The 46,859-nt window shown below is 72.3% G+C and carries 42 protein-coding genes, 2 pseudogenes and 1 riboswitch; of the genes and pseudogenes, 26 read left to right on the top strand and 18 right to left on the bottom strand.

Features of this window, described 5'->3' with window-relative positions; translation table 11 throughout:
* The 3 genes from HYE82_RS06100 to HYE82_RS06110 all read left to right on the top strand — a co-directional run.
* Nucleotides 1–1,517 (top strand): hypothetical protein (locus tag HYE82_RS06100; protein WP_179172892.1); only part of this gene is annotated, 1,517 nt, incomplete at its 5' end.
* A gap of 137 nt (nt 1,518–1,654) precedes the next feature.
* Nucleotides 1,655–2,302, top strand: coding sequence for a spherulation-specific family 4 protein (locus HYE82_RS06105; protein WP_179172893.1), 648 nt, complete (start codon nt 1,655–1,657; stop codon nt 2,300–2,302).
* Complete coding sequence (locus HYE82_RS06110; RefSeq protein ID WP_179172894.1) at nt 2,299–3,135, top strand: endo alpha-1,4 polygalactosaminidase; 837 nt, start codon at nt 2,299–2,301, stop codon at nt 3,133–3,135. The genes HYE82_RS06105 and HYE82_RS06110 overlap by 4 nt, the downstream gene beginning before the upstream one ends.
* A 24-nt stretch (nt 3,136–3,159) precedes the next feature.
* On the opposite strand, the gene HYE82_RS06115 is transcribed toward HYE82_RS06110, so the two are convergent.
* The 5 genes from HYE82_RS06115 to HYE82_RS06135 all read right to left on the bottom strand — a co-directional run bounded on the left by HYE82_RS06115 (nt 3,160) and on the right by HYE82_RS06135 (nt 9,962).
* Nucleotides 3,160–4,413, bottom strand: a complete 1,254-nt coding sequence (locus HYE82_RS06115; RefSeq protein ID WP_179172895.1) for a histidine kinase — start codon at nt 4,411–4,413, stop codon at nt 3,160–3,162.
* 55 nt (nt 4,414–4,468) lie between these two features.
* Nucleotides 4,469–5,209, bottom strand: coding sequence for a hypothetical protein (locus HYE82_RS06120; RefSeq protein WP_256986957.1), 741 nt, complete (start codon nt 5,207–5,209; stop codon nt 4,469–4,471).
* Entirely contained in the window at nt 5,206–7,134 is a 1,929-nt protein-coding gene (locus HYE82_RS06125; protein ID WP_179172896.1) for a phosphatidylglycerol lysyltransferase domain-containing protein, read from the bottom strand. Before HYE82_RS06125 ends, HYE82_RS06120 begins: the two co-directional genes overlap by 4 nt.
* 269 nt (nt 7,135–7,403) lie before the next feature.
* A complete protein-coding gene (gene cobT, locus HYE82_RS06130) occupies nt 7,404–8,474 on the bottom strand; it encodes a nicotinate-nucleotide--dimethylbenzimidazole phosphoribosyltransferase (RefSeq protein ID WP_179172897.1) in 1,071 nt (356 codons plus the stop codon).
* Between the two features lie 273 nt (nt 8,475–8,747).
* Entirely contained in the window at nt 8,748–9,962 is a 1,215-nt protein-coding gene (locus HYE82_RS06135) for a bifunctional adenosylcobinamide kinase/adenosylcobinamide-phosphate guanylyltransferase (RefSeq protein ID WP_179172898.1), read from the bottom strand.
* 93 nt (nt 9,963–10,055) lie between these two features.
* On the opposite strand from HYE82_RS06135, the gene HYE82_RS06140 reads away from it, so the two are divergent.
* Nucleotides 10,056–10,268 (top strand): hypothetical protein, encoded by a 213-nt coding sequence (locus tag HYE82_RS06140; RefSeq protein WP_179172899.1) that lies wholly within the window; start codon nt 10,056–10,058, stop codon nt 10,266–10,268.
* Nucleotides 10,269–10,405: 137 nt separating this feature from the next.
* Here the strand turns inward: HYE82_RS06140 and HYE82_RS06145 are convergent, their stop codons facing one another.
* The gene (locus tag HYE82_RS06145) at nt 10,406–11,113 is read right to left on the bottom strand and encodes a methyltransferase domain-containing protein (RefSeq protein ID WP_309144217.1); all 708 of its coding nucleotides are present in this window, start codon (nt 11,111–11,113) and stop codon (nt 10,406–10,408) included.
* 101 nt (nt 11,114–11,214) lie between these two features.
* Entirely contained in the window at nt 11,215–11,814 is a 600-nt protein-coding gene (locus tag HYE82_RS06150; RefSeq protein WP_179172900.1) for a DUF3043 domain-containing protein, read from the bottom strand.
* 311 nt (nt 11,815–12,125) lie between these two features.
* On the opposite strand from HYE82_RS06150, the gene HYE82_RS06155 reads away from it, so the two are divergent.
* Together HYE82_RS06155 and HYE82_RS06160 are read left to right on the top strand one after the other, a co-directional pair.
* Nucleotides 12,126–12,920 carry a PspA/IM30 family protein gene (locus HYE82_RS06155; protein ID WP_179172901.1) on the top strand — a complete coding sequence of 265 codons (795 nt, stop codon included), beginning with the start codon at nt 12,126–12,128 and terminating at the stop codon, nt 12,918–12,920.
* Nucleotides 12,921–12,933: 13 nt separating this feature from the next.
* A complete protein-coding gene (locus HYE82_RS06160) occupies nt 12,934–13,212 on the top strand; it encodes a hypothetical protein (RefSeq protein WP_179172902.1) in 279 nt (92 codons plus the stop codon).
* Nucleotides 13,213–13,257: 45 nt separating this feature from the next.
* Here the strand turns inward: HYE82_RS06160 and HYE82_RS06165 are convergent, their stop codons facing one another.
* On the bottom strand, nt 13,258–14,031 hold the full coding sequence (locus HYE82_RS06165; protein ID WP_179172903.1) for a hypothetical protein: 774 nt from the start codon (nt 14,029–14,031) through the stop codon (nt 13,258–13,260).
* 127 nt (nt 14,032–14,158) lie between these two features.
* Here HYE82_RS06165 and HYE82_RS06170 point away from each other — a divergent pair, with 127 nt between their 5' ends.
* The 3 genes from HYE82_RS06170 (at nt 14,159) to HYE82_RS06180 (ending at nt 19,084) form a co-directional block, all read left to right on the top strand.
* The gene (locus HYE82_RS06170) at nt 14,159–14,992 is read left to right on the top strand and encodes an adenosylcobinamide-GDP ribazoletransferase (protein ID WP_179172904.1); all 834 of its coding nucleotides are present in this window, start codon (nt 14,159–14,161) and stop codon (nt 14,990–14,992) included.
* Between the two features lie 48 nt (nt 14,993–15,040).
* Nucleotides 15,041–15,745, top strand: coding sequence for a response regulator transcription factor (locus HYE82_RS06175; protein WP_179172905.1), 705 nt, complete (start codon nt 15,041–15,043; stop codon nt 15,743–15,745).
* Nucleotides 15,746–15,949: 204 nt separating this feature from the next.
* The gene (locus HYE82_RS06180; RefSeq protein WP_179172906.1) at nt 15,950–19,084 is read left to right on the top strand and encodes an efflux RND transporter permease subunit; all 3,135 of its coding nucleotides are present in this window, start codon (nt 15,950–15,952) and stop codon (nt 19,082–19,084) included.
* A gap of 96 nt (nt 19,085–19,180) precedes the next feature.
* On the opposite strand, the gene HYE82_RS06185 is transcribed toward HYE82_RS06180, so the two are convergent.
* Both HYE82_RS06185 and nadA read right to left on the bottom strand, forming a co-directional pair.
* Complete coding sequence (locus HYE82_RS06185; protein WP_179172907.1) at nt 19,181–19,891, bottom strand: hypothetical protein; 711 nt, start codon at nt 19,889–19,891, stop codon at nt 19,181–19,183.
* Between the two features lie 113 nt (nt 19,892–20,004).
* The gene (gene nadA, locus HYE82_RS06190; protein ID WP_179172908.1) at nt 20,005–21,192 is read right to left on the bottom strand and encodes a quinolinate synthase NadA; all 1,188 of its coding nucleotides are present in this window, start codon (nt 21,190–21,192) and stop codon (nt 20,005–20,007) included.
* A gap of 312 nt (nt 21,193–21,504) precedes the next feature.
* Between nadA and HYE82_RS06195 the strand changes: the two genes are divergently transcribed.
* The gene (locus HYE82_RS06195) at nt 21,505–21,861 is read left to right on the top strand and encodes an iron-sulfur cluster assembly accessory protein (protein WP_114058871.1); all 357 of its coding nucleotides are present in this window, start codon (nt 21,505–21,507) and stop codon (nt 21,859–21,861) included.
* Between the two features lie 302 nt (nt 21,862–22,163).
* Here HYE82_RS06195 and HYE82_RS06200 read toward each other — a convergent pair.
* A pseudogene (locus tag HYE82_RS06200) lies at nt 22,164–22,918 on the bottom strand (helix-turn-helix domain-containing protein).
* A gap of 144 nt (nt 22,919–23,062) precedes the next feature.
* Between HYE82_RS06200 and HYE82_RS06205 the strand changes: the two are divergent.
* Entirely contained in the window at nt 23,063–23,641 is a 579-nt protein-coding gene (locus HYE82_RS06205) for an HD domain-containing protein (protein WP_179172909.1), read from the top strand.
* A gap of 80 nt (nt 23,642–23,721) precedes the next feature.
* Here HYE82_RS06205 and HYE82_RS06210 read toward each other — a convergent pair whose 3' ends face one another.
* Nucleotides 23,722–25,197, bottom strand: a complete 1,476-nt coding sequence (locus HYE82_RS06210; protein WP_179172910.1) for a hypothetical protein — start codon at nt 25,195–25,197, stop codon at nt 23,722–23,724.
* 80 nt (nt 25,198–25,277) lie between these two features.
* A complete protein-coding gene (locus tag HYE82_RS06215) occupies nt 25,278–25,493 on the bottom strand; it encodes a hypothetical protein (RefSeq protein ID WP_179172911.1) in 216 nt (71 codons plus the stop codon).
* 132 nt (nt 25,494–25,625) lie between these two features.
* Here HYE82_RS06215 and HYE82_RS06220 point away from each other — a divergent pair, with 132 nt between their 5' ends.
* Nucleotides 25,626–26,603, top strand: coding sequence for a carbohydrate kinase family protein (locus tag HYE82_RS06220; RefSeq protein ID WP_179172912.1), 978 nt, complete (start codon nt 25,626–25,628; stop codon nt 26,601–26,603).
* Nucleotides 26,604–26,646: 43 nt separating this feature from the next.
* On the opposite strand, the gene HYE82_RS06225 is transcribed toward HYE82_RS06220, so the two are convergent.
* A complete protein-coding gene (locus HYE82_RS06225; protein WP_179172913.1) occupies nt 26,647–28,041 on the bottom strand; it encodes a cysteine desulfurase/sulfurtransferase TusA family protein in 1,395 nt (464 codons plus the stop codon).
* 282 nt (nt 28,042–28,323) lie between these two features.
* On the opposite strand from HYE82_RS06225, the gene coxB reads away from it, so the two are divergent.
* From coxB to HYE82_RS06245, 4 genes are all read left to right on the top strand, one after another.
* A complete protein-coding gene (coxB, locus tag HYE82_RS06230; protein WP_179172914.1) occupies nt 28,324–29,295 on the top strand; it encodes a cytochrome c oxidase subunit II in 972 nt (323 codons plus the stop codon).
* Nucleotides 29,292–31,016 (top strand): cytochrome c oxidase subunit I, encoded by a 1,725-nt coding sequence (gene ctaD / locus HYE82_RS06235; RefSeq protein WP_179172915.1) that lies wholly within the window; start codon nt 29,292–29,294, stop codon nt 31,014–31,016. Before coxB ends, ctaD begins: the two co-directional genes overlap by 4 nt.
* The gene (locus HYE82_RS06240) at nt 31,013–31,411 is read left to right on the top strand and encodes a cytochrome c oxidase subunit 4 (RefSeq protein WP_179172916.1); all 399 of its coding nucleotides are present in this window, start codon (nt 31,013–31,015) and stop codon (nt 31,409–31,411) included. Before ctaD ends, HYE82_RS06240 begins: the two co-directional genes overlap by 4 nt.
* A gap of 129 nt (nt 31,412–31,540) precedes the next feature.
* Nucleotides 31,541–32,788 (top strand): Ig-like domain-containing protein, encoded by a 1,248-nt coding sequence (locus HYE82_RS06245; protein WP_179172917.1) that lies wholly within the window; start codon nt 31,541–31,543, stop codon nt 32,786–32,788.
* Nucleotides 32,789–32,907: 119 nt separating this feature from the next.
* Here the strand turns inward: HYE82_RS06245 and HYE82_RS06250 are convergent, their stop codons facing one another.
* A complete protein-coding gene (locus HYE82_RS06250; RefSeq protein WP_179172918.1) occupies nt 32,908–33,309 on the bottom strand; it encodes a hypothetical protein in 402 nt (133 codons plus the stop codon).
* Nucleotides 33,310–33,496: 187 nt separating this feature from the next.
* Between HYE82_RS06250 and HYE82_RS06255 the strand changes: the two genes are divergently transcribed.
* The 6 genes from HYE82_RS06255 (at nt 33,497) to HYE82_RS06280 (ending at nt 40,776) form a co-directional block, all read left to right on the top strand.
* Nucleotides 33,497–34,117: a heme-copper oxidase subunit III gene (locus HYE82_RS06255; RefSeq protein WP_179172919.1), complete on the top strand. Its 621-nt coding sequence runs from the start codon at nt 33,497–33,499 to the stop codon at nt 34,115–34,117.
* A 77-nt stretch (nt 34,118–34,194) separates the two neighbouring features.
* Nucleotides 34,195–35,004, top strand: a complete 810-nt coding sequence (locus HYE82_RS06260; protein WP_179172920.1) for a c-type cytochrome — start codon at nt 34,195–34,197, stop codon at nt 35,002–35,004.
* The gene (locus HYE82_RS06265) at nt 35,001–36,059 is read left to right on the top strand and encodes a ubiquinol-cytochrome c reductase iron-sulfur subunit (protein WP_179172921.1); all 1,059 of its coding nucleotides are present in this window, start codon (nt 35,001–35,003) and stop codon (nt 36,057–36,059) included. The genes HYE82_RS06260 and HYE82_RS06265 overlap by 4 nt, the downstream gene beginning before the upstream one ends.
* Nucleotides 36,056–37,693, top strand: coding sequence for a cytochrome bc complex cytochrome b subunit (locus tag HYE82_RS06270; RefSeq protein WP_179172922.1), 1,638 nt, complete (start codon nt 36,056–36,058; stop codon nt 37,691–37,693). The genes HYE82_RS06265 and HYE82_RS06270 overlap by 4 nt, the downstream gene beginning before the upstream one ends.
* A gap of 147 nt (nt 37,694–37,840) precedes the next feature.
* On the top strand, nt 37,841–38,914 hold the full coding sequence (gene trpD, locus HYE82_RS06275; protein WP_179172923.1) for an anthranilate phosphoribosyltransferase: 1,074 nt from the start codon (nt 37,841–37,843) through the stop codon (nt 38,912–38,914).
* 80 nt (nt 38,915–38,994) lie between these two features.
* Nucleotides 38,995–39,111, top strand: a riboswitch (SAM riboswitch).
* A gap of 243 nt (nt 39,112–39,354) precedes the next feature.
* Nucleotides 39,355–40,776 carry an aminotransferase class V-fold PLP-dependent enzyme gene (locus HYE82_RS06280; RefSeq protein WP_179172924.1) on the top strand — a complete coding sequence of 474 codons (1,422 nt, stop codon included), beginning with the start codon at nt 39,355–39,357 and terminating at the stop codon, nt 40,774–40,776.
* A 334-nt stretch (nt 40,777–41,110) separates the two neighbouring features.
* Here the strand turns inward: HYE82_RS06280 and HYE82_RS06285 are convergent, their stop codons facing one another.
* Nucleotides 41,111–41,392: an Lrp/AsnC family transcriptional regulator gene (locus tag HYE82_RS06285; protein WP_179172925.1), complete on the bottom strand. Its 282-nt coding sequence runs from the start codon at nt 41,390–41,392 to the stop codon at nt 41,111–41,113.
* Nucleotides 41,389–42,111: a rhomboid family intramembrane serine protease gene (locus HYE82_RS06290; protein ID WP_256986958.1), complete on the bottom strand. Its 723-nt coding sequence runs from the start codon at nt 42,109–42,111 to the stop codon at nt 41,389–41,391. The genes HYE82_RS06285 and HYE82_RS06290 overlap by 4 nt, the downstream gene beginning before the upstream one ends.
* Before the next feature lie 127 nt (nt 42,112–42,238).
* Between HYE82_RS06290 and HYE82_RS06295 the strand changes: the two genes are divergently transcribed.
* The 4 genes from HYE82_RS06295 (at nt 42,239) to HYE82_RS06310 (ending at nt 46,478) form a co-directional block, all read left to right on the top strand.
* On the top strand, nt 42,239–42,478 hold the full coding sequence (locus HYE82_RS06295; RefSeq protein ID WP_179172927.1) for a hypothetical protein: 240 nt from the start codon (nt 42,239–42,241) through the stop codon (nt 42,476–42,478).
* A 52-nt stretch (nt 42,479–42,530) separates the two neighbouring features.
* The gene (locus tag HYE82_RS06300; protein WP_179172932.1) at nt 42,531–43,895 is read left to right on the top strand and encodes an NYN domain-containing protein; all 1,365 of its coding nucleotides are present in this window, start codon (nt 42,531–42,533) and stop codon (nt 43,893–43,895) included.
* Between the two features lie 269 nt (nt 43,896–44,164).
* Nucleotides 44,165–45,190 (top strand): C40 family peptidase, encoded by a 1,026-nt coding sequence (locus HYE82_RS06305; RefSeq protein WP_179172928.1) that lies wholly within the window; start codon nt 44,165–44,167, stop codon nt 45,188–45,190.
* Nucleotides 45,191–45,422: 232 nt separating this feature from the next.
* Complete coding sequence (locus HYE82_RS06310) at nt 45,423–46,478, top strand: NlpC/P60 family protein (RefSeq protein WP_179172929.1); 1,056 nt, start codon at nt 45,423–45,425, stop codon at nt 46,476–46,478.
* 202 nt (nt 46,479–46,680) lie between these two features.
* Here HYE82_RS06310 and HYE82_RS06315 read toward each other — a convergent pair.
* A pseudogene (locus tag HYE82_RS06315) lies at nt 46,681–46,859 on the bottom strand (transposase); the annotation flags it as partial.

Genomic DNA, 46,859 nt, shown 5'->3' on the forward strand with positions numbered 1-46,859 from the left:
CCCTCCCGCGCCCCCGCCGCAGCGCGGCGGGCGCGGAGGCCGGGACGCCCTCGGCCGACCCCCTGGACGAACTCGCCGAGCGCCTGGGCGGGTTCATCGCGGCCGCCGTCCACCCCGACGAGATCGCCGCCGTCCTGGAGTCCGACGGGATGACCGACGAGCACATCCGGCTCACCTACGGCCGCCGGGACTCCTTCGACCTCGCCGAGCAGCTGTACGCGCGGGTGCCGCGCGCCTTCCCCGAGCCGCAGGACCACACCGACCCCTGGAAGGTGTCCCTCGCCGCCTGCCTGCTCCGCGGAGTGGTCTTCGCCCTGCCCGGCCTCGCCTACGTCCTGGCCGCACCGCTGCTGGAGGGGCCCCCGGACCGGCTCGGCCTGCCCGCCGGGACGCTCACCCTGCTCGCCGGGGCCCTCATCGGCTGGGTGTGGGACCAGGCCCTGTCCCACCGCGCCTACTCCTGGCTCGGCATGGGCGACCGGGCCGCCGCCGGGCGGACCCTGCTCGTCGGCGCCCCCGCCGGGGCCCTGCTCGGCATCGCCGCCGCGCTCACCGTCCCCGGCGGGCCGCCGTTCAGCCACGCCTTCGCCGCCGGGCAGGCCGTGTACGTCGGGGCCGCCACCGTGCTGCTGGTGCTCGGCCGGGAGCGGCTGCTCGTCGCCGCGCTCGCGCCGATGGCCGCGGGGGCCGTCCTCGCGCTCTTCACCGACCCGCCCGTGCCCCTGCGGGTCGCCCTGCTCACCGGGTCCTTGCTCGCCGCCTGCGCGCTCGCGCTCCGCGAGCTGCCGTCGGCCTCCGGCGTACGGGCCGCCCTACGCAGGATCCGCGGTCGACCGGGGCACCGCCCGGGCAGGTTCCGCGGCCGGGTGGCGGGCGGGCCGGTGCGCTGGCGGGTGCTGCGCGGCGACGGGGAGGAGCACGGGCCGCGCGGGCCGCGGCTCGGCGACTCCGTGCCGTACGGCGTCTTCGGCCTCGGCACCGGCCTGCTGGTGCTGTACGCCGCCCTCGGCGAGGTGCTCGCCGGAGGCCCGGCCGAGGCGGTCGCCGCGCCCTCCGCGGTGGCGCTGACGCTCAGCATGGGTCCCGCCCAATGGCTGCTCCACCGGTTCCGCAGCGGAAGCCTCGCCGGGCTGCGGGCCGCCCGCTCGCCCCGGCAGTTCCGGCTGCGGATGCTCGGCACACTGGCCCGCTGCATGGCCGCGTACCTGACGGTGCTGCTCGTCCTCGGCGTGCTGGGAACCCTGTTCTGGCCGGGTGCGCCGGGCATGACCGGGCTCCGGGTCGCGACGCTGCTGCTGCTCGGCGGCGTGATGTGGACCGGGCTGCTGCTGCAGTCCTTCGGGGCGGTCCGGGCCGCCGCCGTGGTCTGCGCGTCGGCGGCCGTCGCACAGAGCCTGGCCCTGCCGCTCGGGGTGGGACATCCGCGGCTGGTACAGCTGGTCGTGGCAGGCACGGCCGCGGCCGCCCTCGCCGCGCTGGTCTGCCTGTTCCTCGGGCGGGCGACGGCCCACCGCTGACCGCGACCCCGCACGCCCCGCCGCGACCCGTACGACCCGTACGACCCGTACGACCCGCACGACCCGTACAACCCGTACGGACCCGACCGAGAACCGACCGAAAACCATCCGAGAACCCGTTCGAGAAGAAGGACCCCATGCTGCTGGTGCCGCTCTACGAGCACCCCGACGACCGGCCCGACGACTGGGAGCTGCTGATCCGCTCCGCGGGCCGGCTGCACTCGGTGGTCCTCAACCCGGCCAGCGGGCCGGGCGAGGCCCGCGACGCGCGGTTCGCCGTCGTCGCCGAGCGGCTGCGCGACGCAGGCGTGCCCGTCCTCGGCTACACCGACACCGACTACGGGCGCCGCCCCCACGCCGACGTGGTGCGGGACCTGCTGCGCCACCGCGACTGGTACGGCGCCGACGGGGCCTTCCTCGACCAGGCCGCCCCCGACCCGGCGCTGCTCGGCCACTACGGCCGGCTCGCCGTCGCCGCCCGGGCCGCGGGCGCCCGCACCCTCGTCCTCAACCACGGCATCCACCCGGACCCCGGCTACGCCGACCTCGCCGACCTGCTCGTCACCTTCGAAGGGCCCTGGGACGCCTACCGGGACGCGGCCGTGCCCTCCTGGACCGCCGACCACCCGGCCGACCGGTTCTGCCACCTCGTGTACGCCGTCCCGCCGGGCGCGCCCGCCGCCGCGCTCGCCCGGCAGCGCCGGGCCGCCGTGCACTGCGCGGTCCCCGGGACCGGCGCGCACCCCTGGGGCACCCTCCCGCTCGCGCTCCGGGACGCCCGGTGAGGGCCCCGGCGCGGCGGCGGCCGGCGCGGCGGCGCGGGGCGGCGCTGCTGCTCGTACCGCTGCTGCTCCTGGCGGCCTGCAGCGCCGAGCCGGACGGCGGCGAACCGGACCCGGGCCTCGCCCCCGCGCCGGAGGGGCGCTGGCAGCCGCGGCCCGGCACCGACTGGCAGTGGCAGCTCACCGGGAAGCTCGACACCACGGTGAAGGCGCCGGTGTACGACGTCGACGGCTTCACCACGACCGCGGAGCAGGTCGAGACGCTGAAGAAGGCCGGGCGCCGGACCATCTGCTACGTGTCCACCGGCGCCTGGGAGGACTTCCGGCCCGACGCGGCGGCCTTCCCCCGGGAACTCCTCGGCAAGGGCAACGGCTGGGAGGGCGAGCGCTGGCTGGACGTCCGGCGCCGCGCCGAGCTGGAGCCGCTGATGGGCGAGCGGTTCGACATGTGCCGCGACAAGGGCTTCGACGCGGTGGAGCCGGACAACATGGACGGCTACACCAACGACTCCGGTTTCCCGCTGACCGCCGAGGACCAGCTGCTGTACAACCGGCTGATCGCGCGGCTCGCCCACGACCGGGGGCTCGCGGTCGGCCTGAAGAACGACCTGGACCAGGTCCCGCAGCTGGTGGGGGACTTCGACTTCGCGGTCAACGAGCAGTGCGCCCAGTACGGGGAGTGCGAGCGGCTGACCCCGTTCGTCAAGGCGGGGAAGGCCGTCTTCCACGTCGAGTACGAGCTCCCGACGAGCCGGTTCTGCGGCCTCGCGCGCAAGCTGAAACTCAGCTCCATGCAGAAGGAGTACGAGCTGGGGGCCTGGCGGAAGCCCTGCTGAGCCCGGCGGCCGTCCCGCCCCGCCTCACTTCACGGGCAGGACGACGTGCACCCGGTAGCCGCCGCCGTAGCGGGGCCCGGCGAAGCAGGAGCCGCCCAGGGCGCCGGCCCGCTCCCGCATCCCGAGCAGCCCGTGGCCGCCGCCCTCCGCGGCGGCCGCCGCGGAGGGGTCGGCGGCGGCCGAAGAGAGGTCGGCGGCGGCACTGCCGGCGCCGCCGTCGTCGAGGACGGTGACCTCGGTGGAGGCGCCGACCCGGACCACGCTGACCTCGGCGCTGGCGCCCGGCGCCGCGTGCTTGCGCACGTTGGTCAGCGCCTCCTGGATGACCCGGTACGCCGCGAGGTCCACGGCGGCCGGCAGCGGCCCGCTGTCCCCGTCGAGCTCCACCATCACCTTCACCGGCAGCCCGGCATTGCGGAAGGTGTCCACCAGCTCGTCGAGCCGGGCCAGCCCCGGCGCCGGCTCGGTCGGCGCCTCCGGGTCCCCGGACTGGCGCAGCAGGCCGACCGTGGCCCGCAGCTCGTTCAGCGCCGAGCGGCTGGCGTCCCGTACGTGGGCCAGGGCCTCCTTGGCCTGGTCGGGACGCTTGTCCATGACGTGCGCGGCCACCCCGGCCTGCACGTTGACCAGGGCTATGTGGTGGGCGACGACGTCGTGCAGGTCGCGGGCGATCCGCAGCCGCTCCTCGGCGACCCGCCGCCGGGCCTCCTCCTCACGGGTCCGCTCGGCCCGCTCGGCGCGCTCCCGGATGGCGTCGACGAAGGCGCGCCGGCTGCGGACCGCGTCGCCGCCGGCCGCGGCCATCCCCGTCCAGGCGAAGATGCCGATGTTCTCCTGCGCGTACCAGGGCAGCGGCCCGGCGGCCAGCATGGCCACACCGGTCAGACCGGCCATGGTGAGCAGGCCGACCCGCCAGGTGGTGGGCCGGTCGGTGTGGGAGGCCAGCGTGTACAGGGCGATCACGGCGGACATGGCGACGGGCACCCGGGGCCCGCCCGAGGAGAGTTCCACCACGGACAGCCCGATGGTCGCGGCGAGCACGGCGGGGGTGTGCCGCCGCCGGAAGACGAGGGCCGCCGCGGCCAGCAGCATCAGCACGAGCGACAGCGGATCGGGGGCGCGGGTGCCGAAGGTCGGCCCGTGGGGGCCGCGCGGGTCGACGAAGGAGCCGAGGACCATCGCGACGAGCGCCCCGAGCGCGAGCACGGCGTCGGTGGCCAGCGGATGGGCCCGCAGCCACGTCCGGGTGGCGGGGAACGGCCCGAGGTCTGTCGTCACCCCGATACGGTACGGCCTGCTCCGGCCGGGGCCGCCCGGCGGCCGGGGTAACGCGTCAGCGGTGCGGTTGGCGCGGCCGCGGGGCCGCGGCCGCCGGCCGGGGAGGACGCTCCCGCAGCCGGGCGGCGGGGCGCCGCTCCTCCCGTGCGGCGACGGCGAGGCACAGTCCGAGGACGGCGGCGAGGGCCGCGAGGTGCTCCTTGCCGGCCAGGTTGTCCTTGACCAGCACCTCGACGATCATGGCGGCGATCAGCAGGGCGCCCGTCAGGTACGCACGGTGGTGCCAGCACAGGTGGAGGGCGAGGCCGACGACCGCCGCCGACGGGCCGGTGTCGCCCACGACCCGGTCGGACAGCGGCAGGCCGAGCGGATGGTCGGGCCCCAGCGCGAGCCCGAGCCGGGCGTACGTGGTCCCGGCGAGGGTGGCGACGTAGCCGATGGCCAGGGCGCGCCACCAGCCGATGCAGATCTCGGCGAGCCCGAAGACCAGCAGGATCTGGGCGAGGGCCCCCCACACGGGCAGGTCGAGAGCGGGGACGAACAGGGACAGCGGGGTCCGCAGCAGGGCCAGCCAGAAGGGGTCGGCGGCCTTCACCGACCCGAGGTTCTGGACGGGGCGGAACCCCCAGGACGTGTTCTGGACGATCTGGAACAGCGAGGTCAGGCAGACGGCCCCCAGGGTCATCGGGGCGGCCCGCAAACGGTCGCGGACGACTGCCTCCCGGACGGTCCCGGACAGGGGCCCCCACTCACGGCGGGCGAACCGCCGCAGTGGGGTCGTCGTCCACGCTGTCAACGATTGGTCTCCAGATGTCTGCGGTTGAGCCACTTCGGCAGCCCGGGAGCCTCCAGGAAGCCCTCGGCCCGGCCCGCGGCGATGCCGATCCGCAACAGGTCGGAGCTCTTCTCGAAGAGCATGAACCGCGGTTCCCAGATCGGCCGGTATTTGGCGTTGGCCCGGTAGAGGGACTCGATCTGCCACCAGCGGGAGAAGAAGCTCAGCATCGAGCGCCACATGCGCAGCACCGGACCCGCGCCCAGCTTGGACCCCCGTTCGAAGACCGAGCGGAACATCGCGAAGTTGAGCGAGACCTGTGTGACGCCGATCTCCTTCGAGCGCTCCAGGAGTTCGATGACCATGAACTCCATCAGACCGTTCTCGGAGTCGCGGTCACGGCGCATCAGGTCCAGCGACAGGCCCTTGGGGCCCCACGGCACGAAGGACAGCAGCGCCCGCAGGTCGCCGTCGCCGTCGGTGCACTCCAGCATCACGCACTGGCCGTCGGCCGGGTCGCCCAGCCGGCCCAGCGCCATGGAGAACCCGCGCTCGGTGGCGCCGTCCCGCCAGTCGTCGGCGCGGCGCACCAACTCGGCCATCTCCTCGGCGGGGATGTCGGCGTGCCGGCGGATGCGGACGCTGTAGCCGGCCCGCTTGACGCGGTTGAACGCCTGCCGGACGGTCCGCATGGCGCGGCCCTCCAGGGTGAACTCGGAGGTCTCGACGATCGCCTCGTCGCCCAGCTCCAGGGCGTCCAGGCCGTGGCGGGCGTAGATCTGCCCGGCCTCCTCGCTCGCGCCCATCACCGCGGGCACCCAGCCGTGCTCGCGGGCCTCGGCCAGCCACGGGTCGATGGCGCCGGGCCAGGCCTCGGGGTCGCCGATCGGGTCGCCGGAGGCCAGGGAGACGCCGCCGACGACGCGGTAGGTGACGGCCGCCTTGCCGGTGGGGGACCAGATGACGGACTTCTCGCGGCGCAGCGCGAAGTAGCCGAGGGAGTCGCGGTCGCCCTGCCTCGCCAGCAGTGCGCGCAGCTTCTCCTCGTCGTCCTCGGTGAGCGGGTCCACGGCCCGGCGGGAGCGGAACGCGGCGAGCAGCACGGCGAGCAGCAGCACCATCGACATGACGTTGATGGCGATGTCCACCCAGGCGGGGGTGGTGATGGCCGCGTAGTCGCGGGCGTCGGGGTCCAGGGTGATCAGCCGCATCGCGCCGTAGCGCCAGCGGGCGAGGAACGTGGCCTGCGAAGCGTCCGGGTCGGTGTTGGCGGCGCCGACGATCAGCGCGGCGAGCAGCGAGGTGACCAGCAGGCCGACGGCGGCGACGGCGGTGGCCAGCTTGGGGTTGGAGCGGTCGCCCTTGGCGTAGAACTCCGCGCGGCCGAGCAGCAGGGCGCCGACGAACGCCGCGGTCAGGACGAGCGAGACCCAGTTCTGGGTGTGGTCGCGGAACTCCGGGTAGCAGACGTCGAACTCACCGCCGGTGCACGGGGCGAAGGCGGCGACGGCGAAGGCCAGCAGGAGCAGCCCGGCCAGAACCAGGTTCAGGATCCACGCCGCCCGCTTGCGCCGGCCCATGGTGACGGCGAGCAGCAGCGAGAACAGGCCGGACGCGAAGCCGGCCGTGAGCAGGTACGGGGTGTAGAAGTCCTCGGTGTTGTGGCGGCGCAGGTCCTGGCCGAGGGAAACCCACACCGCGCTCAGGAAGTTCACGAAGGTGACGGCGCGCAGGTACCAGACCGCGAAGGCGGCACTGCGGCGCGATCGGACGGATCCGCGGCCGCCGCCCTCGCCCTTCGTACTGTCCTTGGCGGCCTCCCGGCCGGGCGGCTGGCCGGTCTTCGCGGTCTTCGCGGGCTGCGCGGGCTGTCGGGGCTGCGGGGCCTGCGCGGCCTTCGCTGCATTCGGGTCAATATCTGCGCTGGTCAAGCGGGTCTCTCCCATCAGACCCTCTTTCGAGGGGACCACCGGCTTCAGCCGGTGGGGGAAACGAATTCTCGGAGTCGAAGACGCGAAGCGCCGTACTACGGTTGGCTCCTGCCCACGGGCAGCGGTCAGGGCTCGGCCGTCATGAGGGTCCACGGGCCCAAGTGAGAAGCCCCCTCGTTCCCGAGGGGGAGGAGTCACGAAACGCGATCATATGGGGCGCGCTGCCGACCCCGGCCGGCCCGGCCGGGGAGCCGTGGCCGGATGTGGCCGCGCCCCCCGGCGGTTCAGTCCGCGGGCTTCGGCTCCGGCTCGGCCCGCTCCGGCAGCTCTGCCGCGAGTGCGGCGGCCGCCTGGACCAGGGGGAGCGCCAGCAACGCCCCGGTTCCCTCCCCCACGGTGACGCCGTGGGAGAGCACGGGGTTGAGTGCCATCCGGTCCAGGGCCTTGGCCTGGCCCGGCTCGCCGCTCGCCTGGCCGGCCAGCCACCAGTCCGGGGAGCGGAACGCGGCCCGCTGGGCCACCAGTCCGCAGGCCGCCGAGACGACCCCGTCGAGGATGACCGGCGTACGGCGCACCGCGCACTGCAGCAGGAAGCCGGTGATCGCGGCGACGTCCGCCCCGCCGACCGCCGCGAGCAGGGCCACCTGGTCGCCGAGGACCGGGCGGGCCCGGCGCAGCGCGTCCCGGATCGCCGCGCACTTGCGCATCCAGGTCAGGTCGTCGATGGGCTGCCCGCCGCGCCCGGTCACCACCGAGGCGTCGGTGCCGCACAGGGCGGCGACGAGCACGGCGGCGACGGTGGTGCCGCCGACGCTCAGGTCCCCGAGGACGACGAGGTCGGTGCCGGAGTCGGCCTCCTCGTCGGCGATCTGCATGCCGAGCCGGATCGCCTCCTCGGCCTCCTCGCGGGTGAGGGCGTCCTCGGTGTCGATCCGGCCGCTGCCGCGGCGCACGCGGTGCCGGACCACGTCCTCGGGCAGCAGGCCGGGATCGCAGTCCAGTGCGGCGTCCACGATCCGCACCGAGGCCCCGAACCGCCCGGCGAGGATCGAGACGGGGCCGGTCCCGTCCAGCACGGAGCGCACCAGCTCGTGGGCGCTGCCCGCGGCCCGCGCGGAGACCCCGGCGGTGGCGATCCCGTGGTCGGCGGCGAACAGCACGACCCGGGGCCGCTCGATCGGCCTGACCGGAACCCGCCCCTGCGCGGCGGCCAGCCACTCGGCGAGTTCGTCGAGCCGCCCCAGCGACCCGGCCGGCACGGCCAGTCGCGCACGGCGCTCCTCGGCATCGCGGCGGACACCGCCGTCGGGGCGCTCGATCAGATCGGAGAAGTCGTCGAGATTCAGGGTGGTCATCTGCCAGAGCGTACAGCCGGTAAGGCCCTGCCCAAGCCCCGTTCCGGGCCCCACGCGGCCCGTTCCCAGCCTGGTTCCCGGTCCCGTTTCCGGCCCGGTCGGGAGCCCGGTTCGCGGTACCGGCCCCTGCCCGGCCCAGGCCCCGTTCCCGGTGCCGCGCGGGCCGTTCCGGTGGCGCGCGGCCCGTTCCCGGCGCGGGGTGCGCGGCCCGTACCCGGCCCGGGTCCCGTTCCCGGCGCTGTTCCGGCTCGCCCGGCCGCCGCGGGACCGGAGTCAGTCCTTCAGGACCACCGCCTGACCGGCGACCACCAGCAGTACGTGCTCGCACTCCGCGGCCACCGCGCTGTTCAGCCGCCCGAGCTCGTCGCGGAAGCGGCGCCCCGAAGCCGTCGCGGGAACGATGCCCGAGCCCACCTCGTTGCTGACGGCCACCACCGTGCGGCGGGTCGCCCGCAGGGCCGCCACCAGCTCCGCCACCCGCTCCTGCAGCTGCTTGCGGCCCCGGCCCGCCCAGACGGCGTCGTCCCAGGCGCCCACCCGGTCCATGGCGTCCGTCAGCCACAGCGCCAGGCAGTCGATCAGCAGCGGCGGCCCGCCCTCCGCGAGCAGCGGCGCCAGCTCGCAGGTCTCCACCGTCCGCCAGCTCCCGGGCCGGCGCTCCCGGTGCAGCCCGACCCGCGCCGCCCACTCCGAGTCGCCCGCGCGCGTCCCCGAGGTGGCCACGTAGACCACCTCCGGGAAGCCCGCCAGACGCCGCTCCGCTTCCAGGGACTTCCCGGAGCGGGCGCCGCCCAGCACGAGCGTCCGGCGCGGCAGGTCCGGCACCGCGTGGTACTCGCCCACCGTCACCGTCGTCCCGTCCGGCACCGCGCGCGCCCCGGCCGCCGCGCACCGCCGCTCCAGCTCGCGCCCCGGCGGGGTGTCGTGGTCCAGGTGCACGGCGATGACGTCCGTGGTGGGCCCGGCCGCGCCGCCGGCCCGGAGCCGGGCCAGCGCCTCCGGCCGGCCCAGCACGTCCGCGAGGACCATGTCGTACGGGCGCTGCGGGAACCCGGGCCCACCCGCCTCCTGCCCGGCCGGCGCCGCGCCCGGCGGCAGGTACAGCAGTCGGCTGCCGTCCGGACCGGTCACCTCGTAGCCGGTGCCCGGCGCGTCCATCGGCACCGCCCGTACCCGGTGTCCGCTGATCACCGCGAGCTCCCGCCCGTCGGGGACCCGTACGGCCGCGGGCAGCCCGGGCGGCAGCTCCACCGAGGGACCGTCGTGCGGGTGGGTCAGCAGGACCTGCCGTACGCCGGCCAGCGAGTGCCCGGCGCGGGCCCCGGCCAGGACCGCCCCGGGAGTCAGGTCGAGCAGCAGGGCCTCGTCGACGAGCAGGGACGTCGCGGCGCGCGCCCGGGGGCCGACGGAGACCGCGCAGGCCGCGCAGGGACAGCCGGGGCGGGGCAGTCCTTCGGGTGTTCCGGTGCCGAGCAGAGTGAGTTCCACAAGAAGATCCTCCCGCGTCGCCGGGAGTGGTGCGCGCCCGGCTAATCTGCGGGCAGACTCAAGGCGAGCAGCGGACGAGCAACGGAGGCGGACATGGCGTGGACGTGGCGGTTCGAGACGGCCGACGGCAGCGAGACGACCCCTGCGGTCACCCCGGAGGAGTTCACCACGCAGGGCGACGCGGAGTCCTGGATCGGTGAGTACTGGAAGGAACTGCTGGAGGGCGGTACCGAGCGGGTGAAGCTGTCCGACGACAGCGGCACCGAGCTGTACGCGATGAGCCTGCGCGAGGCGCTGGACGCCTGACCCGGCCCGGCGCGGACGCTCCGCGCGAGCGGCGGGCGAGCCCCGGGCCCCGGCAGGGGCCCGGGGCCTCCTCGTGCGGGGGCCGTACGGGGTGGTGCAGCGGCGGTGCGAGCAGGGCGGTGCGGGGCCGGCGGGGGTCAGCCGCGGACGCCGCACAGGTGCAGCAGGGCCGCCACACTGCGGTAGGGGTCGGTCCGCCCGGCGCGGTCCTCGGCGGCCAGGAGCCGCTCCAGGTCCTCGTCCGGGGGGAGGGTCTCACCGGCCTCGGTGCCGTCGGTGAAGACGCGTACGCCGTACCAGGCGTGCAGCGGTGCACCGATCCCCGACAGCGTGGCCGTGAGGTCGCAGAGCCGGTCGGCCCGTACCTCCAGGCCCAGGCGGTTGGTGTAGTCGACGGATTCGAAGGCGGCCAGCGCGCCCTGCCAGTCGCCGTCCAGTCCGGGCCGCATCGCGAGCGCGTCGCCGTTGCGCACCAGCAGGGACAGCAGCCCGCCGGGGGCCAGCATCCGGGCCAGCCCGGCCAGCATCCCGTCCGGCTCGGGCACGTACATCAGCACGCCGTGGCAGAGCACGATGTCGAAGCTGCCCGGGGTGAAGTGGGCGCCGGTCTCGCGCCCGTCCCCCTCCAGCAGTTCGACCCGGTCCTGGATACCGGGAGGCTCGGCCTCCAGCGCCGCGCGGGCCACGGCCAGCATCCCGGGGTCCTGCTCCAGCCCGGTCACCCGGTGCCCGGCGCGGGCGAGCCGCAGCGCCTGGGTGCCCTGGCCCATGCCCACGTCGAGGACGCGCAGCCGCTGCCCTACCGGGAAGCGCTGCGCGATCTGCTCATCGACCTGTCGGCCCACGAGTTCCTGGCGGACGGCGTTGCGCAGGCCGCCCAGGCCTTCGAGCCACAGCCTGGCGCCCTGTGCGAATGCTTCCCCCGTTCCCCCGGGCCTGGCTGCGCTCAGGGCCGTTCCCCGCGCTTGACCTGCGGCTTCGGCAGGCGCAGGCGGCGCATCTGGAGGGTTCGCATCAGACCGTACGCGACGGCGCCGCGGCGCGGCTGGTCGGCGAAGCGCTCGTTCAGGGCCTTGCGCAGGCGGAACGCCAGACCGATCGAGTCGAGGATGATCAGGGCGATCACGGCGAGCCAGAGCAGCAGGGCCACGTTCTGGATCTGCGCCTGCCGGACCATGCTCAACACGAGGATGATCACGGCCAGCGGCAGGAACATCTCGGCGACGGAGAAGCGGGAGTCGACGAAGTCGCGGACGAAGCGGCGCACCGGGCCCTTGTCGCGGGCCGGCAGGTAGCGCTCGTCGCCGCTGGCCAGAGCCTCGCGCTGCTTGGCCAGCTCGACGCGGCGCCGTTCACGGGCGCGCCTGGCGTCCTCCTTGCGGTCGCCGGTGGAGACCACCGCAGCCTTGCGCTGCGACTGGGCCACGGCGCGCTTCGGCGTCGGGCGGCCCTTGGGGGCCTGCGGGTCACGGGGCTTCGAGAGGTCGGCGCTCACCTTGTCGGTGGCTGCGGCCTTCTCTTCCTTGGAGGAGCGGCTACCAAACACAAAACCCAAGCCTACGTGGTTGCGCACCGGTACCCCACCCCGTCGGGGAACGATCCGGCAACGGCGGGCGTCTGGACCTGTGCAGGGTTCGTGCAAGGGCGTCGGGGTGCGTCGGGGAACCGTCTCCTCCTTGCGCCTGACAGCGGCGGGTGCGCAGTCGTCCTGGAGGAGGAGCGCATCCGCTCACGAACAGTGCGGTAATGGAGACAGGGCCCGTACTGTGGGTCCTGGCGGCGGCCACTCGGGGGACCGAGGGCCGCACGTGTTGGTGACCTGGAGCGAAGTCCGTCAGAAGGGGGCGCGCGAAGCCCATGAGCGGTGTCATGAAGCGTATGGGGATGATCTTCCGCGCGAAGGCGAACAAGGCCCTTGACCGGGCCGAGGACCCGCGCGAGACCCTCGACTACTCGTACCAGAAGCAGCTGGAGCTGCTGCAGAAGGTTCGCCGCGGCGTCGCGGACGTCGCCACCTCCCGCAAGCGCCTGGAACTGCAGCTCAACCAGCTGCAGACCCAGTCCGCGAAGCTGGAGGACCAGGGCCGCAAGGCGCTGGCGCTCGGCCGCGAGGACCTGGCCCGCGAGGCGCTGTCCCGCCGTGCCTCGCTCCAGCAGCAGGTCGGCGACCTGCAGGTGCAGCACGAGACGCTGCAGGGCGAGGAGGAGAAGCTGACCCTGGCCGCGCAGCGCCTCCAGGCCAAGGTGGACGCCTTCCGCACGAAGAAGGAGACCATCAAGGCCACCTACACGGCCGCCCAGGCGCAGACCCGGATCGCCGAGTCCTTCTCCGGTATCTCCGAGGAGATGAGCGACGTCGGCGTGGCCATCCAGCGGGCCGAGGACAAGACCGCCCAGCTGCAGGCCCGTGCGGGCGCGATCGACGAGCTGCTCGCCTCCGGCGCCCTCGACGACCAGAGCGGTCTCGGCGCCAAGGACGACATCCAGGCCGAGCTCGACCGCCTGTCGGGCGGTACGGACGTGGAGCTGGAGCTCCAGCGGATGAAGGCCGAGCTGGCCGGCGGCTCGTCCGCGCAGCAGCAGGCCATCGAGGGCGGCACCCCCGGCAGCGCCCAGCAGTCGCAGAACCAGCACCGCTTCGACAAGCAGTAGGACGGGGCCCGTCATGATTGTCCGCATCATGGGGGAAGGCCAGGTCACGGTGGCCGACAGCCACTTCGCCGAGCTCAACGCGCTGGACGACGAGCTGCTGCAGGAGATGGAGGGCGGCGACGAGGCGGGCTTCCGGCGCACGCTGCACGCGCTGCTCGACGCCGTACGGCGGCTCGGCGTGCCGCTGCCCGACGACGCGCTGGAGCCGTCCGAGCTGATCCTGCCCGCGCCCGACGCCTCGCTCGCCGAGGTCCGGGAGATGCTGAGCGACGACGGGCTCCTCCCCGGCTGACGGCGGCTTCGTCCCGGTCCGTCCCGGGCCGGCGGCGATACGAGGTCAGGGCGGCGGCGGTTCCTTCGGGGCCGCCGTCCGCTCCGGGTCGGGGGCACCTCCGATGAAGTTCTCGAACCGGCGGCGCTTGGCCGCCCACCGCCGGTCGTGGTGGAAGGCCCGCAGGCCCGCCTTGGCGCGGGCCCGCGGCCGGTTCGCGTAGAAGCGTTTCGCGTACGGCGAGCCCGGCCGGGCCAGCCGGATCGCGCCGATCAGCGCCACGAACGGGATGACCACCCCGAAGAGCGCGGTCCGCGCCTTGCCCTTCCACAGGGCGACCAGGGCCGGGAAGAAGTTCAGGGCGGTGTTCAGCGCCACCAGGCCGCGGTTCTGCCGCTCGTCCGCCGTCAGGTCGTTGACCCCGAACGGCAGGAACCCGGCCAGCACCAGCGCCACCAGCGCGGCCGTCAGCACCACGATCTCGACGCTCTTGCGGCCCTGCTCGCTCCAGTAGACGTCGTCGAGGTGCAGGATCAGCGCGAACTCGTCCAGGACCAGGCCCGCGCCCAGCCCGAAGAGCACCGCGGAGACCAGCGAGCCGGCTCCGTACGCGCTGCTGGCGACGGCACCGAACCCGCCGATGATCACGAGGACCACCCCGGGCACCACGTGGTGGACGTGCAGGCCGCCCGGCGTGACGTTCCCGAACGGGCCCCGGCCGGCCCGGATCAGGCGCGTGATGACGCGGGTGACCAGGAACGACATCACGAACGACAGCAGGGCGAGGAGCAGCGGGAGCTTCCCCGGCTCGACGATGTTCCGGTACCACCAGTGACCCATACCGCCGGCTCCTCGTTGTGGCAGCTTCGTTGTGGCAGCTTCGTGTGACGGCTTCGTCGTGACAGCGTCCTGTTCGTCCCGTATCGGGAAATTTACCGGGACGGGTGAGCAGGTAGCGTTCGCGCCGATGACAGATACGTACGACGACCAGCCCCCGCCATCGCGCCTGGTCCCGCCCGCGGAGCGGGCCTCGCTGCCCGACGGGATCCGCTTCGCCTTCGGCACGCTCACCGTGCTGCCCGCCCGCATCACCCGCTGGGACCGGCCCGCGGCCCGCACCGGCATGGCCTGTGCGCCGCTCGCCGGCCTCGTCGTCGGCGTGCTCGCCGCCGCCGCGGGCTCCCTCCTGCTGCTGCTCGGCGGGGGCCCGTTGCTGGCCGCCGCCGTCACCGTGGCCGTACCGGCCGCCCTGACGCGGGGCCTGCACCTGGACGGCCTCGCCGACACCGCCGACGGGCTGGGCTGCGCCAAACCGGCCGCCGAGGCCCTGCGCATCATGAAGCGGTCCGACATCGGCCCCTTCGGTGTGGTCGCCCTGCTCCTGCTGCTGCTGATCCAGGCGGGGGCACTGGCCGACGCCTACGCCGACGGCTGGGTCCGCGGCGCGTCCGCCGCCGTCGTGGCGGCGGTCACCGCCCGGCTCGCCATGACGCTGGCCTCCCGGGACGGCGTACCGCCCGCCCGCCTCGAAGGTCTGGGCGCGGCGGTCGCCGGGGTGGTCCCGCGGACCGCGGCCGCGGTGGCGGCCGCCGCCGTCACCGTCCTGGCCGCGGCCGCCGCCCTGCCGCTGGGCCCGCTCGCCGCAGCCCGGCAGGCGGCCGCGGTCCTGGTGGCCCTGGCGGCGGCCGAGCTGCTGCTGCGCCGTTGCGTGCACCGCTTCGGCGGGGTCACGGGGGACGTCTTCGGTGCCCTGGCCGAGGTCTCCGCGGCCGCCGCGCTGATCGTCCTCGCCCTGGGCTGAGCGGCCCCGGCTGCCCGGCGGGCCGCCCGGGACACGTAGGGTCGGGCCGTGGAAGAGACGCCGACGCCCATCAGGGTGCTGCTCGCCGACGACCAGGCGCTGCTCCGCAGCGCCTTCAAGGTGCTCGTCGACTCCGAGCCCGACATGGAGGTCGTGGGCGAGGCATGCGACGGGGCGCAGGCCGTCGAGCTCGCCCGGCGGACCCTGCCCGACGTGGTCCTCATGGACATCCGGATGCCCGGCACCGACGGCCTCGCCGCCACCCGCATGATCGGCCAGGACCCGTCGCTCGCCGCGGTCCGGGTGGTCATGCTGACGACCTTCGAGGTCGACGAGTACGTGGCCTCCGCGCTGCGGGCCGGCGCCTCCGGCTTCCTCGGCAAGGGTGCCGAGCCCGAGGAACTGCTCAACGCCATCCGGGTCGCCGCCGCCGGCGAGGCCCTGCTGTCCCCGACCGCCACCAAGGGGCTCATCGCCACCTTCCTCGCCCAGGGCGGCGGCTCCTGCGGACCGGCAGCGCCGACCGCGGAGGACGCCGAGCGGCTCGCCGCACTGACCGGCCGGGAGCGCGAGGTCCTCGTCCACGTCGCCGGGGGCCTGTCCAACGACGAGATCGCCGGGCGGCTCCAGGTCAGCCCGCTCACCGTCAAAACGCACGTGAACCGGGCCATGGCCAAGCTCGGCGCCCGCGACCGGGCCCAACTCGTCGTCATCGCCTACGAATCGGGGCTGGTCCGTCCGCGCTCCGAGTAGCGCCGGCCCGCCGGGCCGGTCCGGTCCGGCCTACACCTTCGTACCGGTGCGTCTACTGCAGACGCGGTATGCCATGGATAAGGACGGGACCTGGGGGCGACGCGCAGGCCTCCCGGCACGGGCGAGGCTTGAGTGCCGGCCGCGGCTGTCGCGGCCCTCTCGGCCGGCCCTGCCCAGACCGACTGCAGAGAGATACCGACGCCCATGTCCTGGCTGTCCCGATTCAGCCTGGCCCAAAGAGCGCTGATCGGCCTCGTTTCGATCACCGCGCTGCTCTTCGGCGCCATAGCCATCCCGCAGCTCAAACAACAGCTGCTGCCGTCCATCGAACTGCCGATGGTCTCCGTGCTCGCCCCGTACCAGGGTGCTTCCCCCGACGTGGTGGAGAAGCAGGTCATCGAGCCGATCGAGGCCAACCTCAAGGGCGTGGACGGCATCACCGGCATCACCTCCACCGCCAGCGAGGGCAATGCCCTGATCATGGCCACGTTCGACTACGGCGACAGCAGCACCAAGCAGCTCGTCGCCGACGTCCAGCAGGCCGTGAACCGGGCCCGCGTCCGACTGCCCGCCGAGGTCGACCCGCAGGTCATCGCCGGCTCCACCGACGACATCCCCACCGTCGTCCTCGCCGTCACCTCCGACAAGGACCAGCAGGCGCTCGCCGACCAGCTGAACCGCACCGTCGTCCCCGTCCTGGAAGACATCAAGGGCGTCGGCCGCGTCACCGTCGACGGCGCCCAGGAGCTCCAGGTCACCGTCACCCCGGACGACGCGAAGCTCGCCGCGGCCGGCCTCGACGGCGCCGCCCTCGCGCAGGGCCTCCAGGCGGGCGGCGCGGCCGTTCCCGCCGGCTCCTTCGACGAGGAGGGCAAGAACCGGACCGTCCGCGTCGGCGCCGGCTACACCTCCCTCGCCCAGCTGGAGGACCTCCGCCTGAGCCCCGGCCCCGGCAAGAAGGCCGTCCGCCTCGGCGACGTGGCCGTCGTCAAGCAGGAGGCCGCCAAACCCGTCTCGGTCACCCGCACCAACGGCAAGCCCAGCCTCTCCCTCGCCCTGACCATGGACAAGGACGGCAGCGCCGTCGCCATCTCGGACGCGGTCAAGGAGAAGCTGCCCGAGCTGCGCACCGCGCTCGGCTCCGGCGCCGAGCTCACCGTCGTCGCCGACCAGGGCCCGCCGGTCGCCAAGTCGATCTCCAGCCTCACCACCGAGGGCATGCTCGGCCTGCTCTTCGCGGTGATCGTGATCCTGGTCTTCCTCGCCTCGCTGCGCTCGACGCTGGTCACCGCGGTCTCCATCCCGCTGTCCGTCGTCCTCGCGCTGCTCGTGCTGTGGGCCGAGGACCTGTCGCTCAACATGCTGACCCTGGGCGCCCTCACCATCGCGATCGGCCGCGTCGTCGACGACTCGATCGTGGTCCTGGAGAACATCAAGCGCCACCTCGGCTACGGCGAGGAGCGCGAGGCCGCCATCCTCACCGCCGTCAAGGAGGTCTCCGGCGCGGTCACCTCCTCCACGCTCACCACCGTGGCCGTCTTCCTGCCGATCGGCTTCGTCGGCGGCATGGTCGGCGAGTTCTTCGGACCGTTCTCCCTCACCGTCGCCGCGGCCCTGCTGGCCTCGCTGCTGGTGTCCCTCACGGTCGTGCCGGTGCTCTCGTACTGGTTCCTGCGGGCCCCGAAGGGCATGAGCGCCGGGGACGCCGAGAGCGCCGAGAAGGCGCGCCGCGAGGCCGAGGAGAAGGAGGCGAAGAGCCGCATGCAGCGCGGCTACGTCCGGGCGCTGGGCCTGGTCACCCGCCGCCGGGCGACCACCCTCGTGCTGGCCGCCGTGCTGTTCGCCGGCACCCTCGGCATGACCCCCCTGCTGAAGACGAACTTCTTCGACCAGGGTGAGCAGGCCGTCCTGACCGTCAAGCAGCAGCTCCCGGCCGGCACCTCGCTGGCCGCCGCCGACGCGGCGAGCCGCACGGTGGAGAAGGCCCTGACCGGGGTCAAGGGCGTCAAGGACTACCAGGTCACCGTCGGCTCCTCCGGCTTCCTGGCCGCCTTCGGCGGCGGCACCGGCTCCAACCAGGCCACCTACCAGGTCGTCCTGGACGACGCCGGCGACAGCGAGGCCGTCAAGAAGCGCATCGAGGAGGCCCTCGGCAAGCTCGACGGCATCGGCGACACCAGCATCTCCGCGGGCGGCGGCTTCGGCAGCCAGAACCTCAGCGTCGTCGTCAAGGCGGGTGACGCCGGCGTCCTCGCCAAGGCCGCCGAGCAGGTCCGGGCCGAGATGGCCACCCTCAAGGACGTCACCGACGTCCAGAGCGACCTCTCCCAGTCCCTGCCCCGCATCTCGGTGACCGCCACCCCGAAGACGGCCGAGGCCGGCCTCAACCAGGCCGCGCTCGGCGCGCTCGTCTCCCAGGCCGTACGCGGCACCCCGGCCGGCAAGGCCGTCCTGGACAACACCGAGCGGGACATCGTCATCAAGTCCGCGCAGCCGGCCACCACCCTGGCCCAGCTGCAGGCGCTCCCGGTCGGCCCGGCCCGGCTCGGGGACATCGCCGAGGTCAAGGTCGTGCCCGGCCCGGTGTCGATGACCCGCATCGACGGGGCCCGCGCCGCGACCGTCACCGCCAAGCCGGTCGGCGACAACACCGGCGCCATCGGCGCCGAGCTCCAGACGAAGATCAGCGCGCTGAAGCTGCCCGAGGGCGCCACCGCCACCATCGGCGGCGTCTCCGAGGACCAGGGCGAGGCCTTCGCCCAGCTCGGCCTGGCCATGCTCGCGGCCATCGCGATCGTGTTCATGCTGCTGGTGGCCACGTTCCGGTCGCTGGTGCAGCCGCTGATCCTGCTCGTCTCGATCCCGTTCGCGGCGACCGGCGCGTTGGGCCTGCTGCTGGCCACCGGGACCCCGATGGGCGTCCCCGCGATGATCGGCATGCTGATGCTCATCGGCATCGTCGTCACCAACGCGATCGTCCTGATCGACCTGGTCAACCAGTACCGGGCCCAGGGCATGGGCGTCATCGAAGCCGTCGTCGAGGGCGGCCGGCACCGCCTGCGGCCGATCCTCATGACGGCCCTGGCGACGATCTTCGCGCTGCTCCCGATGGCGCTCGGCGTCACCGGCGAGGGCGGGTTCATCTCGCAGCCGCTGGCGGTCGTCGTGATCGGCGGCCTGGTCTCCTCGACCCTGCTGACGCTGCTGCTGGTGCCGACCCTGTACACGATGATCGAACTGCGCAGGGAGCGCCGCCGCGCCAAGCGCACGGCCCGCCTGACGGTCGTCCCGGCCCCGCAGCGGGCCGAGGCCGGCGAGCAGACCCCGGCCGGGGTCTGACCGGCCGCCGCCCGGCCCGCACACACGGGCCGGGCGCACCAAAGCCGAAGGGCCGCCCCTCGCGGGGCGGCCCTTCGGGGGTTTCGGGGCACTTCTTCATTCGTACCAGCGGTAGCAGCGGTCCTCGGAGCCGGGTACGTCGTTGCGGAACTCGTCCCAGCCCTCCTGCTTGATCTGCTCGGCGTCGTTTGCTCCGAGGACGAGACAGAAAGCCTTCTTGACCGGTGACCGGGTGCTCGCCCTCAGCAGGGTGAGGGTCCCTTCGTACCGCCCCGGGGTGAGTTTCCAGTTGTGCGTCTTGAACTCGATCGACGGTTTCTGGGGGGCGCTCTGGGCGACGATGAACGGCGCGGGATCCGATTCGAACTCCCACCAGACATCCGGCGGCGCGTTGCGGGCCTTCTCGCAGGCGGCGTCCGCCTCGGGGCTGGTGCCGGCCTTGGCGCAGACGGCGTCGGTCGGTTCGTACCGCGCCGTCCACTTCACGGTCCGCTTCCAGAAGAAGTCCGGCCGGTCGCCGACTGCAGGATCCCGGCGTCGCAGGCGCAGCTGGACGTCCTTCGCCAGCTCCGTGTCCTCGGTGCCGAAGCGCGTGAACACGGTCGGCTGGAGGAACAACGAGACGCCTTCCGGGTCGGCGTCCATCTTCAAGGAGTGCGGCAGTATGACGTCGGCGGTCGGATCTTTCTGGGCTTCGAGGAAGTTGTACACGGAGAGCCCCAGCGCGCCGAGTGCGGCGATCGTGGCGACCCAGGTGTGCCCCGCATGGAGCACCGTACGGAAACGTCCCTTCTCAGGACCGGTCATGCCCCCAGGCTGGTGCGCACGCCGAGTGCGCGCCTCTCGTGCTGGTCCGGTCGGCTGCACCCCGACACGGCGAAGGGACGCCCGGGCTGGGGGCGTCCCTTCGTTGCCGGCGGTTACGGGAGGGCGAGCATCCGCTCCAGCGCGAGCTTGGCGAAGCTCTCGGTCTCCTCGTCGACCTGGATCTGGTTGACCAGGGTGCCCTCGGCGAGGGACTCCAGGGCCCAGACCAGGTGCGGCAGGTCGATGCGGTTCATCGTCGAGCAGAAGCAGACCGTCCGGTCGAGGAAGACGACCTCCTTGCCCTCCGGGCCGAAGCGGTTCGCCAGGCGCTTGACCAGGTTCAGCTCGGTGCCGATGGCCCACTTGGAGCCGGCCGGGGCCGCCTCCAGGGTGTTGATGATGTACTCCGTCGAGCCGACGTAGTCCGCGGCCGCCACGACCTCGTGCTTGCACTCGGGGTGGACCAGCACGTTCACGCCGGGGATGCGCTCGCGGACGTCGTTCACCGAGTCCAGCGAGAAGCGGCCGTGGACCGAGCAGTGCCCGCGCCACAGGATCATCTTCGCGCCGCGCAGCTCCTCGGCGGTCAGGCCGCCGTTGGGCTTGTGCGGGTTGTAGACCACGCAGTCGTCCAGGGACATGCCCATGTCGCGGACGGCGGTGTTGCGGCCCAGGTGCTGGTCCGGGAGGAAGAGCACCTTCTCCCCCTGCTCGAACGCCCAGTCCAGCGCCCGCTTGGCGTTGGACGAGGTGCAGATCAGGCCGCCGTGCTTGCCGGTGAAGGCCTTGATGTCGGCGGAGGAGTTCATGTACGAGACGGGGACGGTCACGTCGGCGATGCCCGCCTCGGCGAGCACGTCCCAGCACTCGGCGACCTGCTCGGCGGTGGCCATGTCGGCCATCGAGCAGCCCGCCGCCAGGTCGGGCAGGACGACCTTCTGGTCGTCGCCGGTCAGGATGTCCGCGGACTCGGCCATGAAGTGGACGCCGCAGAAGACGATGTACTCGGCCTCCGGCTTGGCGGCGGCGTCACGGGCCAGCTTGAAGGAGTCGCCGGTGACATCGGCGAACTCGATGACCTCGTCCCGCTGGTAGTGGTGGCCGAGGATGAAGACCTTGTCGCCGAGCTTCTCCTTGGCCGCGCGGGCGCGTGCCACCAGGTCCGGGTCCGACGGCGAGGGCAGGTCGCCGGGACACTCCACCCCGCGCTCGCTCTTGGGGTCGGCTTCGCGGCCGAGCAGCAGCAGGGCAAGGGGCGTCGGCTGGACGTCCAAAGGCTGGGCGGTGGTCACGACACGCACCCTTTCTGTTCTGCGACTACGAGACTTCAGGTTCGACTTCTCGTCTATTTGACGCTATCTATGATAGCCGGTTCACGTCACTTTGACGATGGCCATAGTGTCGATGTGACGCATTCGCCGTGGCGCATTCACCCGTGACGAACCCGTCGCTGCGCCCGGTCCTCCGGCTCGCCCCGGTGTGCGAGCATGAATGACTGAAACACGCGTCGGGTCCGGAATGAATCCGCGGCCCCGCTCGTTGCCATCGACGGCAAGAGTCCGACGTTTCCCTGCCTGAGGCGGGGAGCCGCCCCACTTCGGGAGTGAATGCAGATGTCCGTACAGGACGACAAGACCACCGTGAGCGACGGCATCCTCCTGTCCGACGCCGCCGCCGAGAAGGTCAGGACCCTGCTGGAGCAGGAGGGCCGCGATGACCTCGCGCTCCGCGTCGCAGTCCAGCCCGGTGGCTGCTCCGGCCTGCGCTACCAGCTCTTCTTCGACGAGCGCTCCCTCGACGGGGACGTCGTCAAGGACTTCGGCGGCGTGAAGGTCGTCACGGACCGGATGAGCTCCCCCTACCTGCAGGGCGCCTCGATCGACTTCGTCGACACCATCGAGAAGCAGGGCTTCACGATCGACAACCCGAACGCCACCGGCTCCTGCGCCTGCGGGGACTCCTTCAGCTGAGCCCAGGCTTCAGCCAAGCCCAGGCCCGAGCGGCGGGCACCCCGGCTCTCCCGGGGAGCCCGCGCCACGGCCCCGCAAGGCCCCCGGCACCCGCGGAAGCGGCGCCGGGGGCCTTCGCCGTACCCGGATGCGGGAGCGCGCAGGCAGCCCCGCAGGCCGGCTCCCGCCGGGGGAACGGCTCGCCTCAGGCCCCAGCCGGGGAGCCGGCTGTAGGGGGAGCGGAACAGGCCGGGCGACCGGCGGTCACGACGCGCTCGCCTCGGCCGCGTGCTCCAGTGCGCGCATCAGCTGCCTGATGATCCTCAGGTGGTCAGAAGGCCGAGGCGCTGCGCCAGTGTGCAGGCCCGCCGGCGGCGGGACGGGCTCTTCGCCTCGGCCTCTTCCAGGATGATGCGGCGGGCGTAGCCGTTGTACTGCACGGTCTCCGGCGCGGTCTCGTGGGCCTGCGCCAGCGTGGCCAGCGCCACATCCGGCTGGGCGTCGAGGTGGTAGCCGCGTGCCTGCTCGATCCGGTGGCGGGCCCGCCGCGGCCGGGACGGAATCGCTTCGGCCTCTGGGAGGCCTTGCGATCGGCGATCGTCCCGGCCTGCCGGACGGCTGCCTGTGCGTCCCGGATCAGATCGGGCAGCAGCGCGCCCACCACCTCACGGTGGTTCGGTGCCGCATGCCGGGCCGACCACGCCCGAGCGAGACGCGCCTCAAGGTGGGCGGTGGGGGGCGCCTCCCGGCCACCGGCAACGGGGAACGCGTTCACGGCCTGGCGGACGGCCGCGAACCGCGGGTGCCCGGGGCCGGCGAAGAGTTCGGCGCGAAGGGACTGGTTCCCCGTGAGGTCGGACAGGTCCCGAACGCGCAGCACTTCGGCGATCCTCAGGATGACGGGCAGGGCGGGTGTCTTCAGCCGGCCGGTCTCGACTGCCTTGACCCACGACCCGGACCGGGCCACGAGGCCGCCCAGCTGTTCCCGGGTGAGCCCGCGGCGTTGGCGGAGGATCTGCATTCTCTGGCCGAACACCAGCGGGTCGGCGTACGGGTCCGGGGTAGCGTCGGTGGACATGCGGCCTTGCCCCTCTCCTCGCAGCTCGTCACTGTCAGGGTAGGGGGCAGGGCATCATCCGTGTGATCCAGATCGCACGATCCCGCCTGCCTGGACCGAAGCCGGTACGCGATCCGCCTCGCCGAGGCGTGAGGAGGAGGACCAGTGGCTGACGACCTGTCCGCGGTGGCCCGTTTCCTGCACGAAGCGGGCACGCTCAAGCACAGCCGCCGCACGGGCTGGTGGATGGCGGGGGTCAACGACCCCGAGAGCGTCGCCGAGCACTCGTGGCGCACCTCGGTCATCGCGTCCGTCATCGCCGAGCTGGAGGGCGCCGACCCTGCGCGGGCGGCGTTCCTGGCCGTCTGGCACGACACCCAGGAGACCCGCACCGGGGACGTCAACCACCTGGGGAAGAAGTACGCGGCCGGCGCCGACCCGCAGGCCGTCACGGCCGACCAGACCGCGGGCATGCCCGAGGCCCTGGCGTCGGCGATCCGGGACCTGGTCGCCGAGTACGAGGCCCAGGACTCGCCCGAGGCGGTCTGCGCCCGTGACGCCGACAAGCTGGAGTGCCTGCTCCAGGGCATCGAGTACAAGGCCCAGGGATACGAGGCCGCGCAACGGTGGATCGACAACAGCCGCGCCAGGCTCGCCACGGAGACCGGGAAGCGGCTGGCCGAGGAACTGCTCGGCCAGGGCACGCTGGACTGGCTGCGGACAGCCATGGGCGAGAAGGGCTGAGGGCGGGTTGGGTGTGCGAAGGCCCCCTGGGGAGCGCCAAGCGCCGTTGGTCCAGGGGGCCTTCGCCGGGTGCCGCGGGGTTACTGGCGGGGGAGGGGCTTGCCCGTGGTGGCGTCCACTACCTTGCGGTCGGCCAGGGGCTGCTTCAGGGTGGCCGTGACCGTCATCTCCTGGGCGAGCAGGATGCAGGCGCGGCCCGGCTCGGTCGGGGTGTCGGTGATGCGCACCATGACCGCCCCGGGCTCCTCGCGGGCTTCCAGTGCGTAGGTGCTGCACACCCCGCCCCAGAAGTTCACCGTCAGCTTCCGGTCGGCCTCCGTGTACGAGAACCCGGGTACCGTCCGGCCCGCGCCCGCGCCCGTGCCCGTCGCCGGGGCCGGTTGGGTCGGGCCGCCGTCGCCGCCGGAGGCGTTCGCCGCGGCCGGCTGGACCACCGTGTGGCCGGGGGCGCCGTCCTTGCCCGCCACCTCGAAGTGCCAGGCCGGGACCAGGCCGCGGGCCCCGTTCACGGTCCCGGGGGCCAGCCCCAGCACCGCGCCCTTCACCGTCTCCGTCCGCGGCGGCTTGATCGGCCGCGGCTCCGGGTCGCAGGGCAGCGGGTCCGAGGGCCCGGGGACGTCCGGGGTCAGCGGGACGGAGGTCGCGCAGCCGCTCGGGCCGCGGTCCGCGCCGCCCCCGCCCGAGGCCCGGTTCAGCCGCTCCAGGGCCTCGGACGCACTGACCACCGGCTGCTCGCCCGCGCGGACCGGCTCCTTCAGTTCGCCGCTGCCCGCGACGACCTGGCCGTCCGCGCCCACGCTGACCTTGGTGGCCCAGCCCTGGGTGGGCAGCCCGCCGATCACCGGGTCGGCGGTCACCACCCGTACGGAGCCCTGCGTGAGGCGGGCGTCCAGCTTGGCCCCGCTCTGGCCCACGGCAGCGAGCACCGGGGCGGCCGCGGCCTTGGCGGCCTCCTCGGTCACCGGGCTGCCGCCCCCGCCGGGGGGCTTGCCGCCGCTGCCGTCCGCGCCCTGGGGGAGGGTGGCGGGCCCGCAGGTGTCCTTGCCGCGCCGGCAGTCGTCGCCGGCGCCGCCCGAGTGGAAGCGGGTGAAGGTCCAGCTGCCGGGCGCCTTCCGGCCGACCGTGAGGCGCGGACCGAAGCCGTCGGCGCCTTCCCCGGCCCGCCAGGTCTCACCGCTGAGCTGCGGAGTGCCCGCGATGCCGAGGGCCGCCGCGAGCCGGGCCGCCTCCTCGGCGGTGACCTCGCCCGTGGCGGCGTACGAGGGTGCGGCCGCGGGGGCGGACGGGAGCCCGCCCTCCGCCCGGTACGTCACCCCGCTGCCGCGCGGGTCCGGCTCCCCGGGGGCGATGCCCGGCCCGGAGGGGCTCGGCGCGACGCGCGGCGCCGCGGCCGCGCTGTCCCCGGTACGGCCGCCCGGACCGCCGTCGCCGTACGCCGTCGACGCCCAGTACGCCGTGCCGCCGCCCGCGAGCAGGACGGCGGCCGCGATCGAGCCGATGGCCCAGGCCGGCCGCCGCCGTGTGCCGCGTGATGTGTCGGGTTGTTCGGTGGTCACCGCATGCTCCTTCGCCCGTACCGCCGTGGCTGGCTGATGCGGGTGTGACGGAACAGAGGCGAAACCGGTTCCGCCGCGCCCTAATCGCCGTACTCGGCGGTGGCGGCGATGAGCCGGGCCGAGGAGGGCGGAACGCTGATCCCGTGGATCTGCGAGGGCGCCACCCTGGCCGGACGCGGGTCCGCGGGGACCGCCCAGTGCGGGGCCATCCTGGCGCAGTCGCCGAGCAGCCGCGCAAAACCCGGCCGCGTGTCGGACGCGTACTCTCCGTAGCCGAATCCATCGGTGTAGGTCATGGGGGCACGGTAGGCACGGCCCGCCGGGCGAAGAAAGGCCTACTACGGGGTAGTTTCGTGCGGTCGGCGTCCGGGCCGTTAGCGGGTAGCGTTGACTGTCACCCTTGCCGTCCTTGCAGGAGCATCCACGCCGTGCGTATCGCAGTCACCGGCTCCATCGCCACCGACCACCTCATGACCTTCCCCGGCCGCTTCGCCGACCAGTTCGTCGCGGACCAGCTGCACACGGTCTCCCTCTCCTTCCTCGTCGACAACCTCGACGTCCGGCGGGGCGGTGTCGGCCCGAACATCTGCTTCGGCATGGGCCAGCTCGGCCTCCGCCCGATCCTGGTCGGCGCGGCCGGCTCGGACTTCGACGAGTACCGGGCCTGGCTGGACCGGCACGGCGTCGACACCTCCTCCGTGCGGATCTCCGAGGTGCTGCACACCGCGCGCTTCGTCTGCACCACGGACGCCGACCACAACCAGATCGGCTCCTTCTACACGGGCGCGATGAGCGAGGCCCGCCTCATCGAGCTGAAGGCCGTCGCCGACCGCATCGGCGGCCTCGACCTCGTCCTCATCGGCGCCGACGACCCCGAGGCGATGCTCCGCCACACCGAGGAGTGCCGGACGCGAGGCATCCCCTTCGCCGCGGACTTCTCCCAGCAGATCGCCCGCATGGACGGCGAGAACATCCGCACCCTGATGGACGGCGCCACCTACCTCTTCTCCAACGAGTACGAGAAGGGCCTCATCGAGACGAAGTCCGGCTGGTCCGACGAGGAGATCCTCGCCAAGGTCGGCACCCGCGTCACCACCCTCGGCTCCCGCGGCGTCCGGATCGAGCGCGCCGGCGAGGAGACCATCACCGTCGGCTGCCCGGAGGAGACCGCCAAGGTCGACCCGACCGGCGTCGGCGACGCCTTCCGCGCCGGCTTCCTGGCCGGCCTCGGCTGGGGCGTCGGCCTGGAGCGCGCCGCGCAGGTCGGCTGCATGCTGGCCACCCTCGTGATCGAGACGCTGGGCACCCAGGAGTACACCCTGGCCCGCGCCCACTTCATGGAGCGCTTCACCAAGGCGTACGGCGAGGACGCCGCCGCCGAGGTCCGCGAGCACCTGGTCGCGTAGTTCCGGCCGCCCGGCACCGGGCGGGGCGCGGAGCCCCGCCCGGTCAGAGTTCGCGGCGGACGGTGTACGCCGTGCCCGTCGGCCGGGGGGACTCGCCCAGGTAGGTGTGGCCGCGCATCGAGCACCACGCCGGGATGTCCAGCCGGGCCACCTCGTCGTCCGACAGGACCGTGACCGTCCCGCCCACCGGGACGGCGCCGATGGCCCGGGCCAGCTCGATCACCGGCTGCGGGCAGCGCAGGCCCAGGGCGTCGATCTCCAGGGCGTCGGCTTCCGAGGGCCCGGCGGCGGGGGCCTGCGGCTCCGGCCCGTCCGCGCCGAGCGCGGCCCGCACCCCGGCGACCAGGCCGGGCAGGACGTCCAGGAAGCCGTTGACCTCTTCGGCGGTCGTCCCCCGCGGCAGGGAGACCCGTACGTTGCCCTCCGACAGCACGCCCATCGCCCGCAGCACATGACTCGGGGTCAGGGTGGAGCTCGTGCAGGAGGAGCCGGAGGAGACCGAGTAGCCCGCCCGGTCCAGCTCGTGGAGCAGGGCCTCGCCGTCCACGTACAGGCAGGAGAAGGTGACCAGGTGCGGCAGCCGCCGTACGGGGTCGCCGACCACCTCCACGTCCGGCACCAGCCGGGCCACCCGCCGCCGGATCCGGTCCACCAGCACCCGCAGCCGGACCGCCTCCGCCTCGGCCTCGGCCCGCACCGCCCGCAGGGACGCGGCGGCCGCGACGATGGCCGGGAGGTTCACGAACCCGGGGGAGCGGCCCGACTCCCGCTCGTCGGCGGGTCCTTGGGGCGAGAACCGGACACCTTTGCGGACGGCCAGCAGGCCGACGCCCGCCGGGCCGCCCCACTTGTGGGCACTCGCGGCCAGCAGCGACCAGCCGCCCTCGACCGGGCCCCAGCCCAGCGACTGGGCGGCGTCCACGAGCAGCGGCACCCCGGCTGCCGCGCACACCTCGGCCACCTCCGCCACCGGCTGCACCGTGCCCACCTCGTGGTTGGCCGACTGCAGGCAGGCCAGCGCGGTCGAGGGGGTCAGCGCGGAGGCGTACCCCGCCGCCGATACCGCGCCGGTCCGGTCCACCTCCACCCGGGCCGTGGTGCCGCCGGCCGCCTCGTGCGCCTCGGCAGCGTGGAGCACGGAACTGTGTTCGACGGCCGACACGACCACGTGGCGGCCGATGCGCCGGCGCCCGGCGACGGCGCCCGCAATGCCCGAGTGAACCGCATGCGTCCCCGAAGGGGTGAACACGAGCTCGTCGGGGCGGCAGCCCACCGCCTCGGCGGCCGCCTCGCGCGCCGCGTCCAGCAGGAGCCGCGCGCGCCGGCCCTCCCGGTACAGCCGGGCGGGGTCCGCCCACCCCTCGTCCAGCGAGGCCTGCAGCGCCTGCCGGGCCACGGGGTGCAGCGGGGCGGCGGACGCGGTGTCGAAGTACGGCATCCGGTCACGCTAACGGGAGCCCGGGGGGAGGGGAGGTCAGGGGGCGTCAGATACGCCCGGAGCCCGCCATTCAGCGGGTGTTGTGCCGTCCCCCGTACGGCGGATCCATCCCTTCGGGGGCAGTAGCGGCGCGTTGGGCACCCTCCCCGCGCGACCCCAAATAGCGTCCAGTAGGGTTTGGTCCGCATAAACATCCAAACCCCTGCCTGCGTCAGGGCCGGCGACCGACCCGAACACGGCCGCGGCCGGCCGCGCGGGCCGAGACTCTCGGGAAGGCGCTACGTGAGTCCCTACGGCTCCGACCGCTCGCCGCGGCGCCCGATGCGGCGGAAGCTGCTGCAGGCGCTGACTGCGGGCGTGGTTCTGGCGACCGCCACTGGTTGCTCGTACAACTGGAAAGACTTCCCCCGCCTCGGAATGCCCTACCCCGTCACGGAGGAGGCGCCTCGCATCCTTTCCCTGTGGCAGGGGTCCTGGGCGGCCGCTCTTGCCACCGGCATCCTGGTGTGGGGCCTGATCCTGTGGAGCGTCCTGTTCCACCGGCGCAGCCGGACCAAGGTGGAGGTCCCCCCGCAGACCCGGTACAACATGCCCATCGAGGCGCTGTACACCGTGGTCCCGCTCATCATCGTCTCGGTGCTGTTCTACTTCACCGCGCGTGACGAGTCCAAGCTCCTCGCCCTCTCGAAGCCGGCGCACACCATCAACGTGGTCGGCTTCCAGTGGAGCTGGGGCTTCAACTACATCGAGAACGTCGACGGTGACGGGGCGACCCCGAAGGGCGGCAAGGCTCCCAAGGAGCTGGCCTCCATTCCGGACCGCTTCACCAAGGACTTCCCGGCAGGCGCCGAAGGCGTCTACGAGAAGGGCATCCCCGGCGACAGGAACCCGGAGACGGGCAACCCGGGTCCGACCCTCTGGCTGCCCAAGGGCGAGAAGGTCCGCTTCATCCTGTCCTCGAACGACGTCATCCACTCCTTCTGGGTGGTTCCGTTCCTCTTCAAGCAGGACGTCATCCCGGGCCACACCAACGTCTTCGAGGTCACGCCTTCCCAGGAGGGCGTCTTCATGGGCAAGTGCGCCGAGCTCTGCGGTGTCGACCACTCCCGGATGCTCTTCAACGTCAAGGTCGTCTCGCCCGAGGAATACCGGGCGCACCTGAAGGAACTGGCCGAGAAGGGGCAGACCGGCTTCCTCCCGGCCGGCATCAAGCAGACTGACCCGGCCCGGAATGCGGAGACGAACAAACTGTGAGCATCCTCAACGAATCCCAGGGTGCCGCCGCCGACTCGTATGAAAACGAGCTGCCGGTGCGGCGCAGGCAGCCCGGCAGCGTGGTCGTGAAATGGCTGACCACGACCGACCACAAGACCATCGGTACGCTGTACCTGGTCACGTCGTTCGTGTTCTTCCTGATCGGCGGCGTGATGGCGCTCTTCATGCGCGCCGAGCTGGCCCGTCCGGGCACGCAGCTCATGTCGAACGAGCAGTTCAACCAGGCGTTCACCATGCATGGCACGATCATGCTGCTGATGTTCGCCACGCCGCTGTTCGCCGGCTTCGCGAACTGGATCATGCCGCTGCAGATCGGCGCGCCCGACGTGGCGTTCCCGCGGCTGAACATGTTCGCGTACTGGCTGTACCTCTTCGGCTCGATCATCGCGGTGGCCGGCTTCCTCACCCCGCAGGGTGCCGCCGACTTCGGCTGGTTCGCCTACTCCCCGCTGTCGGACGCGGTCCGCTCGCCGGGCATCGGCGCCGACATGTGGATCATGGGCCTGGCCTTCTCCGGCTTCGGTACGATCCTCGGTTCCGTCAACTTCATCACCACGATCATCTGCATGCGCGCTCCGGGCATGACGATGTTCCGCATGCCGATCTTCACCTGGAACGTGCTGCTGACCGGTGTCCTGGTCCTGCTCGCCTTCCCGGTCCTGGCCGCCGCGCTCTTCGCGCTGGAGTCCGACCGCAAGTTCGGCAGCCACGTCTTCGACGCGGCCAACGGTGGCGCACTGCTGTGGCAGCACCTCTTCTGGTTCTTCGGACACCCTGAGGTGTACATCATCGCCCTGCCGTTCTTCGGCATCATTTCCGAGGTCATCCCGGTCTTCTCGCGCAAGCCGATGTTCGGTTACATCGGTCTGATCGCGGCGACGATCGCGATCGCCGGCCTCTCCGTGACGGTGTGGGCGCACCACATGTACGTCACCGGCGGTGTGCTGCTGCCCTTCTTCTCCTTCATGACCTTCCTGATCGCGGTACCGACCGGTGTGAAGTTCTTCAACTGGATCGGCACCATGTGGAAGGGCTCGCTGTCCTTCGAGACCCCGATGCTCTGGGCCGTCGGCTTCCTGATCACCTTCACCTTCGGTGGTCTGACCGGCGTCATCCTGGCCTCGCCCCCGATGGACTTCCACGTCTCCGACTCGTACTTCGTCGTCGCGCACTTCCACTACGTCATCTTCGGCACCGTGGTCTTCGCGATGTTCTCCGGCTTCCACTTCTGGTGGCCGAAGTTCACGGGCAAGATGCTGGACGAGCGCCTCGGCAAGATCACCTTCTGGACGCTGTTCGTGGGCTTCCACGGCACGTTCCTGGTGCAGCACTGGCTCGGCGCCGAGGGCATGCCGCGGCGCTACGCGGACTACCTCGCCGCCGACGGCTTCACCGGCCTGAACATGATCTCGACGATCAGCTCGTTCCTGCTCGGCCTGTCGATGCTGCCGTTCATGTACAACGTCTGGAAGACGGCCAAGTACGGCAAGAAGATCGAGGTCGACGACCCGTGGGGCTACGGCCGTTCGCTGGAGTGGGCGACGTCCTGCCCGCCGCCGCGGCACAACTTCCTCACCCTGCCGCGTATTCGCAGTGAGTCGCCCGCCTTCGACCTCCACCACCCGGAGATCGCGGCCCTCGACCACCTCGAGGACCACGGCGCCAAGGCTGTCACCGGTGCCAAGGAGGCCGGCAAGTGAAGATCCAGGGCAAGATGTTCCTCTGGCTCTCCGCCTTCATTCTGATCATGGCCGTCGTGTACGGCGTGTGGTCGAAGGAGCCCGTGGGAACCACCGCGCTCTTCCTGGCCTTCGGCCTGAGCGTGATGATCGGCTACTACCTGGCCTTCACGGCCAAGCGCGTCGACGACATGGCCCAGGACAACCTGGAGGCCGAAGTCGCCGACGAGGCCGGCGAGCTGGGGTTCTTCTCCCCGCACAGCTGGCAGCCGCTCTCGCTGGCCATCGGTGGTGCGCTCACCTTCATGGGCGTCATCTTCGGCTGGTGGCTCCTGTACTTCTCGGCCCCGATCATCGTGATCGGCCTGTGGGGCTGGGTGTACGAGTACTACCGCGGTGAGAACCAGAACCAGTAGCGGTATCGGCAGTACCCGGCCGGACGGCCGGTGGTCCGGGGCCCGGACTCCTCGAACAGAGGAGTCCGGGCCCCTCTTTTGCAGTCACACCACGCGCCTTATTTGTCTGGTTTTCATAGCCTTGGCCCCATGAAGCACTCACCGCGTCTATGGACGGTCGTCGGCTGCTCCCTGCTGGCCGCGTCCCTCGGTGCCGGCGCCACCGCATGCGGGCCCGGCGACAACCCGCTGTCCGCCCGCCCCTACGACGCGGGCGACGCAGTCGCTTTCAACCAGGTCCAGGGCGGCCGCCCGGTCGACCACAACCGCCCCCTGGAGGTCACGGCCAAGGCGGCCGGGGGCGTCCGCATCACCGACGTCACCGCCGTGGACAGCCTGGGCCACCGCCTCGCGGGCGAGCTCACCGCCAAGGGCGACCGCTGGCACAGCACCACCGCCATGGCCGCCGGAACCCGCTACACGGTCACCGTGAACACGGAGAACGAGCGGGGTGCTCCCGGGCGGCGCAGGCTGACGTTCGAGACCACTCCGGCCAAGAAGGTCCTGAAGGTCACATTCGGCCCGCAGGACGGCAAATACGGCGTCGGACAGCCCATCACGGCCGAACTCGACGAGGCCGTCAAGGACCGGGCCGCCCGCGCGGTCGTGGAACGGGGCCTGGTCGTCGACACCCCGCCCGGCGTCGAGGGCGCGTGGCACTGGGTGGACGACAAGCACGTGCATTTCAGGCCCAAGGAGTACTGGCCCGCCCACTCCACCGTCTCCGTACGGAGCAATCTGGAGGGGGTCAGGATCTCCAAGGACATGCACGGGGCCGCCAGCAAGCCGGTCACCCTGCAGATCGGGGACCGCGTCGAGGTCCTCACCGACGCCGCCTCCCACCACCTCACGTTCAAGCGCAACGGAGAAGTGATCAACACCATTCCGATCACCACCGGCAAGCCCGGCTTCTCCACCCGCAACGGCGTCAAAGTGGTGCTCGGCAAGCAGTACTTCGTCCGGATGCGCGGCGACACCGTCGGCATCGGCGGCAGCGAGAACTACGACCTGCCCGTCTACTACGCGACCCGTGTCACCTGGAGTGGTGAATACGTCCACGCCGCCCCGTGGTCCGTCGGCTCCCAGGGCTACGAGAACGTCAGCCACGGCTGCACCGGCATGAGCACGGGCAACGCGGCCTGGTTCTTCGAGAACATCACCGAGGGCGACATCGTGCAGGTCGTCAACAGCATCGGCGAGGACATGCCCGCCTTCGGCAACGGCTACGGCGACTGGAACATGAACTGGAAGGACTGGCGCCAGGGCAGCGCCCTCCTCAAGGACACCCAGGACGGCCGCAGTGTCGTCGACCAGGCCCGTCTGCGCCCGCGGGTCTGAGGCCGGCACCCGGTCCGGGCGGGCCCGGTGCAGCCCCCGCTGCGGCCGCGGCGCAGGGCCCGTACGAGGCCCTGCGTCCGTCGGCTCCGTCCGCCGCGCCCGCAGCGCCGCCGCGCCCGCTATGCGTCCAGGGACAGCCGTGCGCGCAGCAGGCGCGCCAGGGCGTCCGCGAACTCCACCGGGTCGACCGGAAGGGTCACCGCCGCGTCCGCACGGCTCCAGGTGGCCAGCCAGGCGTCCTGCGGACGGCCCATCAGCAGCAGAACGGGCGGGCAGCGGAAGACCTCGTCCTTGATCTGCCGGCACACGCCCATGCCGCCGGCCGGAACGGCCTCGCCGTCCAGGACGCACACGTCGATCCCGCCCGCGTCCAGCTCGGACAGGACGGCAGGCAGCGTGGCGCACTCGGTGAACTCCACCGGCGGCAGATCCGCGGCCGGCCGGCGTCCGGCCGCCAGGCGCACCTGCTGCCGGGTGTTCGCGTCGTCGCTGTAGAGCAGAACCCGTGCAGTCGACCGCATTTCGTTCCTCCACGGTGCCGTGAATCACGTTGATGTTGCGCGGGATGCTACTCCTCCCGACCCGGTGTCAACATCGGTTCGCACACCCTCGCGCACGGTCGGCTGATGGGCCGTTCGGGCCCTGCACGGGGCCCGGACACTCCGAACGGCACCCCCCGGCGTGAGGGCCGGATAAGCGACCGACATAATGTCGGTCGTGGCGACAGCAACGACAGTAGATACCGGGCACGCGCACCCGACGGTCAATCGACCGAACCTCGTCAGCGTCGGAACGATCATCTGGTTGAGTTCCGAGCTGATGTTCTTCGCGGCCCTCTTCGCGATGTACTTCACCCTGCGATCGGTGACGGGCACCGAGTACTGGACAGAGCAGGCTTCGGCCCTGAATCTGCCCTTCTCGGCGACGAACACCACGATCCTGGTGCTCTCCTCCCTCACGTGCCAGCTCGGCGTCTTCGCCGCGGAGCGCGGTGACGTGAAGAAGCTCCGTACGTGGTTCATCATCACGTTCGTCATGGGCGCGATCTTCATCGGCGGCCAGGTGTTCGAGTACACCGAGCTGGTCAAGCACGAGGGCATGTCGCTCTCGTCCGGCCCGTACGGCTCGGTCTTCTACCTGACCACCGGCTTCCACGGCCTGCACGTGACGGGCGGTCTCATCGCCTTCCTGCTGGTCCTCGGCCGGACGTACGCCGCGAAGAGGTTCACCCACGAACAGGCCACGTCGGCCATCGTCGTGTCCTACTACTGGCACTTCGTCGATGTCGTCTGGATCGGCCTCTTCGCGACGATCTACCTGATCAAGTAGCGAGCACGTCACCGGGCCGGACCCGGCACCGACATCCAGAAACACCGACGCAGAAGATCCTGACACCGGGGTAATCCGTGAAAAAGCTCTCCGCACGACGACGCCATCCGCTGGCGGCGGTCGTCGTTCTACTCCTCGCGCTGGCGGCCACTGGGGGGCTGTACGCCGCCTTCGCCCCTGCGGGCAAGGCGCAGGCCGATGAAACCGCCCAGTCCCTCGCCATCGAGGAGGGCAAGAAGCTCTACGCCGTGGGTTGCGCAAGCTGCCACGGAACCGGCGGTCAGGGAACCACTGACGGCCCCAGCCTGGTCGGCGTCGGCTCCGCGGCCGTCGACTTCCAGGTGAGCACGGGCCGTATGCCGGCCCAGCAGCCCGGCGCCCAGGTGCCGAAGAAGCCCAACATCTACTCGCAGGCGCAGATCGACCAGCTGGCGGCGTACATCGCCTCGCTCGGTGCCGGTCCGATCACGCCGACCGCGAAGCAGTACGACCCGGCCGGCGCCGACGTCGCGAAGGGTGGCGAGCTGTTCCGCAACAACTGCGCGCAGTGCCACAACTTCACGGGCGAGGGCGGCGCGCTGACCGACGGCAAGTACGCCCCGAACCTCGAGGGCGTCTCGCCGAAGCACATCTACGAGGCCATGCTCACCGGCCCGCAGAACATGCCCTCCTTCCCCGACACGACGATGCCGGAGAAGCAGAAGAAGGACATCATCGCGTACCTCCAGAACGTGAACGGCGAGAAGTCGGTCAACCCCGGCGGCCTGAAGCTCGGAGGCCTCGGCCCCGTCTCGGAGGGCCTGTTCGGCTGGATCTTCGGTCTGGGTGCGCTGATCGCTGTCGCCGTCTGGGTCGCGGCCCACACCGCTAAGGCCAAGAAGTCATGAGTAGCCAAGACATTCCCGAAGAAAAGCACCTGCCGAGCGAGCAGGGCGACGAGCACCACGCCGGTGTAGCGGTCGCGGACGAACCGTTCGCAGACCCGGGCCTGCCGGTCCACAAGCCGCGCATCCAGGACATCGACGAGCGGGCCGCGAAGCGCTCCGAGCGCACCGTGGCGATGCTCTTCACGGTCTCGATGCTGGCCACCGTCGCGTTCATCGTGTCGTACGTGGTCATCCCGGTCGACAAGATCGTGTTCCTCTTCCCCCTCGGGAAGATCAGCGCGCTCAACTTCGCCCTGGGCATGAGCCTGGGCGCGGCCCTCTTCTGCATCGGCGCCGGCGCGGTCCACTGGGCCCGCACCCTGATGTCCGACGTGGAGGTCGCCGACGACCGCCACGAGATCGCGGCCTCGCCCGAGGTCAAGGCGAAGGTCATGCAGGACTTCGCCGACGGTGCGAACGAGTCGGGCATCGCCCGCCGTCCGCTGATCCGCAACACGATGCTCGGCGCGCTGGCCATGCTGCCGCTGTCCGCCGTCGTGATCATGCGGGACCTGGGTCCGCTGCCCGAGGACAAGCTGCGCCACACCCTGTGGGCCAAGGGCAAGCTGCTCATCAACCAGAACACGATGGAGCCGCTGCGTCCCGAGGACGTCCCGGTCGGTTCGCTGACCTTCGTCATGCCCGAGGGGCTGGAGGAGGACGCGCACGACTTCAACACCGAGATCGCCAAGGCCGCCCTGATGATCGTCCGCATCCAGCCGGAGGACATCAAGGACAAGCAGGAACTCGAGTGGTCCCACGACGGCATCGTCGCCTACTCGAAGATCTGCACCCACGTCGGCTGCCCGATCAGCCTGTACGAGCAGCAGACGCACCACGTGCTCTGCCCGTGCCACCAGTCCACCTTCGACCTCTCCGACGGCGGTCGCGTCGTCTTCGGACCCGCCGGCCACGCGCTTCCGCAGCTGCGGATCGGCGTGAACCGCGAAGGCTTCCTCGAGGCGCTCGGCGACTTCGCGGAGCCCGTCGGTCCTGCATTCTGGGAGCGCGGATGAGTACCGCCACTACGAACACATCGGCCGGGAAGCGCAAGGCGCCCGCCGGCGAGCGCGTGGCTGACTGGGCGGACGGCCGCCTGGGCATCTACAGCCTCGCCAAGGCGAACATGCGCAAGATCTTCCCGGACCACTGGTCCTTCATGCTGGGCGAGGTCGCCCTCTACAGCTTCATCATCATCATCCTCACGGGTGTGTACCTGACGCTGTTCTTCCACCCCAGCATGAACGAGGTCGTGTACCACGGCTCGTACGTGCCGATGCAGGGCGTCCGGATGTCCGAGGCCTTCGCCTCGACCCTGGACATCAGCTTCGACGTCCGCGGTGGCCTGCTCATCCGGCAGATCCACCACTGGGCCGCGCTGATCTTCGTCGCCGCGATGATCGTGCACATGATGCGCGTCTTCTTCACCGGCGCGTTCCGCAAGCCGCGCGAAGTCAACTGGGTCTTCGGCTTCCTGCTGCTGGTCCTCGGCATGTTCACCGGCTTCACCGGTTACTCCCTGCCGGACGACCTGCTCTCGGGCACCGGTGTCCGCTTCATGCAGGGCGCGATCCTGTCCGTGCCGGTCGTCGGCACCTACCTCTCGTTCTTCCTGTTCGGCGGCGAGTTCCCCGGCGGCGACTTCGTCGCCCGGTTCTACTCGATCCACATCCTGCTGCTGCCCGGCATCATGATGGGCCTGCTGGTGGCCCACCTGATCCTGGTCTTCTACCACAAGCACACCCAGTTCGCGGGCCCCGGCAGGACGAACAACAACGTCGTCGGCATGCCGCTGCTGCCGGTCTACATGGCCAAGGCCGGAGGCTTCTTCTTCCTGGTCTTCGGTGTCATCGCGGCCATCGCGGCGATCGCCTCGATCAACCCGATCTGGGCGCTCGGCCCGTACCGCCCGGACCACGTGTCCACCGGTGCGCAGCCCGACTGGTACATGGGTATGCCCGAAGGCCTGATCCGTGCCATGCCCGGCTGGGAGATCAACCTGTGGGGCCACACGCTCGTCCTGGGCGTGTTCATCCCGCTGCTGCTCTTCCCGCTGGTCCTCGGCGCGATCGCGGTGTGGCCGTTCATCGAGTCCTGGGTCACCGGCGACAAGCGCGAGCACCACATCCTGGACCGCCCGCGCAACGCCCCGACCCGCACGGCCTTCGGTGTCGCCTGGATCGCGGAGTACATCGTGCTCCTCATCGGCGGTGGCAACGACATGTTCGCGCAGTACTTCCACCTCTCGATCAACAACATCACCTGGTTCGTGCGGATCGGCTTCTTCGCCGTCCCGGTGATCGCGTTCATCGTCACCAAGCGCATCTGCCTCGGCCTGCAGCGCCGGGACCACGACAAGGTGCTGCACGGTCGCGAGACCGGCGTCATCAAGCGGCTGCCGCACGGTGAGTTCGTCGAGGTCCACGAGACCCTCGACCAGGCCAAGCTGCACACGCTCACCGCGCACGAGCAGTACGAGCCGCTGGAGATCGGCCCGACGGTCGACGAGAACGGCGTCGAGCGCAAGGTCAAGATGTCGGAGAAGCTCCGCGCCAAGCTCAGCCAGGGCATGTACGGCGAGGGCAACCAGATTCCGAAGCCCACGGTGGAGGAGTTCAAGGAGATCCAGAGCGGCCACGGCCACCACTGATCCCGCATGAGGGTCTGATTTCGGTCAGTCCCGGTGTCGCCCACGGCAAGAGCCCCGTCCAGGGTCTGGACGGGGCTCTTTGCCGTCCTCCCGGCCTGGATAGGCTGAAGGCCTTCCCATCCGACTGTGGACCCTCAGGAGCGGACCATGAACGTTGTGACCCCGGCAGGCGGCGACAGCGTGGCGGACCGGTCCTGGCCGGCCGTACTGGAGGCGCTGCTCTCCGGCCGGGACCTGCACGCCGACGACACGGCGTGGGCCATGGACCGGATCATGCGCGGTGAGGCCACCGACGCCCAGATCGCCGGATTCGCGGTCGCCCTGCGGGCCAAGGGGGAGACCGTCGAGGAGATCAACGGCCTGGTGCGGACCATGTACGCACACGCCAACCTGATCGAGGTGCCCGGCCGGACCGTGGACATCGTCGGCACCGGCGGCGACGGCGCCAAGACGGTGAACATCTCGACCATGTCCTCCATCGTGGTCGCCGGCACCGGCGCCAAGGTCGTCAAGCACGGCAACCGTGCCGCGTCCTCGGCCAGCGGCGCCTCCGACGTGCTGGAGAAGCTCGGCGTCAACCTGGACCTCACCCCGGCCCGGGTGGCCCGGGTGGCCGAGGAGGCCGGCATCACCTTCTGCTTCGCCGTGAAGTTCCACCCGGCGCTGCGGCACGTGGCCCCGGCCCGCCGCGAGCTGGGCATCCGCACCACCTTCAACTTCCTCGGCCCGCTGACCAACCCGGCACGGGTCCGGGCGCAGGCCACCGGCGTCGCCGACGCCCGGATGGCCCCCATCGTCGCGGGCGTGCTGGCGGAGCGCGGCTCCTCGGCCCTGGTGTTCCGCGGGGACGACGGCCTGGACGAGCTGACCACCACCGCCACCTCCCGGGTCTGGTGGGTCCGCGACGGGCGGGTGCAGGAGGAGGCCTTCGACCCGCGCGACGTGGGCATCGAGCTGGTGGACGTCAAGGAGCTGCGGGGCGCCGACGCCTCCTACAACGCGGACGTCGCCCGGCGGCTGCTGGCCGGCGAGACCGGCCCGGTCCGGGACGCGGTGCTGTTGAACTCGGCCGCCGCCCTGGTGGCCGTGGACCCGGGCAGCGGCTCCCTGGAGGAGCAGATCCGGGCGGGCATCGAGCGGGCCGCGGAAGCCATCGACTCGGGTGCGGCACGGGCCGCCCTGGAGCGGTGGGTGGCCGCCAGCAACGCCCGACTTGACTGATCCTTTTCGGCCAAGACCCCGGTCCGGCATGCGGACCGGGGCCTTGCACGTCCGGGATCGTGTGGCAGGATGACTGACCAGGTCACGAGTGACAGCGTTCTGGCCCCGGCTTGCTGTCCGGCAACCCTCCTTCCGTGGCGGGGTGCCCCGGGTGATGACCAGGCCGCGGGCAGCGAGGTCCGCGGCAAGCGCGGATCCCTCGACACCAGGGGTCCTGGTCTTCGAGGAGTTCTTTCCGTGAGCAAGCGAATGCGATAGGGCGGCTCCGCCCCTTCTCCACCCTCGGACCGAGGTCCCTTCCCTCCGCGTACCCGGACAGCCGCGTACGCCCCCGGCCCGTGCTCCGAGGCATTTCCCCGTCCCCCGGTCGGCCGCAGCGCCGTACCCGCGGACGGGTGACATCCGAAGCCGATTCCGCCTGCCCGCCGGGAGATACCGCCATGTCCGCGTTCCGGAACGCCACCGCCACCGCCACCGTCGCCCCTGCCCCTGCGCCCGTTGCCGCCTGTGCAGCCGCTGCCGACGGCGCAGCCTGTGCCGGGCCGCTCCCGGTCCTCGGCCGGGACGTCACCGTGCCGCTCGTCACCGGGGGCGAGGTCACCTACGCGGCCCTCGACTACGCCGCCAGCGCCCCGGCCCTGCAGCGCGTCTGGGACGACGTGGCCGCGTACGCCCCCTACTACGGCAGCGTGCACCGCGGAGCGGGCTACCTCTCGCAGCTCTCCACCGACCTCTTCGAGCAGAGCCGGGCCGCGGTCGCCGCCTTCCTGGACTGCCGCCCCTCCGACCAGGTGGTCTTCACCCGGTCCACCACCGACTCCCTCAACCTGCTCGCCGCCGCCCTCCCCGCCGACTGCCGGGTCTTCGTCTTCGAGACCGAGCACCACGCCTCGCTGCTGCCGTGGGACGGCGCGCAGGTGACGTACCTCGACGCGCCGCGCACGCCGGACGAGGCCGTGGCCACCCTGGAGCGGGCCCTGGCCGGCCGGGACCCCCACGGCGCGGCGCTGGTCTGCGTGACCGGGGCGTCCAACGTCACCGGTGAGCTGTGGCCGGTGAAGGAGCTCGCCGCCGCCGCGCACGCCCACGGCGCCCGGATCGTCCTCGACGCCGCCCAGCTGGCCCCGCACCACCCCGTCTCCGTCCGGGACCTCGACGTGGACTGGGTGGCCCTCTCCGGGCACAAGCTGTACGCGCCCTTCGGCTCCGGCGTGCTGGCCGGACGGGCCGACTGGCTGCAGCAGGCGAAGCCGTACCTGGCCGGCGGCGGGGCCTCGCGGACGGTCGCCCGCCGCGAGGACGGCGGCGTCGACGTCGAATGGCACACCACGGCCGCCCGCCACGAGGCCGGATCCCCCAACGTCATCGGCGTCCACGCCCTCGCCTCCGCCTGCCGCGCCCTGACCGAGGCGGGCTTCGACCGGCTCGTCGCCCGGGAGCGCGAGCTGATCGCTCAGGTCCGCGCGGGCCTCTCCGGCATCCCGCAGGTCCGGATCCTCTCGCTGTTCGGGGACGACGCCCCGCGCGTCGGCGTCATCTCCTTCGTGGTGGAGGGCTGGAACAGCTCCCACTTCGCCGCCGCCCTGTCGGCCGAGTACGGCATCGGGGTCCGCGACGGCCTCTTCTGCGCCCACCCGCTGGTGCGCACCCTGCTCGGCAGCGCCCCGCAGGAGCCCGGCGCGTGCGGGGCCCCGGAGGCGGCGCCCGGGGAGTCGTCGCTGAACGCGATCCGGGTGAGCTTCGGCGCCGGAACCCCGGACGAGCACGTCGAGCGGTTCGTCCGCGCGGTCCGGGAGCTCGTCACCGAGGGCGCGCAGTTGCAGTACCGCACGGAGGAGGGCCGCTGCGTCCCGGCCGTGTGACCGGCGTGCCGGCCATGACCCACACGACGCCGGGTGCGACCGGCGGGGCGTCCCCGGACCGTTCCGGACGTACGCCACCGACGCCTGCGGGACCGGCCGCAGGGTGGCGCCCGGCCGCGTCCTGTACGAGGATGACCTCGGCACGGAGCACGTCCACCGGCGCCGAAGAGACGCTGCCGGTCGTCGCCGCGGCCGGGGGTGCGGGAGGCGGCAGGCGGTACCCGCGCGGGACCGGTAAGATCCGGTGCGGTACCGCGCCCCGTAGGGGCGCGGGGAACTGCGCGATCAGCCCCCACCGGCCCGCGGTGTCATGACCGGACTCCCGGCGGAGCGCTCAGGCGTCCAGGCCGATGGCGAAGGCGGCTTCCAGGTCGTGCTGGGAATAGGTGCGGAACGCCACGTGCGTGTCGGTCGCCTCCACGCCGGGGATCTTGCTGATGCGGCCCGGGATGATGTCCGCCAGGTCGTCGTGGCGGTTCACGCGCACCAGGGCGATGAGGTCGTACGTCCCCGTGACGGAGTAGACCTCGCTGACGTTCTCCAGCGCCGCGATGGACTCGGCGATCTCGGGGATGCGGTCCACGCTGGTCTTGATGAGCACGATCGCGGTGATCATGGCTGGCTGTCTCCCTCGGTGGCCGTCGCTGGTCGCCTCACTCTAGTCGCACGCCGGTAGCGCACCCAGGCGTGCACGAAGCCGAGGGAGAAGCCCACCAGGTGCGCCAGGTACGCCACCCCGGGGCCGCTGCCCGCCCGGTGCGCCGCCACCCACTGCAGGCCGAACCAGAACAGCAGCACCAGCCACGCGGGGAACCGCAGCGGCAGGAAGAACAGGAACGGGAACAGGCTCGTCACCCGGGCCCGCGGGAACAGGTACAGGAACGCGCCCAGTACCGCCGAGATCGCTCCGGACGCCCCGACGAGCGTCTCCCCGGAGGAGGCGTTGGCCGCCGCGTACGCCGCCAGCGCGAGGTAGCCCGTGCACACGTAGAAGCAGAGGAAGGCCGCGCGGCCCATCCGCTCCTCCGCCATCGCCCCGAAGACGTGGAGGAAGAGCAGGTTGCCGAGCAGGTGCAGCCAGCTGCCGTGGACGAACAGGGCGGTCAGCGGCGTCAGCAGCGCCCGCGCGGACCCCCCGAAGAGCTCGGCCGGGACCACCCCCCAGTGCCGGAAGTACGCGGTCCCCGTCTCCAGCAGCCGCTCGCCGGTTCCGTACGCCGGGTTCAGGCCGGAGGCCGGACCGAGCAGGAACACCGCGCAGCAGGCGGCGATCAGCGCGTGGGTGACCACCGGACCCCGGGCGGCCTCGCGCACGGCGCGCCACTTTACGATCATGCGATTGAGCATGACCCGACCGGCCCCTTCCCACGCCTCGGCAGGCCGTAGGGTTACGTGCTGCGGTCCGCCGATTCCTGCAGACGGCGGCTTTAATTGAAAGAGCTACGAAGGAGAGTGCGGCCCGATGACGGTTCCCCTGCCGACCGACAGCACCCGGTGGCGCTGCACCCTGTGCGGCAACCTCACGCGTTTCGACGTCACTCGTTCGTCGAAGGTCGTGGAGTACGTCCACCTGGACCTTGCCGGGGAGCCCAAGGTCGAGGAGCGTGAGGTGGTCAGTGAGACCATCGAGTCGGTCCGCTGCCGCTGGTGCAACGCAGTGGACCGGATCGAACTTGTGGCCAGGCCGGGCGCGGACTCCTGAAGGAGCCGCGCCCCAGCGAGAAGAACACGGTAGAACACGGTAGGGGTGACGGATTGTGGAGCCAGGAAGCGGCGCTGACCCGGCCGATGCGGCCGGCGACGCCGCCGAGGCGCTCGACCGCCCGCTGCCGGAGGGTGTGCGGCGCCGGGTCGTCGCGCTCGTCTCGGACGCCTTCGGCGCACTGACGGTCGCGGACCTCCCGGGACAGCTGCGCCAGTACGCCCGGTTCACCCCGAGTCGGCGCGCCAAGTTCGCGGGCAACGCCATGGCCGCTGCGGTGGAGACGGACGCCGTCTTCCGCGGGCGCGTCGCCGACAAGGTGCGCGAGGCCCAGGCGGAGCTGGCCGGGGCGCTGGAGTCCGGCGCCCCGCCCGCGGCCGCCGACCCGCTGGACGTGGCCGCCGCCGCGTACATCCTGCGGCCGGCGGGCTGGGTGAAGCTGGTGGCCGCCGCGGGCGAGGAGGCGCAGCGCGCCGACGCCGAGCGGGCGGACGAGGAGGCCCGGCGGGAAGTGGACCGGCTCCGCGAGGAGCTGGCCCACCTACGGGACCTGCAGCGGCACGGCGGCGAACAGGTGCGCGGCGAGCTGGAGGCGGCCCGGAAGGAAGCCGAATCGCTTCAGCGCAAGCTGCGCAGCGCCCTGAGCGACATCAAGCGGGGCGAGGCGGCCCTGCGCAAGCTCACCGCCGAGATCGAGGGCATCCGTGCCGAGGCGGCCGCGCAGGTGGCGTCCGCCGAGAGCGAGACGCGTCGGCTCAAGTCCCGTCTGGCGGAGGCCGAGGCGGCACTGGAGACCTCCCGCCGGGCCACCCGCGAAGGCCGCAGCGTCGAGGACATGCGGCTGCGGCTGCTGCTGGACACCGTGCTGGACGCGGCCCAGGGGCTGCGCCGGGAGCTGGCGCTGCCGCCGGTTTCGATGCGGCCCGCGGAGACCGTGGACGCGGTGGAGCCCGGCCGGATGAGCCCGAAGGACATCGCGGCGCGGGCGCTGTCGGAGACCGACCCGGCACTGCTGGACCAGCTGCTGGCACTGCCCCAGGTGCACCTGGTCGTCGACGGCTACAACGTGACCAAGACCGGCTATCCGACGATGCCGCTGGAGAAGCAGCGGCTGCGGCTGCTGGGCGGGCTGTCGATGCTGGCCGCCCAGACCGGTGCGGAGACGACCTGCGTCTTCGACGGGGCGGAGCTGGCCGCGCCGGTGCTCCTCGCGCCGCCGCGCGGGGTGCGGGTGCTGTTCTCCAAGCCGGGTGTCACGGCGGACGAGCTGATCCGCCAGCTGGTGCGCGCGGAGCCGCCGGGCCGGCCGGTGGTCGTCGTCTCGACGGACCGCGAGGTGGCCGACGGCGTGGCGAAGGTCGGAGCCCGGCCCGTGACGTCCGCTTTGCTCCTGAAGCGGCTTTCGCGCGTTTCCTAACTCCTCGACGTAATGCCCGATTTCATCGGGGCGTCGGGGAACCTACCGTCAACTCGTCGGCACACAGCGTGCAGTGAAGGTAAAGAACCTGGTCGGGGGCCGGGTTTTTTTCCGCGGGGGTTTGAAGTGATCACACGGGGTCACTAGGGTCTGCTCAAACCTTCGTGCGGTAGATCACTCATTCGGGGTGTCGGCGGAGGTGTCGCCGGCCCGTGCGCGCCTGACGCGCCCCCCTTCCCCCGGCGGTGCGAAGCAAAGGAGCCCGGCTCGTGGCGTCCCACCGTCGACCCAAGCAGCCGGGCCGCGCACGGGTGACCGTGCTCACCGCCACGGCCGCCGCAGCCGTCGCCCTCTCCGCGCACAGCGCCTCCGCCGCGCCGGGCCAGCCGGGCAAGGACGAGGTCAAGGCCAAGGTCGACGCCCTCTACGAGGAGGCGGAACACGCCACCGAGAAGGCCAACCAGGCAAAGGAGCGCCAGGAGAAGCTGGAGAAGGAGATAGGCCTGCTCCAGGACCAGGTCGCCCGCGGCCAGGAGGAGCTCAACCAGCTCCGCTCCACACTCGGTTCGATGGCCAGCGCCCAGTACCGCACCGGCGGCATGGACCAGTCCGTCGCCCTCTTCCTCTCCGGCGACCCCGAGACCTACCTCGACAAGGCCTCCACCCTCCAGCAGCTGACGGGCAGGCAGGTCGAGGCGGTCCAGAAGATCCAGGCCAAGCAGCGCAGCCTCGCGCAGCAGCGCCAGGAGGCCGCCGGCAAGCTCGCCGACCTCGACGCCACCCGCAAGGAACTCGGCGAGAAGAAGAAGGCCTCGCAGGGCAAGCTCGCCGAGGCCCAGTCCCTCCTCAACACCCTGACCGCGCAGGAGCGACAGCAGCTCAAGGACGAGGACAGCCGCGCCAGCCGGAGCGAGGCCGCCCGCGCCGACCTCGGCAGCGTCAAGGCCTCAGGCCGGGCCGGCGCCGCCCTGGAGGCCGCCAAGACCAAGTTGGGCTACGCGTACGTCTCCGGCGCCACCGGCCCCAGCGCCTACGACTGCTCCGGCCTGACGCAGTGGGCGTACAAGCAGGCGGGCGTCAGCATCTCCCGGACCACCTACACCCAGGTCAACGACGGCACCCGGATCGGCCGAAGCCAACTCCAGCCCGGCGACCTGGTGTTCTTCTACTCCGACCTGCACCACGTCGGCCTGTACGCGGGCAACGGGACGGTGCTGCACGCCTCGAACCCGCGCGGCGGCGTCAAGTACGAGTCGATCAACAACATGCCGTTCCAGTTCGGCGTACGCGTCTGACCGCGGCCCGAAACCGTCCGACACCGCCCATCCGGGCGAATTGCGCCGCCGCGATCTGACCCCGTGCCCCGCCGATGACCTGCGTCTGAGGCGGGGCTCCGGCATGTGCGGCCCGCGACGGACGTTGGCCGGCGGGTAGCCGCGCGGCTACTGTCTGCCAGCGCGGAACCCGGCACACGGCCGTCCACGGGGGACGGACCCGGTCCCGCGCAGCGGAAGGGAGCGGCTCCGCATGGCGTCCCACCGCCGGTCCGAACCCGGCAGCCTCGACCGGAACACCAAGGTCGGCATGCTGACCGCGGCCGCCGCGGCGGCCACCGCCGCCGCCATCACCGTCGTGCCCGCCACCGCCGCCCCCGCCCTGCCGAAGGAGCCCTCGGCGACCGTCCGGGCCCAGGTCGACCGGCTCTTCGAGGAAGCCGAACGCGCCACCGAACGCTTCAACGAGGCGGGGGAGCGTGCCGACCGGCTCCGCGCCGACGTCGGCCGCGCCCGGGACCGGCTCGCCCGCGCCCAGGACCGCATCAACACCATGCGCGGCCTCCTCGGCGCCTTCGCCGGAGCCCAGTACCGCTCCGGCGGCATCGATCCCGCCGTCGAACTGATGCTGTCCGAGGACCCCGACGACTACCTCGACAAGGCCGCCACCCTCGGCCGGCTCACCGACCACCAGGCCCGGCAGCTCGACGAACTGCGCAAAGAGCAGCGGAGACTGGGCCAGGAGCGCAGCGAGGCCGCGCGGAAACTCGTCGAACTGGAGGCCGTACGGGCCGACGCGGCCCGGGAGAAGAGCGTCGTCACGACGAAGCTCGCCGCGGCCCGGCGGCTGCTGAACGAGATGTCCGCGCAGGACCGGGCCGACTTCGAACGGGCCTCCCGCACCGGCGACCGCGACGGCGCGCTGCCCGACCCGCCCGCCGACGGCTCGTTCGGCCCCGCCTCGGGCCGCGCCGCGGCGGCCGTCCGGGCCGCCCGCTCCGCCGTGGGCAGGCCGTACATCTGGGGCGCCACGGGCCCCTCCGGCTTCGACTGCTCCGGGCTGATGGTCTGGTCGTACCGGCAGGCGGGCGTCTCCCTGCCGCGCACCTCGCAGGCCCAGCGGTACGCGGGCCGGCGGGTCCCGCTGTCCGAGGCCCGGCCGGGGGACCTGGTGACCTACCGCTCCGACGCCAGCCACGTCGGCATGTACGTCGGCAACGGCCAGGTGGTCCACGCCCCGCACCCGGGTGCCCGGGTCCGCTACGACCCCGTCGGCATGATGCCGGTGGCCTCCGTCACCCGTCCCTGAGCGGAGCCCCGGCCGGCGCTCCGACCGGAAGGGTGCACCGCCCTCACCGCGCTCCGCCGGCTACCGCCGGGCGGTGCCCCCGGGTGCGGCACCTCGCCGCGTTGTCGGACCGTGCGAGTGCGCCGCGCAAGGGCTGAGGCCCTCCGCCTCGCGCCGTACCGCACCGGACGCCGCGAGCCGGCAGACCCTTCCGGCCAGCGCACTAGGCAGTGTCTGACAAATGATCATCTGGCTGGTTCGCGGAGCCAGAGGACCAGCGAGGCCAGCACGACTCCGGCGCGGTAGCGGTCGGCGAGCTTGTCGTACCTGGTCGCGATCGCGCGGAACTGCTTGAGTCGTGCGAAGCATCGCTCGACCACGTTGCGGTCGCGGTAGGCCTCC

Origin of the sequence: Streptomyces sp. BR123, from assembly GCF_013401435.1 — a bacterium.
Classification (GTDB): domain Bacteria; phylum Actinomycetota; class Actinomycetes; order Streptomycetales; family Streptomycetaceae; genus Streptomyces.

Bases quoted from the DNA above. Each gene is read 5' to 3' on its own strand.
- HYE82_RS06215 (WP_179172911.1), bottom strand. From the start codon at position 25,493: ATGACCTACACCGATGGATTCGGCTACGGAGAGTACGCGTCCGACACG.
- HYE82_RS06155 (WP_179172901.1), top strand. From the start codon at position 12,126: ATGAGCGGTGTCATGAAGCGTATGGGGATGATCTTCCGCGCGAAGGCG.
- HYE82_RS06170 (WP_179172904.1), top strand. From the start codon at position 14,159: ATGACAGATACGTACGACGACCAGCCCCCGCCATCGCGCCTGGTCCCG.
- HYE82_RS06185 (WP_179172907.1), bottom strand. From the start codon at position 19,891: ATGACCGGTCCTGAGAAGGGACGTTTCCGTACGGTGCTCCATGCGGGG.
- HYE82_RS06165 (WP_179172903.1), bottom strand. From the start codon at position 14,031: ATGGGTCACTGGTGGTACCGGAACATCGTCGAGCCGGGGAAGCTCCCG.
- HYE82_RS06280 (WP_179172924.1), top strand. From the start codon at position 39,355: ATGTCCGCGTTCCGGAACGCCACCGCCACCGCCACCGTCGCCCCTGCC.
- HYE82_RS06105 (WP_179172893.1), top strand. From the start codon at position 1,655: ATGCTGCTGGTGCCGCTCTACGAGCACCCCGACGACCGGCCCGACGAC.
- HYE82_RS06225 (WP_179172913.1), bottom strand. From the start codon at position 28,041: ATGCCGTACTTCGACACCGCGTCCGCCGCCCCGCTGCACCCCGTGGCC.
- HYE82_RS06295 (WP_179172927.1), top strand. From the start codon at position 42,239: ATGACGGTTCCCCTGCCGACCGACAGCACCCGGTGGCGCTGCACCCTG.
- HYE82_RS06245 (WP_179172917.1), top strand. From the start codon at position 31,541: ATGAAGCACTCACCGCGTCTATGGACGGTCGTCGGCTGCTCCCTGCTG.
- cobT (WP_179172897.1), bottom strand. From the start codon at position 8,474: ATGACCACCCTGAATCTCGACGACTTCTCCGATCTGATCGAGCGCCCC.
- HYE82_RS06180 (WP_179172906.1), top strand. From the start codon at position 15,950: ATGTCCTGGCTGTCCCGATTCAGCCTGGCCCAAAGAGCGCTGATCGGC.
- HYE82_RS06160 (WP_179172902.1), top strand. From the start codon at position 12,934: ATGATTGTCCGCATCATGGGGGAAGGCCAGGTCACGGTGGCCGACAGC.
- HYE82_RS06285 (WP_179172925.1), bottom strand. From the start codon at position 41,392: ATGATCACCGCGATCGTGCTCATCAAGACCAGCGTGGACCGCATCCCC.
- HYE82_RS06265 (WP_179172921.1), top strand. From the start codon at position 35,001: ATGAGTAGCCAAGACATTCCCGAAGAAAAGCACCTGCCGAGCGAGCAG.
- HYE82_RS06125 (WP_179172896.1), bottom strand. From the start codon at position 7,134: ATGGGAGAGACCCGCTTGACCAGCGCAGATATTGACCCGAATGCAGCG.
- HYE82_RS06255 (WP_179172919.1), top strand. From the start codon at position 33,497: ATGTCGGTCGTGGCGACAGCAACGACAGTAGATACCGGGCACGCGCAC.
- HYE82_RS06270 (WP_179172922.1), top strand. From the start codon at position 36,056: ATGAGTACCGCCACTACGAACACATCGGCCGGGAAGCGCAAGGCGCCC.
- HYE82_RS06310 (WP_179172929.1), top strand. From the start codon at position 45,423: ATGGCGTCCCACCGCCGGTCCGAACCCGGCAGCCTCGACCGGAACACC.
- HYE82_RS06140 (WP_179172899.1), top strand. From the start codon at position 10,056: ATGGCGTGGACGTGGCGGTTCGAGACGGCCGACGGCAGCGAGACGACC.
- HYE82_RS06195 (WP_114058871.1), top strand. From the start codon at position 21,505: ATGTCCGTACAGGACGACAAGACCACCGTGAGCGACGGCATCCTCCTG.
- trpD (WP_179172923.1), top strand. From the start codon at position 37,841: ATGAACGTTGTGACCCCGGCAGGCGGCGACAGCGTGGCGGACCGGTCC.
- HYE82_RS06290 (WP_256986958.1), bottom strand. From the start codon at position 42,111: ATGATCGTAAAGTGGCGCGCCGTGCGCGAGGCCGCCCGGGGTCCGGTG.
- HYE82_RS06250 (WP_179172918.1), bottom strand. From the start codon at position 33,309: ATGCGGTCGACTGCACGGGTTCTGCTCTACAGCGACGACGCGAACACC.